At 71.3% G+C, this 56541-nt stretch carries 49 protein-coding genes (1 of these 49 only partly in view); 25 read left to right on the top strand and 24 right to left on the bottom strand.

The annotated features are described in order from the left end of the window. Window positions 1–569, bottom strand: partial view of a response regulator transcription factor gene (locus tag B9S58_RS12210; RefSeq protein ID WP_103532177.1) — the 5' portion only. It extends 91 nt beyond the left edge of the window; only the first 569 of its 660 coding nucleotides appear in the window; the start codon lies at window positions 567–569; its stop codon lies off the left edge, out of view. 348 nt (window positions 570–917) lie between these two features. Between B9S58_RS12210 and pdhA the strand changes: the two genes are divergently transcribed. Genes pdhA through B9S58_RS12195 form a run of 3 tightly spaced genes read left to right on the top strand, consistent with a single transcriptional unit; the run spans window position 918 to window position 4527 of the window. After that, window positions 918–2078, top strand: coding sequence for a pyruvate dehydrogenase (acetyl-transferring) E1 component subunit alpha (gene pdhA, locus B9S58_RS12205; RefSeq protein ID WP_103532143.1), 1161 nt, complete (start codon window positions 918–920; stop codon window positions 2076–2078). A 2-nt stretch (window positions 2079–2080) separates the two neighbouring features. After that, window positions 2081–3061 (top strand): alpha-ketoacid dehydrogenase subunit beta, encoded by a 981-nt coding sequence (locus B9S58_RS12200; RefSeq protein WP_103532142.1) that lies wholly within the window; start codon window positions 2081–2083, stop codon window positions 3059–3061. A gap of 11 nt (window positions 3062–3072) precedes the next feature. After that, the gene (locus B9S58_RS12195) at window positions 3073–4527 is read left to right on the top strand and encodes a dihydrolipoamide acetyltransferase family protein (protein WP_103532141.1); all 1455 of its coding nucleotides are present in this window, start codon (window positions 3073–3075) and stop codon (window positions 4525–4527) included. Between the two features lie 59 nt (window positions 4528–4586). Here the strand turns inward: B9S58_RS12195 and B9S58_RS12190 are convergent, their stop codons facing one another. Beyond that, the gene (locus B9S58_RS12190; protein WP_103532140.1) at window positions 4587–5015 is read right to left on the bottom strand and encodes an ATP-binding protein; all 429 of its coding nucleotides are present in this window, start codon (window positions 5013–5015) and stop codon (window positions 4587–4589) included. Window positions 5016–5259: 244 nt separating this feature from the next. Here B9S58_RS12190 and B9S58_RS12185 point away from each other — a divergent pair, with 244 nt between their 5' ends. Together B9S58_RS12185 and B9S58_RS12180 are read left to right on the top strand one after the other, a co-directional pair. Beyond that, a complete protein-coding gene (locus B9S58_RS12185; protein ID WP_103532139.1) occupies window positions 5260–6138 on the top strand; it encodes a helix-turn-helix transcriptional regulator in 879 nt (292 codons plus the stop codon). Between the two features lie 2 nt (window positions 6139–6140). Continuing rightward, window positions 6141–6326, top strand: coding sequence for a DUF397 domain-containing protein (locus B9S58_RS12180; RefSeq protein WP_097956051.1), 186 nt, complete (start codon window positions 6141–6143; stop codon window positions 6324–6326). Between the two features lie 76 nt (window positions 6327–6402). Here the strand turns inward: B9S58_RS12180 and B9S58_RS12175 are convergent, their stop codons facing one another. From B9S58_RS12175 to B9S58_RS12165, 3 genes are all read right to left on the bottom strand, one after another. Next, window positions 6403–7302, bottom strand: coding sequence for a D-alanyl-D-alanine carboxypeptidase family protein (locus tag B9S58_RS12175; protein ID WP_103532138.1), 900 nt, complete (start codon window positions 7300–7302; stop codon window positions 6403–6405). A gap of 84 nt (window positions 7303–7386) precedes the next feature. Then, window positions 7387–8061 carry a cation diffusion facilitator family transporter gene (locus B9S58_RS12170; RefSeq protein ID WP_103532137.1) on the bottom strand — a complete coding sequence of 225 codons (675 nt, stop codon included), beginning with the start codon at window positions 8059–8061 and terminating at the stop codon, window positions 7387–7389. Further along, window positions 8061–8396, bottom strand: coding sequence for a helix-turn-helix transcriptional regulator (locus B9S58_RS12165; RefSeq protein WP_103532136.1), 336 nt, complete (start codon window positions 8394–8396; stop codon window positions 8061–8063). Before B9S58_RS12165 ends, B9S58_RS12170 begins: the two co-directional genes overlap by 1 nt. A 136-nt stretch (window positions 8397–8532) precedes the next feature. Between B9S58_RS12165 and B9S58_RS12160 the strand changes: the two genes are divergently transcribed. Together B9S58_RS12160 and B9S58_RS12155 are read left to right on the top strand one after the other, a co-directional pair. After that, window positions 8533–9216, top strand: a complete 684-nt coding sequence (locus B9S58_RS12160; RefSeq protein WP_103532176.1) for a GntR family transcriptional regulator — start codon at window positions 8533–8535, stop codon at window positions 9214–9216. Further along, on the top strand, window positions 9213–10520 hold the full coding sequence (locus B9S58_RS12155; protein WP_103532135.1) for a nitrate/nitrite transporter: 1308 nt from the start codon (window positions 9213–9215) through the stop codon (window positions 10518–10520). The genes B9S58_RS12160 and B9S58_RS12155 overlap by 4 nt, the downstream gene beginning before the upstream one ends. Window positions 10521–10556: 36 nt before the next feature. On the opposite strand, the gene B9S58_RS12150 is transcribed toward B9S58_RS12155, so the two are convergent. Then, entirely contained in the window at window positions 10557–11381 is an 825-nt protein-coding gene (locus tag B9S58_RS12150; protein ID WP_103532134.1) for a maleylpyruvate isomerase family mycothiol-dependent enzyme, read from the bottom strand. A 199-nt stretch (window positions 11382–11580) separates the two neighbouring features. Between B9S58_RS12150 and B9S58_RS12145 the strand changes: the two genes are divergently transcribed. Further along, entirely contained in the window at window positions 11581–12381 is an 801-nt protein-coding gene (locus tag B9S58_RS12145) for a carbon-nitrogen family hydrolase (protein WP_103532133.1), read from the top strand. A gap of 71 nt (window positions 12382–12452) precedes the next feature. Here the strand turns inward: B9S58_RS12145 and B9S58_RS12140 are convergent, their stop codons facing one another. Next, window positions 12453–12935, bottom strand: a complete 483-nt coding sequence (locus B9S58_RS12140; protein ID WP_103532132.1) for an LURP-one-related/scramblase family protein — start codon at window positions 12933–12935, stop codon at window positions 12453–12455. Window positions 12936–12999: 64 nt separating this feature from the next. Here B9S58_RS12140 and B9S58_RS12135 point away from each other — a divergent pair, with 64 nt between their 5' ends. Further along, window positions 13000–14817: an NHL domain-containing thioredoxin family protein gene (locus B9S58_RS12135; protein ID WP_103532131.1), complete on the top strand. Its 1818-nt coding sequence runs from the start codon at window positions 13000–13002 to the stop codon at window positions 14815–14817. A gap of 43 nt (window positions 14818–14860) precedes the next feature. On the opposite strand, the gene B9S58_RS12130 is transcribed toward B9S58_RS12135, so the two are convergent. From B9S58_RS12130 to B9S58_RS12105, 6 genes are all read right to left on the bottom strand, one after another. Further along, window positions 14861–15577: a DUF4232 domain-containing protein gene (locus tag B9S58_RS12130; RefSeq protein WP_103532130.1), complete on the bottom strand. Its 717-nt coding sequence runs from the start codon at window positions 15575–15577 to the stop codon at window positions 14861–14863. Between the two features lie 166 nt (window positions 15578–15743). Then, window positions 15744–18629, bottom strand: coding sequence for a BTAD domain-containing putative transcriptional regulator (locus B9S58_RS12125; protein WP_103532129.1), 2886 nt, complete (start codon window positions 18627–18629; stop codon window positions 15744–15746). 160 nt (window positions 18630–18789) lie between these two features. Further along, on the bottom strand, window positions 18790–19008 hold the full coding sequence (locus B9S58_RS12120) for a DUF6458 family protein (RefSeq protein ID WP_103532128.1): 219 nt from the start codon (window positions 19006–19008) through the stop codon (window positions 18790–18792). A 100-nt stretch (window positions 19009–19108) separates the two neighbouring features. Further along, on the bottom strand, window positions 19109–20407 hold the full coding sequence (locus B9S58_RS12115) for a M18 family aminopeptidase (RefSeq protein ID WP_103532175.1): 1299 nt from the start codon (window positions 20405–20407) through the stop codon (window positions 19109–19111). Between the two features lie 60 nt (window positions 20408–20467). Next, window positions 20468–21091, bottom strand: a complete 624-nt coding sequence (locus tag B9S58_RS12110) for a Uma2 family endonuclease (protein WP_103532127.1) — start codon at window positions 21089–21091, stop codon at window positions 20468–20470. A gap of 111 nt (window positions 21092–21202) precedes the next feature. Then, complete coding sequence (locus tag B9S58_RS12105) at window positions 21203–23029, bottom strand: acyl-CoA dehydrogenase (protein ID WP_103532126.1); 1827 nt, start codon at window positions 23027–23029, stop codon at window positions 21203–21205. Window positions 23030–23196: 167 nt separating this feature from the next. On the opposite strand from B9S58_RS12105, the gene B9S58_RS12100 reads away from it, so the two are divergent. The 3 genes from B9S58_RS12100 to B9S58_RS12090 all read left to right on the top strand — a co-directional run bounded on the left by B9S58_RS12100 (window position 23197) and on the right by B9S58_RS12090 (window position 26108). Then, entirely contained in the window at window positions 23197–23682 is a 486-nt protein-coding gene (locus B9S58_RS12100; RefSeq protein WP_103532125.1) for an SseB family protein, read from the top strand. 199 nt (window positions 23683–23881) lie between these two features. Then, the gene (locus B9S58_RS12095; protein ID WP_103532124.1) at window positions 23882–24838 is read left to right on the top strand and encodes a pirin family protein; all 957 of its coding nucleotides are present in this window, start codon (window positions 23882–23884) and stop codon (window positions 24836–24838) included. 133 nt (window positions 24839–24971) lie between these two features. Continuing rightward, window positions 24972–26108, top strand: a complete 1137-nt coding sequence (locus tag B9S58_RS12090) for an AI-2E family transporter (protein WP_103532123.1) — start codon at window positions 24972–24974, stop codon at window positions 26106–26108. A gap of 92 nt (window positions 26109–26200) precedes the next feature. Here B9S58_RS12090 and B9S58_RS12085 read toward each other — a convergent pair whose 3' ends face one another. Continuing rightward, window positions 26201–28327, bottom strand: a complete 2127-nt coding sequence (locus B9S58_RS12085) for a SpoIIE family protein phosphatase (protein WP_103532122.1) — start codon at window positions 28325–28327, stop codon at window positions 26201–26203. A 167-nt stretch (window positions 28328–28494) separates the two neighbouring features. Here B9S58_RS12085 and aspS point away from each other — a divergent pair, with 167 nt between their 5' ends. The 3 genes from aspS to B9S58_RS12070 all read left to right on the top strand — a co-directional run bounded on the left by aspS (window position 28495) and on the right by B9S58_RS12070 (window position 32000). Further along, a complete protein-coding gene (aspS, locus tag B9S58_RS12080; RefSeq protein WP_103532121.1) occupies window positions 28495–30291 on the top strand; it encodes an aspartate--tRNA ligase in 1797 nt (598 codons plus the stop codon). Window positions 30292–30525: 234 nt separating this feature from the next. Beyond that, entirely contained in the window at window positions 30526–31329 is an 804-nt protein-coding gene (locus B9S58_RS12075; protein WP_103532120.1) for a L,D-transpeptidase family protein, read from the top strand. 89 nt (window positions 31330–31418) lie between these two features. Further along, window positions 31419–32000 (top strand): Uma2 family endonuclease, encoded by a 582-nt coding sequence (locus B9S58_RS12070; RefSeq protein ID WP_103532174.1) that lies wholly within the window; start codon window positions 31419–31421, stop codon window positions 31998–32000. Window positions 32001–32072: 72 nt separating this feature from the next. On the opposite strand, the gene metG is transcribed toward B9S58_RS12070, so the two are convergent. Then, entirely contained in the window at window positions 32073–33686 is a 1614-nt protein-coding gene (gene metG, locus B9S58_RS12065; RefSeq protein ID WP_103532119.1) for a methionine--tRNA ligase, read from the bottom strand. A 182-nt stretch (window positions 33687–33868) separates the two neighbouring features. On the opposite strand from metG, the gene B9S58_RS12060 reads away from it, so the two are divergent. After that, window positions 33869–34561 (top strand): response regulator transcription factor, encoded by a 693-nt coding sequence (locus tag B9S58_RS12060; RefSeq protein ID WP_219818880.1) that lies wholly within the window; start codon window positions 33869–33871, stop codon window positions 34559–34561. Beyond that, entirely contained in the window at window positions 34558–35883 is a 1326-nt protein-coding gene (locus B9S58_RS12055; protein WP_103532117.1) for a HAMP domain-containing sensor histidine kinase, read from the top strand. The genes B9S58_RS12060 and B9S58_RS12055 overlap by 4 nt, the downstream gene beginning before the upstream one ends. On the opposite strand, the gene B9S58_RS12050 is transcribed toward B9S58_RS12055, so the two are convergent. Next, a complete protein-coding gene (locus B9S58_RS12050) occupies window positions 35817–37274 on the bottom strand; it encodes a VWA domain-containing protein (protein ID WP_103532116.1) in 1458 nt (485 codons plus the stop codon). The two genes, B9S58_RS12055 and B9S58_RS12050, sit on opposite strands and share 67 nt — an antisense overlap. Window positions 37275–37567: 293 nt before the next feature. Here B9S58_RS12050 and B9S58_RS12045 point away from each other — a divergent pair, with 293 nt between their 5' ends. Together B9S58_RS12045 and B9S58_RS12040 are read left to right on the top strand one after the other, a co-directional pair. After that, window positions 37568–39637 carry a PhoX family phosphatase gene (locus tag B9S58_RS12045; RefSeq protein WP_103532115.1) on the top strand — a complete coding sequence of 690 codons (2070 nt, stop codon included), beginning with the start codon at window positions 37568–37570 and terminating at the stop codon, window positions 39635–39637. A 65-nt stretch (window positions 39638–39702) separates the two neighbouring features. Continuing rightward, complete coding sequence (locus B9S58_RS12040; protein ID WP_103532114.1) at window positions 39703–40104, top strand: RNA-binding S4 domain-containing protein; 402 nt, start codon at window positions 39703–39705, stop codon at window positions 40102–40104. Between the two features lie 102 nt (window positions 40105–40206). Here the strand turns inward: B9S58_RS12040 and B9S58_RS12035 are convergent, their stop codons facing one another. Both B9S58_RS12035 and B9S58_RS12030 read right to left on the bottom strand, forming a co-directional pair. Further along, the gene (locus B9S58_RS12035; protein ID WP_103532113.1) at window positions 40207–40452 is read right to left on the bottom strand and encodes a DUF2630 family protein; all 246 of its coding nucleotides are present in this window, start codon (window positions 40450–40452) and stop codon (window positions 40207–40209) included. 77 nt (window positions 40453–40529) lie between these two features. Next, window positions 40530–41432, bottom strand: coding sequence for a hypothetical protein (locus B9S58_RS12030; protein ID WP_103532112.1), 903 nt, complete (start codon window positions 41430–41432; stop codon window positions 40530–40532). A 131-nt stretch (window positions 41433–41563) separates the two neighbouring features. Here B9S58_RS12030 and B9S58_RS12025 point away from each other — a divergent pair, with 131 nt between their 5' ends. The 4 genes from B9S58_RS12025 (at window position 41564) to B9S58_RS12010 (ending at window position 44694) form a co-directional block, all read left to right on the top strand. Beyond that, window positions 41564–41971, top strand: coding sequence for a hypothetical protein (locus tag B9S58_RS12025; protein WP_103532111.1), 408 nt, complete (start codon window positions 41564–41566; stop codon window positions 41969–41971). Between the two features lie 186 nt (window positions 41972–42157). Then, on the top strand, window positions 42158–42811 hold the full coding sequence (locus B9S58_RS12020; RefSeq protein WP_258044372.1) for an NADPH-dependent FMN reductase: 654 nt from the start codon (window positions 42158–42160) through the stop codon (window positions 42809–42811). A 57-nt stretch (window positions 42812–42868) separates the two neighbouring features. Beyond that, window positions 42869–43840, top strand: coding sequence for an ATP-binding cassette domain-containing protein (locus B9S58_RS12015; RefSeq protein WP_103532110.1), 972 nt, complete (start codon window positions 42869–42871; stop codon window positions 43838–43840). Next, window positions 43837–44694, top strand: coding sequence for an ABC transporter permease (locus B9S58_RS12010; protein ID WP_103532109.1), 858 nt, complete (start codon window positions 43837–43839; stop codon window positions 44692–44694). Before B9S58_RS12015 ends, B9S58_RS12010 begins: the two co-directional genes overlap by 4 nt. A gap of 85 nt (window positions 44695–44779) precedes the next feature. Here B9S58_RS12010 and B9S58_RS12005 read toward each other — a convergent pair whose 3' ends face one another. From B9S58_RS12005 to B9S58_RS11990, 4 genes are all read right to left on the bottom strand, one after another. Next, on the bottom strand, window positions 44780–48331 hold the full coding sequence (locus B9S58_RS12005; RefSeq protein WP_103532172.1) for an AAA family ATPase: 3552 nt from the start codon (window positions 48329–48331) through the stop codon (window positions 44780–44782). A gap of 99 nt (window positions 48332–48430) precedes the next feature. Beyond that, window positions 48431–48853, bottom strand: a complete 423-nt coding sequence (locus B9S58_RS12000) for a universal stress protein (protein WP_103532108.1) — start codon at window positions 48851–48853, stop codon at window positions 48431–48433. Window positions 48854–48987: 134 nt separating this feature from the next. Next, complete coding sequence (locus B9S58_RS11995; protein WP_103532107.1) at window positions 48988–49647, bottom strand: CE1759 family FMN reductase; 660 nt, start codon at window positions 49645–49647, stop codon at window positions 48988–48990. Window positions 49648–49652: 5 nt separating this feature from the next. Further along, a complete protein-coding gene (locus B9S58_RS11990; protein ID WP_103532106.1) occupies window positions 49653–50744 on the bottom strand; it encodes an LLM class flavin-dependent oxidoreductase in 1092 nt (363 codons plus the stop codon). 143 nt (window positions 50745–50887) lie between these two features. On the opposite strand from B9S58_RS11990, the gene B9S58_RS37935 reads away from it, so the two are divergent. Together B9S58_RS37935 and trpS are read left to right on the top strand one after the other, a co-directional pair. After that, window positions 50888–51028, top strand: a complete 141-nt coding sequence (locus B9S58_RS37935) for a DUF6126 family protein (RefSeq protein ID WP_181009278.1) — start codon at window positions 50888–50890, stop codon at window positions 51026–51028. Between the two features lie 254 nt (window positions 51029–51282). Next, window positions 51283–52338, top strand: coding sequence for a tryptophan--tRNA ligase (gene trpS / locus B9S58_RS11985; protein WP_103532105.1), 1056 nt, complete (start codon window positions 51283–51285; stop codon window positions 52336–52338). Between the two features lie 172 nt (window positions 52339–52510). Here trpS and B9S58_RS11980 read toward each other — a convergent pair whose 3' ends face one another. Together B9S58_RS11980 and B9S58_RS11975 are read right to left on the bottom strand one after the other, a co-directional pair. Further along, entirely contained in the window at window positions 52511–54529 is a 2019-nt protein-coding gene (locus B9S58_RS11980; RefSeq protein ID WP_103532104.1) for an NAD(P)-binding protein, read from the bottom strand. A gap of 30 nt (window positions 54530–54559) precedes the next feature. Continuing rightward, on the bottom strand, window positions 54560–56541 hold a 1982-nt coding region (locus B9S58_RS11975), incomplete at its 5' end, for an ATP-binding protein (RefSeq protein WP_146063495.1).

Raw genomic sequence — 56541 nt, 5'->3', positions numbered from 1 at the left:
TTCTTGATAGTCTTCTCGGCGAGGTGCAGGCGCTCCCCGATGACCCGGTTGGTCAGGCCCTCGCCGATCAGGTCCAGGATCTTGCGTTCCTGTTCGGTGAGACCCGCCAGCTTGTCGTCGCCCTTGCCGTTGCCGCCGTCGCGCAGCCGCTCCAGCACCCGGGCGGTCGCCACCGGGTCCAGCAGCGACTTTCCGGCGGCCACGTCCCGTACGGCATTCAGCAGTTCATTGCCGCGGATCGCCTTCAGTACGTACCCCGAGGCGCCCGCCATGATCGCGTCGAAAAGTGCCTCGTCATCGGCGTACGAGGTGAGCATCAGGCATTTGATGTTCTCGTCCTGGGAACGGACTTCCCGGCACACCTCCACACCGCTGCCGTCCGGCAGTCGCACGTCGAGCACCGCCACATCGGGACGCGTCGCCGGGATCCGCACCAGGGCGTCCGCGGCCGTACCGGCCTCGCCGACCACCTCGATGTCCGCCTCGACGGAGAGGAGCTCATGGACGCCTCGCCGGACGACCTCGTGATCATCAAGCAGAAATACGGTGATTTTTCCATCTTCGCGCACGATCGCAGTCTCACACACTCGCTTCCGCTCCGCTCTTCCCTGGCGCTGATCCGCGGGATAACGTGCCGTTGTTCCGGCGGCCTGCAAGGCTGTTTCCAGTGCCCTGACCAGCAGCGCTTCGCGATTTTTTCGATTTACTTGGAAATCCAAGCAAAATCGCAGGTCAGATAGGGTTTCGCAGTTATGCGACGCACTGGGTAACGTGCCTATGACAGGGCGCTCGCCGGGGCACCTGTCACGCCTGATCCCGGCCGGCCGGCACCCACCCCGTGCGCGGTCACCGGATTCAGGCGAGCCGCACTGGTTCCCGGCAGACCCCGGGGGCCGGACCGACGGAGGAGCACGCACGTGACCGTGGAGAGCACTGCCGCCGCGCGTAAACCGCGACGCGCCAGTAAGCGGACCAGCGCCGCGAAGAAGCCGCAGAGTTCCGAGCCCCAGCTCGTACAGCTGCTGACGCCCGAGGGTGAACGCGTCGAGCACCCGGACTACAGCATCGACCTGAGCGCCGACGAGCTGCGCGGCCTGTTCCGCGACATGGTGCTCACCCGCCGTTTCGACGCCGAGGCGACCGCCCTCCAGCGTCAGGGCGAGCTGGGCCTGTGGGCCTCGCTGCTCGGCCAGGAGGCCGCCCAGATCGGCAGCGGGCGGGCCCTGCGCGACGACGACTACGTCTTCCCGACCTACCGGGAGCACGGCGTCGCCTGGTGCCGCGGTGTGGACCCGACCAACCTGCTCGGCATGTTCCGCGGTGTGAACCACGGCGGCTGGGACCCGAACACCAACAACTTCCACCTGTACACGATCGTCATCGGCTCGCAGACGCTGCACGCCACCGGCTACGCCATGGGCGTCGCCAAGGACGGCGCGGACTCCGCCGTGATCGCGTATTTCGGTGACGGTGCCTCCAGCCAGGGCGATGTCGCGGAGTCGTTCACCTTCTCCGCGGTCTACAACGCCCCGGTCGTGTTCTTCTGCCAGAACAACCAGTGGGCCATCTCCGAGCCCACCGAGCGCCAGACCCGCGTGCCGCTCTACCAGCGCGCCCAGGGCTACGGCTTCCCCGGTGTCCGCGTCGACGGCAACGACGTCCTGGCGTGCCTGGCCGTCACCCGCTCCGCGCTGGAGCGGGCACGCCGCGGCGAGGGCCCGACGCTCGTCGAGGCGTTCACGTACCGCATGGGCGCGCACACCACCTCCGACGACCCGACGAAGTACCGGGCCGACGAGGAGCGGGCCGCCTGGGAGGCCAAGGACCCGATCCTGCGGCTGCGCGCGTACCTGGAGAAGGCGAAGCTCGCGGACGAGGCCTTCTTCACCGCGCTGGACGAGGAGAGCGAGACCCTCGGCAAGCGGGTACGGGAAGCGGTACGCGCGATGCCCGACCCGGAACCGATGGCCCTGTTCGAGCACGGCTACGCCGACGGCAGCTCCCTCGTCGACGAGGAGCGGGCCCAGTTCGCCGCCTACCAGGCATCGTTCGCCGACTCTGCCGAGGAGGGCAAGTAGCCATGGCCGAGGAAAAGATGTCCATCGCGAAAGCGCTCAACGAGTCGCTCCGCCACGCCCTCGACAACGACCCCAAGGTCCTCATCATGGGTGAGGACGTCGGCAAGCTCGGCGGCGTCTTCCGTATCACCGACGGACTCCAGAAGGACTTCGGCGAGGACCGGGTGATCGACACCCCGCTCGCCGAGTCCGGCATCGTCGGCACGGCGATCGGCCTGGCCCTGCGCGGCTACCGCCCGATCGTCGAGATCCAGTTCGACGGCTTCGTCTTCCCCGCGTACGACCAGATCGTCACGCAGCTCGCCAAGATGCACGCCCGCGCGCTCGGCAAGATCAAGCTGCCGGTCGTCGTGCGCATTCCGTACGGCGGTGGCATCGGCGCGGTCGAGCACCACAGCGAGTCCCCCGAGGCCCTCTTCGCGCACGTCGCGGGCCTCAAGGTGGTCTCGCCCTCGAACGCGAGCGACGCCTACTGGATGATGCAGCAGGCCGTCCAGAGCGACGACCCGATCATCTTCTTCGAGCCCAAGCGGCGTTACTGGGACAAGGGCGGGGTCGACACAGAGTCCATCCCCGGCCCGCTGCACAAGGCCGTGACCGTCCGCGAGGGCAGCGACCTCACGCTCGTCGCGTACGGGCCGATGGTGAAGGTCTGCCTGGAAGCGGCCGCCGCCGCCCAGGAGGAGGGCAAGTCGATCGAGGTCCTGGACCTGCGCTCGATGTCCCCGATCGACTTCGACGCCGTCCAGGCGTCGGCCGAGAAGACCGGCCGGGTCGTGGTCGTCCACGAGGCGCCCGTCTTCTACGGCTCCGGCGCGGAGATCGCGGCCCGGATCACCGAGCGCTGCTTCTACCACCTCGAAGCGCCTGTACTGCGGGTCGGCGGCTATCACGTCCCCTACCCGCCGGCCCGGCTGGAGGACGAGTATCTGCCCGGCCTGGACCGGGTGCTCGACGCCGTCGACCGCTCGCTGGCGTTCTGAGGAGAGGGTTCGTGACCACGATGACCGAAACGTCTGCTCGTTTCCGTGAGTTCAAGATGCCCGACGTGGGCGAAGGACTGACCGAGGCCGAGATCCTCAAGTGGTTCGTCCAGCCCGGTGACACCGTCACCGACGGCCAGGTCGTGTGCGAGGTCGAGACCGCGAAGGCGGCCGTCGAGCTGCCGATCCCGTTCGACGGGGTGGTGCACGAGCTGCGCTTCCCCGAGGGCACGACCGTCGACGTCGGCCAGGTGATCATCACGGTCGACGTGGCCCCGGGCAGCGGCGACGCCCCGGCCCCCGCCGCTCCGGTCCAGGAGCCGGTGGAGGCCGCCGATTCCGATGACGGCGACGCGCCGAAGGGCCGCACGCCGGTCCTGGTGGGCTACGGGGTCGCCGAGTCCTCCACCAAACGTCGCCCGCGCAAGGGGGCGTCGACCGCTCCGGAGGCCGCCGCCGCGGCGGCGGTGCAGGCCGAGCTGAACGGGGGTGCGGCGCCCGCTCCCGCACCCGCCGCTGCTCCCGCCCCGGCCGGTGCTCCGGCGGTCGGCCGTCCGCTGGCCAAGCCGCCGGTCCGCAAGCTCGCCAAGGACCTGGGCATCGACCTGGCGACGGTGGTGCCGACCGGCAAGGACGGCATCATCACCCGCGAGGACGTCCACGCGGCGGCGGCCCCGGCTGCTGAGGCCTCCCCGGCCGCGGCCTCCCCGGTCGCCGAGCCGGTGGCAGCGGCCGCCACCGAACCCCGGGCCGCCGAGGGTTCCGCCCGCGAGACCCGTATCCCGGTCAAGGGCGTCCGCAAGGCCATCGCGCAGGCGATGGTCGGCAGCGCGTTCACCGCGCCGCACGTCACCGAGTTCATCACGGTCGACGTGACGCGCACGATGAAGCTCGTGGCCGAGCTGAAGGAGGACAAGGACATGGCGGGGGTGCGGGTCAACCCGCTCCTCATCATCGCCAAGGCCCTCCTCGTCGCGATCAAGCGGAACCCCGAGGTCAACGCCGCCTGGGACGAGGCCAACCAGGAGATCGTGCAGAAGCACTACGTGAACCTGGGCATCGCGGCGGCCACCCCGCGCGGCCTGATCGTGCCGAACATCAAGGACGCGCACGACAAGACGCTGCCGCAGCTCGCGGCGTCCCTGGGCGAGCTGGTCACCACGGCCCGGGACGGCAAGACCTCCCCGGCCGCGATGGCGGGCGGCACGGTGACCATCACCAACGTCGGCGTCTTCGGCGTCGACACCGGTACGCCGATCCTCAACTCGGGCGAGTCCGCGATCCTGGCGGTCGGAGCGATCAAGCTCCAGCCGTGGGTCCACAAGGGCAAGGTGAAGCCGCGTCAGGTCACCACACTGGCCCTGTCGTTCGACCACCGCCTGGTCGACGGCGAGCTGGGCTCCAAGGTGCTGGCCGATGTGGCGGCGATCCTGGAGCAGCCGAAGCGTCTGATCACCTGGGCTTAGCTGCCTTTTCCGGTGGGCCCGTACGTTTCTGCGTACGGGCCCACCGGCATGTCCGGCACTCACCGTACGGCGAGTTCGGCGTACACCGTCTTGCCGACCGTGCGCGGCTCGACGCCCCAGTCGTCGGCGAGCTGGGCGACGATCAGGAGGCCGCGCCCATAGCAGTCGTCGGCGTCGGGCTCGCGTGGATCGGGCAGGCGCTCCCCGCGCGGATCGCTCACCGCGATACGGAGCGCGCTCGCGGTGAGGGTGAGACGGACCCGGAAGAGCCGGCCCCGGATCGCCCCGTGCAGCAACGCGTTGGTCGCCAACTCGCTGACCAGGAGCGCCGCGTCACCGGCGAGCGCGGGGTGCCCCCACTGGAGGACGAGCCGGGTGGCGCGGTGCCGGGCGAGGACGACGCTGTGCGCGGTGGGCGTGTAGTCGACGCGGCCCTCGCGGAGTGCGGGGCCGGGGGTGGGGGCGGGGATCTCCTGGGCTGCGGTCATGGACGCTTGCCTCCGGGGTGGGGTGGGCGGTGGCGATGTCGCGGCTGCGGTGGGCCGGACCCGTGACTTTTCGGTTCCGGTGCAGGGCAGGGCGGTGCACTTCCGCCGAGGTGGCTCCGCTGTGCGAGCGGTGGAGTACCGAAAGCACTGGCCTCCAGGAGGCGGTACAAGTGAAACGGAGACAATTGTCCCCAACGGGTGACGGAGGTCGACGCCCCGCCCCGGGAAGCGGGACACTGGGGCCGTGAATCCAGCGACTCCGCAGGGAAACCGGTCGTCAACTGTCCTGGGGCGCAGGCTCGGTAGCGAGCTGCTGCGTCTGCGGGACGCGTCCGGGAAGACGCAGCAGCAGGCTGCCCAGGTCATCAGCGCGACCAACTCGAAGATCGTCAAGATGGAGCGGGGCTGGGTTCCCATGAGGGATCCGGACATCCGAACCCTCTGCGAGTTCTATGGTCTGGAGGACGCGAAGTCCGTCGGGCGGCTGCTGGAAGTCGCCCGGATGGACCGTGAGCGCCGCAAGGCGAAGGGCTGGTGGAACCAGTACCCCGAGCTGCGTTCACTGGTCGAGTACGTTGCGCTCGAAGACATCGCGACAGGCGTCCGGACCTGGCAGGGGGCTTTCGTTCCAGGGTTGCTTCAGACCCCGGACTACGCCAGGGCGCTCGCAGTCGGTAACGCGGACTGGGATGACCCCGACGAGATCGAGCGTTTCGTCGAAGCGAAGATCGCGCGGCAGGCACGTCTCACGGAGAGCACTCCACTGGCGTTGTGGGCGATTGTCGCCGAGGCGGCCCTACGCCAACTGGTCGGTGGCCGTGAGGTGATGCGCGCTCAACTGGCGCACCTGGCGGAGGCAGCTGCCGAGCCAAATGTCACGGTGCAGGTTGTCCCCTTCCTTGCGGGGTCACACCCGGGCATGACCAGCGCTTTCAGCATTGTCTCGTTCGCTGAACCTGGTGCGATGGACGTGGTCTACATGGACACGACGTCGTCTACGCTGTGGCTGGAGAGTGAGACGGATGCCGCCCGCCACAACGTCACATTCGGTCGCATTGCCAGATGCGGACTCGCTCCCCGCGATTCCATCGCTCTCATAGGGCGTATTCGCAAGGAGTTGTAGTTGTGCCCCACTTCGAGTTCGTCCGGTCCAGCTACAGCAGCGGCAACGGCGAGTGCGTCGAAGTGGCCCGCAACATCCCCCGTACCGTCGCCGTTCGCGACTCCAAGCGCCTCGGCGGACCCGTCCTCACCCTCGCGCCCGCAGCCTGGGACGCCTTCACGGCCGACCTGCGCCGCCGGCAGCCGTAAGCCTCGGGCGACGCGAAGGGGCCCGACCCGCACACACCGTGCGGGCCGGCCCCCTTCGCCGTACAACGTGGGCCGGTTACCGCTTGAACCCGTAGTCCATCAGCTTCTTCGCGTCGGCGGTGCGGTTCGCCTCGGAGGACGACGTCAGCACCGTGCCGATGACCGTCTTGCCCTTACGGGTCGCCGCGAAGACCAGGCAGTACTTGGCAGTCGGGCCCGAGCCGGTCTTGACGCCGATGTCGCCGCTGTAGCTGCTGAGCATCTTGTTGGTGTTGCTCCACGCCATGTAGCGGTAGCCACCGCTCTTCGTGGTCACCTTCTGCTTCGTCGACCTGGTCTTGACGATCGAGCGGAACGTGGAGTTCTTCATCGCCTTGGCGGCGATCTTCGTCAGGTCACGGGGGGTCGAGTAGTTGTTGCCGCCCCCTATGCCGTCGAACGAGTCGAAGCGGGTGTTCTTCAGCTTGAGGCTCTTCGCCGTGGAGTTCATCTTGCCGATGAACGACTTCACGCGGGCCGCACGGGTCTTGCCGGAGCCGAACTTGTCGGCCAGGGCGTACGCGGCGTCGCAGCCGGAGGGGAGCATCAGGCCGTAGAGGAGCTGGCCCACGGTGACCTTGTCGCCGACGATCAGCCGGGCCGACGAGGCGTTCTTGGAGACGATGTAGTCGCTGTACGCCTTCTGGATCGTGACCTTGGACTTCAGGTTCACGTTCTTCTGCGACAGGACCACCAGCGCCGTCATGATCTTGGTGGTGGAGCCGGTGGAGCGGCGGGTGTCCGCGGACTTGGTGAAGAGGGTCTTGCCGGTGCCGTTGTTCATCACGAAGCCGCCCTTGGCGACGATCTTCGGAGTCGGCGGCGTGGCGGCGTGTGCCGTGGAAGCGAAGGCGCTGCCCGCGAGCACCGCACCGGCGGTGAGCGTCACGGTGGCGGTGACGGTGACGCGATTGACGCGCGTGATGCCGATTTTCAACTGAACGCTCCAAATGCCCCTGATATGCGGCCACATAAGGGTGCCGCTCGGTGGTGAGACTCCTGGGGCGGGGCAATGGATGTGTTACCGAACGGGTGATTTTGTGCAAGCTTGACCCTGGGCCGTGGGCGCGCAGCAGCCCTTGCCCCGCCAGGCGTCGCGGCCCTCCTTGACCGCGAGGGCGGCGATGGTGAGGGCGGCGACCGGGTCGGCCCAGGACCAGCCGAGCGTGGCGTTGAGGAGCAGTCCGGCCAGCAGGACGGCGGACAGGTAGGTGCACAGCAGGGTCTGCTTCGAGTCCGCGACGGCGGAGGCGGACCCGATCTCCCGTCCCGCCCGTCGTTGGGCGGCGGACAGGAACGGCATGACCGCCAGTGAGAGCGCGGCGATGACGATGCCGAGGGGGGACGGATCGGCCTCGCCGGTGCCGGCCAGCGCCCGGACCGCGTCGACGGCGACGTACGCGGCGAGCGCGAAGAACGATACGGAGATGATCCGCAGGGCGGTCCGCTCCCGGGTCTCGCGCACCGTGTGCTCGCGGGCGGAGAACTGCCAGGCGACCGCGGCGGCGGAGGAGACCTCGATGACGGAGTCCAGGCCGAAGCCGATCAGTGCGGTGGAGGAGGCGAGGACCCCCGCCGTGAGGGCGGCCACCGCCTCGATGACGTTGTAGGCGATGGTGGCCGCGACCAGCAGCCGTATCCGGCGGGCGAGCGCGTCCCGGCGGGCCGGGGAGGGGCCGAGCGGGAGCACGGTCATCAGCAGCAGCCCTTCGTCTCCGCGTCCGGGCACGTGCGGTCGGTCTCGACGGCCACCACCGCGGAACGCAGGTCGCCCAGCGCGCTGCCGAGACGTTCGTCGGCGAGCTCGTAGCGCGTCCGGCGGCCGTCCGGCACGGTGACGACCAGGCCGCAGTCGCGCAGGCAGGCCAGGTGGTTGGAGAGCCGGGTGCGCGAGATGCCCAGGGCCTCGGCGAGGTCGGAGGGGTATGCGGGGGCCTCGCGGAGCGCGAGCAGCAGGCGGCAGCGGATCGGGTCGGCGAGTGCGCGGCCGAACCGCGCGAGCCCCTCGATATCGGAAGCGACAGTCAGCATGGGGTGACAGTACAGGGATTCCTGAATTCAGGAAAGCTTGAACCGTGGCGGGCATCGTGGAAACCCGCCGCCGTTGCGGAGGTCCAGAATCCGGACGGGGGCCGACATGCGTACATGTTGTATCTATGCTGTGCGCATGCCTGCCGCGCCCTCCTCCTCCGTGCCGTCGCCGAACCCGTCCCTCAAGCGTCCGCCCGCCGCCGAACGCGTGTACACGCACATCAAGGAAGCGGTCCTGGAGCGCCGTTACGAGGGCGGCACGCTACTCACCGAGGGGGACCTGGCGGACGCGGTCGGCGTGTCCCGGACGCCCGTGCGCGAGGCGCTGCTGCGGCTGGAGGTCGAGGGGCTGATCAAGCTCTACCCGAAGAAGGGCGCGCTCGTCCTCGCCGTCTCCGCGCAGGAGATCAAGGACGTGGTGGAGACCCGGCTGCTGGTCGAGGAGTTCGCCGCACGCAAGGCGGTGCCCGCCTCCGCGCAGTTGATCGTGCGGCTGGAAGAGCTCCTGGAGGAACAGCGGCAGCTGGCCGAGGACGGCGACCTGGCAGCGGTGGCCGTCAAGGACCGCTGCTTCCACGCCGAGATCGTGAAGAACGCCGGCAACGAGATCCTCTCGCGCCTCTACGACCAGCTGCGCGACCGTCAGCTGCGGATGGGTGTCGCGGTGATGGAGGCCCACCCCGGCAGGATCGAGGCCAACATCACCGAGCACGGTGAGCTGCTGGAGGCGATCCGGGCGGGGGACGCCGAGGTGGCAGCTCTGGTCGTGCGCCGCCATGTCGGCCGGGTCCGGGTGCTGGTGAGGGGTGAGGACCGGTGAGTTCGGCCGCCCCCACGCTCTCCCTGCCCGGTGACCCGCCCGGTGGTCGGAGGGCCGCCTGGGTCTGGGGCATCGGGGTCGCCGTCTACTTCGTCGCGATCATCTTCCGTACGAGCCTGGGGGTCGCCGGACTCGACGCCGCCGACCGGTTCGACGTCAACGCCTCGGCGCTGTCCACTTTCTCGATCCTCCAGCTCCTCGTCTACGCGGGCATGCAGATACCCGTCGGGCTGATGGTCGACCGGCTCGGGACCAAGAAGGTCCTCACCATCGGGGTCGTCCTGTTCACCGTGGGGCAGCTCGGCTTCGCGCTCTCCCCCTCGTACGGGATGGCACTGGCGGCGCGGGCGCTGCTCGGCTGCGGCGACGCGATGACGTTCATCAGCGTGCTGCGGCTCGGCAGCCGCTGGTTCCCGGCCCGGCGCGGGCCGCTGATCGGTCAGGTCGCGGCGTTGTTCGGGATGGCGGGCAACCTCGTCTCGACGCTGTTCATCGCGCGGGCGCTGCACAGCTACGGCTGGACCACGACGTTCGCCGGCAGCGCGCTGGCGGGCGTCGTGGTGCTGGTGCTGCTCCTGCTGTTCCTCAAGGACCACCCCGAGGGCCACGAGCCGCCGCCCGCCGAACACGCCGGGGCCGCGTACGTCCGGCGGCAGATCGCCGCCGCCTGGCGGGAGCCCGGAACCCGGCTGGGGATGTGGGTGCACTTCACGACCCAGTTCCCGGCGATGGTGTTCCTGCTGCTGTGGGGGATGCCGTTCCTGGTCGAGGCGCAGGGGCTGAGCCGGGGCATGGCGGGCACGCTGCTCACCCTGGTGGTGCTGTCCAACATGGTGGTCGGGCTCGTCTACGGGCAGATCATCGCCCGCCACAACGAGGCACGGGTCCCGATCGCCCTGGGCACGGTGGCGACGACGGCCCTGCTCTGGGCGTCCGCGATCTTCTACCCGGCCGACCACACGCCGATGTGGCTGCTGGTCGTCCTGTGCGTGGTGCTCGGCGCCTGCGGTCCGGCCTCGATGGTCGGCTTCGACTTCGCCCGGCCGGCCAATCCGCCCGAGCGGCAGGGCACCGCCTCGGGGATCGTCAACATGGGCGGGTTCGTCGCCTCGATGACCACCCTGTTCGCCGTCGGGGTCCTGCTGGACGCCACGGGCGACAACTACCGCGTGGCGTTCGCCTCGGTCTTCGTCCTGGAGGCGCTCGGCGTCACCCAGATCCTGCGGCTGCGCCGACGGGCGGCGGTCAGGGAGCGCGAGCACCACGTGGTCAGCCGCGTCGAGGCCGTGCACGTGCCCGCGTAGCCCTCCCGAGGCGCGGGCACGTACCCGGCGAAGCGGTTACGGCGTGACGGCGAAGTTGTCCAGGATCGCGGTGGCCAGCTCCTGGTCGCCCTCGGCCTTGATCCGGTCGGCGACGGCCGCGTGCCGGACCCGGCCGCAGGCGAGGCGGACGTACGTCTCCCAGTCCAGCGACAGCGTCACGGCGGGGCCCAGCGAGGGCGCGCCGTCGATCGAACCGCGGCCCTCCGCGTCGATCCGTACCGTCCGCAGGAACTCCACCGGGCCGTGCACATCGAAGACGACCGCCGAGTTGGCGGGCGCGCCCGCGCCCTTGGCGACCACCTTCGGAAGGCCGGCGAGCAGCAGGTCCCGGGTGATCAGGGCGCCGGGGGAGTCCAGGTTGCCGGGCTGCCCGAGCGCGGCCCGCAGGTCCTGTTCGTGCACCCAGAGGTCGAAGGCCCGCAGGTTCAGCGCTGCTTCGAGGGTCTGCTCGGTGCCCAGCGGCGCGCGGACCTTGGTCTCGGGGCTGCGCGACTCGTTGCGGAGCTGGCGGGCCCGGCGGATGAGGACGTACTCCAGCTCGGAGGTGATCTCCGGGGCGGTGTGGTGTCGCCGGACGTCGACCTGCATCTCCATGTAGCGGGCGAAGTCGCTCTGTACGTGGTAGAGGTCGCGCGGCAGGGTGTGGATCGGCCGGGGATCGCCGAGCATCTCGCACTCCATGCCGATGACGTGCGACACGATGTCGCGCACCGACCATCCCGGGCAGGGCGTACGGCGGTTCCACTCGCTCTCGGCGAGGGGCTTCACCAGCTCGGCTATCGCCTCGATGGCGTGGGTCGCGGCGTCGGTGTAGGGCTGGAGACTGGGATGGACGGTCACGGGACCCCTCGTGCGGTTCTGCGGTGCATGGGCTGGAGAGCAGGGAGTGCTGGCGGGTGGGTCGGCACTGACGGCGCTGTCGGCGAGCTGCGTGGGAGGTTCGATCGCTAAGTTACGCTGCGAGCAGGCACCCCGGCAGTGCTTTCGTGTGACGATCGTAGGCCCGTGTTGACGGCTTGAATGCCAGGACGGTGGTAGTGTGCGCGCCTCCCTCATCCAGATCGCAGTAGACCCGGACGAATCCGTCGATGCCCGCAGGGCGCGAGCGGCTTCCCTGGTGGTCGCCCAGCGGGGCGCCGACCTGGTGGTCCTTCCCGAGCTCTGGCCGGTCGGAGCGTTCGCCTACACGGCGTTCGCGGCGGAGGCCGAGCCGCTGGAGGGCCCCACGTACGAGGTGATGGCGAAGGCGGCGGCCGAGGCCGGAGTCTGGTTGCATGCCGGCTCCTTCGTCGAACGCGCGGACGACGGCACGCTCTACAACACCAGCCTGGTCCTCTCGCCCGAGGGTGAGCGCTCGGCCGTCTACCGCAAGATCCACCGCTTCGGCTTCGATCAGGGCGAGGCCGTGATGATGGGCGCGGGCGAGGAACTGGTGACCGTCGCCCTGCCGGACACCACGCTGGGCCTCGCCACCTGTTACGACCTGCGCTTCCCCGAGCAGTTCCGGGGGCTCGTCGACGCGGGCGCCGAGATGCTGGTCGTCGCGGCGGGCTGGCCCGAGCGGCGGCGCTCCCACTGGACGCTCCTGGCGCAGGCCCGTGCCGTGGAGAACCAGGCGTACGTCCTCGCGGTCGGGACGGCAGGCACCCACGCTGATGTCCAGCAGGCCGGGCACAGCATCGTCGTGGACCCCTGGGGCGAGGTGCTGGCCCGGGCGGGCGCGAACGAGGAGGTCCTGACCGTCGAGCTGGACCCGGCGAAGGTGCGCGCGACCCGGGAGCAGTTCCCGGCCCTGAAGGACCGCCGCCTGGGGCTCGCGCCGCCGCGCCTCGGCTCCTGAAGCCTGTCTCGGAGTTCGCTGTTTCACGTGAAACAGCGAACTCCCGCGCGTGGGCGTCTGCTCAGTTTCCCTTACTCCTTGTCCGCCAGCACGATGACGCACGTCGCCACCGCGATGAGCAGCGCGGTGTCGGCGTCGTCCCGGACGACGTCGATGCCGTACGTGTCCCGGATGGTCAGCCAGCGGCGCGAGATCTGGGCCAGTAGTTCGCCGTCGTACTCGATGGCGAACTCGCGGTCCAGGATCTTGCCGCTGACGTCCAGCTCCGTACCGTCCACCAGCGTGACCCGGTAGTGGTTGCGGAGCAGTGACAGCCGCTTGCGCTTGACCGTGGCCAGCTCCTCGCCGCCCCGTTCGATGAGCATCGTGCCGCGCAGGCTGATCAGCTTCTGCCGCAGCTCGACCAGGACCCGGCCGTCGGCGTCCTTCAGCTCGAAGGTGTCACGCAGCCGCATCGCCTTGCCGTCGACCAGGAAGACCTTGCGGCCCCCGTCGTCCTCGATCCAGTAGTCGTCGCCGATGGCGAACAGCCGCTCACGTACGAGAAGTCTCATGGGTCACAGGTTCCCCCGGGGCCCGGCGGAATGCGTGCAGGCGGTCCCGGTGTTGACTGGTGGCATGGCAACACGTGCACGCGTCCGCGCCTCCGAACTCATCGGCAAGGGCGGCTGGCTCAATACAGGCGACCACCAGTACACCCTCGCTGACCTGCGAGGACGCATCGTCATCCTCGATTTTTGGACGTTCTGCTGTGTGAACTGTCTGCATGTCCTGGACGAGCTGCGCGAGCTGGAGGAGAAGCACCGCGACACCGTGGTGATCATCGGTGTCCACTCGCCGAAGTTCGTCCACGAGGCCGAGCACCAGGCCGTCGTCGACGCCGTCGAACGCTACGAGGTCCACCACCCCGTGCTCGACGACCCCGAGCTGGCCACCTGGAAGCAGTACGCCGTACGTGCCTGGCCGACGCTCGTCGTGATCGACCCCGAGGGCTATGTCGTCGCCCAGCACGCGGGCGAGGGCCATGCGCACGCCATCGAGAAGCTCGTCGAGGAGCTGGAGGCCGAGCACGCCGCCAAGGGCACGCTCCGCCGCGGTGACGGCCCCTACGTCGCGCCCGAGCCCGTCGCCACGCATCTGCGTTTCCCGGGCAAGGCGCTGCTCCTGCCGGACGGCGGCTTCCTGGTCTCCGACACCACCCGCCACCGACTCGTCGAGCTGGACGCCGACGGCGAGACCGTACGACGCCACTTCGGCACGGGCGAGCGCGGCCTGAACGACGGCGGTCCGGACGAGGCCCGGTTCAGCGAACCGCAGGGGCTCACCGTGCTCCCGGACGGCCGGGTCGCCGTCGCGGACACCGTCAACCACGCCATCCGCGCCCTGGACCTCACGACTGGGGCGACCAGCACCCTCGCCGGGACCGGCCGCCAGTGGTGGCAGGGGGCGCCGACCAGCGGTCCGGCGCGCGAGGTGGACCTCTCCTCGCCGTGGGACATCGCCTGGTTCGGCGGCCGGCTGTGGATCGCCATGGCGGGCGTGCACCAGCTGTGGACGTACGACCCGGAGAGCGCGACCGTACGCGTGGCCGCCGGGACCACCAACGAGGGTCTGGTCGACGGGCCGGCCGCCGAGGCCTGGTTCGCCCAGCCGTCCGGGCTCGCGGTCTCCGCCGACGGGGAGCGGCTCTGGGTCGCCGACTCCGAGACCTCCGCGCTGCGCTGGGTCGACCACGACGAGCAGGTGCACACCGCCGTCGGCACCGGCCTCTTCGACTTCGGTCACCGCGACGGGGCCGCCGACCGGGCGCTCCTCCAGCATCCGCTCGGCGTGACCGCGCTGCCCGACGGGTCCGTCGCGATCAGCGACACGTACAACCACGCCCTGCGCCGGTTCGACCCGGCCTCCGGCGAGGTCACCACCCTGGCCACCGATGTCCGCGAGCCCAGCGACGCGGTGCTGGTCGACGGCGATCTGGTCGTCGTCGAGTCGGCCCGCCACCGGCTGACCCGGCTCCGGCTGCCCGACGAGGCGGTCCGGGTGGCCGACCAGGCGCACCGCACCCAGCGGGCCGCCACCGAGATCGCCCCGGGCACCCTCCGCCTCGACATCGTCTTCCAGGCGCCCGCCGGGCAGAAGCTGGACACCCGTTACGGCCCGTCGACCCGGCTGCTGGTCTCCGCCACCCCGCCCGAGCTGCTGGCGGACGGCTCCGGCGCGGGGACGGACCTCGGGCGCGACCTGGTCCTCGCGGACGGGGTCACCGAGGGCGTCCTGCACGTCTCCGCGATGGCGGCGTCCTGCGACGACGACCCGGCCAACGAGTACCCGGCCTGCCATGTGCACCAACAGGACTGGGGCGTCCCCGTCCGCGTGACCGCGACGGGAACGTCCCGGCTGCCGCTGGTGCTGGCGGGCATGGACGAGCAGGGCTGAGACGGTCCGACGGGCGGCCCGCCGGGCCTTCCTGCCGGGCCGCCTAGAAGTCGTCCGCACCGTTGCGCAGCTCGGTGGTCCAGTAACCCGTGGCCCACTTCTGCGGGTTGACGGAGAGGCCCTCGGGGGCGGGCGACTTCACGACCGCCATGCCGCCGCCGTTGGCCTTCAGCGTGACCGTGAACTCCTTCACCGTCTCGGTGTTCTCCTTCCGGCCGCCCTCGGACATGCGCACCGCGGCATAGGCGGACTGACCGGGCTCCAGGATCACCGGGACCTCCGGCCTGCTCTTGGCGACGGGCGGGACGATGCCCCGCGCGTTGTCCAGGAAGTGGATGTGCGGGTACTCCTTCATCTCGCAGCCGGCGCCGGAGGTGTTCTTCGCGCTCAGCGTGAGGTGGGTGTAGGGCGGGCCGTCCTGACGCTCGGCGGTGACCCGCAGACCCTTCGCCGTGCAGAGGGGGGCGGAGGCCGTGGCGGACGTGCCGCCGCTTCCGGAGCTGTCGGAGCTCTTGGTCGTGCCTGCGGCCTGCGTGGTGCCGGTGCCGCTGCCGGTGGATCCCGTGGTGCCGGTCTCCGTCGCGTCGTCGGCGGCCTTCTCGGACCCGGCGGCCGACGTGGCGACGGTCGCGGAGGCGCTCGTCGCCGGGCCCTCCGACCGGGTGCCGGTGCCGTCGTCACCGCAGGCGGTGAGGGCCAGAGCGAGGGCGGCCGTGGTCGCGGTTGCCAGGACGGTGGTGCGGTTGCGGTAGGTGCGCATGGAGATTCCCCCGAAGTGACGGTGAGGCGTGCGTCCGGTCGAGACACTCGCCCCTGAGCGGCTGACGGGAACGACTCTGCCCGCCGCCGCTCACGTATCGCTGCTGTCCCGCTGACGTCCCGCTGACGCCGGGGCCCGCAGGGCCGCGCCCGGGGGTGCGCTCCGCTCAGCTCCCGTCGGAGAGCCGTCGCAGCGCCTGGTCGTGCCGCCGCCGGAACTCCGTCCGCGCGGACACCCGCAGCAGTGCCTCCAGGGCCCGTACGGCTCCCTCGTCGTAGCCGGCCCGTTCCGCCTCCCGCGCGGCCCGGTCCAGCAGCCGTACGCCGTCCTCCTCGTCGCCCAGGGCCAGTTGTGCCTCGCCGCAGACGGCCAGCAGCAGGGAGCGGCGCGCCGCCTCCTCGTGCTCGGGTCCCAGATCGAGCGCGGCCCGGGCACAGGCGAGGGCTTCCTCGGGGCAGTGCGCGGTGAGGTGCATCCGGGCGAGGTGCTGGAGCGTGAGCATCTCCGTGTGCCGGTCCCCCTCCCGGCGGGCCAGTACGACCGCGCGAGCGCAGTTCTCCAGTGCGGTGGGGAGCGCGCCCAGTTCGGCCTGGACGACGGCCAGGTTGATCAGCGCGGTCGCCTCGCCGAGCGGGTCGCCGGCCTCCCGGGCGAGCCCGGGCGAGCGCTCCAGCAGGGCTGCGGCCTCGGAGGCGCGGCCCTCCTCCGTCAGCACCCAGCCCAGCAGTGTGAGCACCCTCGACTCGGCGTACGCGTCCTTCTCGGTGCGAGCCGACTCGAGGGCCAGTTCCAGCAGCGGGGACCAGCTGTCCCGCGCCCGCCACACGATCTGCGGCCACTGGAGCAGAATGATCCGCCAGGCCCGGTCGTCGAAGCCGGCCTTCCGGGCCGCGAGGGCGGTCAGCGCCAGGTTCTCGCGCTCGGTGGCCAGCCAGCGCATCGCCTCCGCACGGTCGGCGAAGTCCTGTACGGCACTGGGCCGGCGGTAGTCCGCCGGGAGCACGAAACAGGGTTCGCCGCCGGGCTCCGCCGTGTCGGCGGCGGCCAGGGCGGTGGCGATGGAGTGGTCGAGCACGCCGACCAGGGCCTCGCGCGCGGACGCCGGGTCCAGGCTCCGGGCGTAGAGACGGACCAGGTCGTGCAGGACCCAGCGCCCGGGGGCGGTCTCGGTGACGAGGTGGGCGGCGGTCAGCCGCTCCAGCGCCGCCCTGGCGGTGACCGGATCCGTCCCCGCGAGCGCGGCCGCCGCGTACGGGTCGTAGTGGCCGCCCGGATGGTGGCCGAGCCGCGCGAGCTGGTGGACGGCCCCGGACGGCAGATGCTGGACGGTGAGCCGCAGCGCGGCGGCGACCCCGGTGTCGTCCACGTCGAGGTACGCCAGCCGGCCGCGCTCGTCGGCCAGCTCGCCGGCCAGCGCGGCCAGCGTCCAGCGAGGCCGTCCCGCCAGCCGGGCCGCGGTGACGCGCAGGGCGAGGGGCAGGCCGCCGCACAGCTCGGAGAGCCGGCGGGCCGCCACCGGTTCGGCGAGGACCCGCTCCTCCCCCAGCACTCCGGCGAGCAGCGCCGTGCCGTCGTCGGTCTCCAGGGTGTCGAGCGGGACCGGCCGGGCGGCGTCCGAGGCGATGAGCCCCTCCAGCCGGTGGCGGCTGGTGACCAGCGTGACGCAGTCGGAACCGCCCGGCAGCAGCGTTCTGACGGTGGCGGAATCGCGGGCGTTGTCCAGGACCACCAGCAGCCTGCGCCGGGCGGTCAGCGAGCGGAACAGCGCGGCGGCGGCCGGTACGGACTCCGGAACGCGGCGCGGGGAGACGCCGAGCGCGAGCAGGAACTCCCGTAGCACGTCGATGAGCGCGGGTTCCCCGGCCGCGCTGAACCCGCGCAGATCGGCGAAGAGCCGCCCGTCCGGGAAGAGCGCGGGGTTGCGGTGCGCCCACTGGAGGGCCAGCGCTGTCTTGCCGACCCCGGCAGGACCGGTCACCAGAAAGACGGGCGCCTCGCCCGCCGCCGACCGGCTGAGCGCGGCCAGTTCGGCGGCGCGCCCGTGGAAGCCGCGAGGGACGCGGGGCAGCAGGTCGACGAGGTGCGGATCGCCGGCCGGTGACGGGGGCATGGCCGGGAAAGGTGAAGGCGGCGGTGCGGGCGAGTCCGTTCCCGCACCGCTCCCGGCACCATGGGGCAGGTACCCGGCGTCACGGCACAAGTCACCGGCGTCACGGGACGAGTCCCCAGGACCGGACGGGGCCCCGGCACCGGGCGGGACGGTGTCAGGGGAGGGCCCGGCGGCCTCCGGCGGGGCGGTGCTCGTGGGCCCCGGGGCGCCGCGCAGGATCAGCGCGTAGGCGTCGGCGAGCTCGTGCCCCGGGTCGATGCCCAGCTCGTCGGCGAGGAGCCGCCTCGTACGGTGGAAACGGTCCAGGGCCTCCGACTGGCGCCCCGCCCGGAACAGCGCCAGCATCAGTTCCGCGGCCAGCGACTCGCGCAGCGGATGCGCCGCCGTCTCCGCCGTCAGCAGGGCGGCGGCCCGGTGGTGCTCACCGAGCGCCCCGTACGCGCGGGACAGGTGCTCGACCGTCGCCAGCCGCGATTCCTCCAGGGAGTGCGCGGCCACCCGGAGCGGCGGACCGGCGAACGCCCCGCTGAGGGCGGGGCCCTGCCACAAGGACAGGGCTTCCTTGAGCATCAGCACGGCGTCGGCGGGACCGCGTTGCTGCCGCGCCAGCATCAGCAGTTCCTCGAACCGCTGCGTGTCCAGCAGCGTCTCCGGGGCCCGCAGCACGTACGCGTCGCCGAGAGTGGCCAGCTCCACTCCGTACGCCTCCGCGTCCGCGCCCGCCAGCAGGGCGCGCAGCCGGGAGACGTGTCCCTGGATGACGCCACGGGCCTGTGAGGGCGGTTCGTCGTCCCACAGGCAGTCCGTCAACCGCCCCACGGAGACGGGCGTGTTGGCGGACAGCAGCAGAGCGGCGAGCAGACTGCGCCGTTTGGCGGGCCCCAGCGGCAGGGGCCCGGTGAGCGTTTCGACGGAGACCGTGCCGAGCAGCCGGAACTCCACGAGCGGCTCCCCTTCCGGGCGGGACGCGCCCACGGCGGGGGCGCGGGATCTGCCCCAGAATATCGGGGATTCCGCGGGTCCGACGCAGAGCCGAACGGTCCGGTGACGGCTTTCGGCCGTCCACGCCGACCGGGCGTCGCGCGAGGAGTCGCGCGGGGCGTCAGCGGTAGCGCTGCTCTTCGTCCTGGACGACGGTGGTGGACGGCACGACCATACGGCGGCGCCGCGCGACGCTCATGTAGACGAAGACCCCGATGAGGCCGACGAGCATCATGATCCAGCCGACCAGGTCGACGTTGACGGTGTCCATCTTCCAGTCCGTGGCGAACGCCAGGATCGCGCCCCCACCGATCAGGAGAATGCATCCTCCGAGTCCCATGAATTCCGCCTCCTCGACCGCCCGGTGAATCCGGGCCGGTGTACGGGGCGCGTACCCGCCCCGGCAACAACCATGTGCGAGGGGGCGGTTGGGCGGCGGGTCAGCCCGCGAGGAACGAGGCGAGCGCGTTCGCCAGCAGGTACGGGTCGTCGGCGCCGCACAGCTCACGCGCGCTGTGCATGGAGAGGATCGCCACGCCGATGTCCACGGTCTGGATGCCGTGCCGGGCCGCGGTGATCGGTCCGATCGTGGTGCCGCAGGGCATCGCGTTGTTGGACACGAAGCTCTGCCACGGCACGCCCGCCTTCTCGCAGGCCGCGGCGAACACGGCACGGCCGCTGCCGTCGGTGGCGTACCGCATGTTGACGTTGACCTTGAGGATCGGCCCGCCGTTGGCGACCGGGTGGTGCGTCGGGTCGTGCCGCTCCGCGTAGTTGGGGTGCACGGCGTGGCCGGTGTCGGAGGAGAGACAGACCGTGCCGGCGAAGGCGCGGGCGCGGTCCTCGTACGTGCCGCCGCGCGCGAACACCGAGCGCTCCAGCACCGATCCGAGCAGCGGCCCGTCGGCCCCGGTGTCGGACTGCGAGCCGTTCTCCTCGTGGTCGAAGGCCGCGAGCACCGGGATGTACGGGATGTCGGCGTCGGGCTGTCCGGAGACGGCGGCCAGGGCGGCGGTCGCGGCGTGCACCGAGAGGAGGTTGTCCATCCGGGGCCCGGCCACCAGCTCACGGTCCCGGCCCAGGTAGGAGGGCGGCTCGATGGCGTGCGGCATCAGGTCCCAGCCGGTGACGTCCTCCGCGTCGACGCCCGCCTCCTCGGCGACGAAGCGGATCAGGTCGCCCTCCTCCACATCGCCGAGGCCCCAGATCGGCTGCATGTGCTTCTGCCGGTCGAGCTTGAGCCCCTCGGCGTTGGCGGACCGGTCCAGGTGCACCGCCAGCTGTGGCACCCGCAGCAGCGCCCGGTCGATGTTGACCAGCCGGTGGGTGCCGTCCCGCAGCGAGATCCGCCCGGCCAGGCCCAGGTCCCGGTCGAGCCAGGTGTTCAGCAGGGTGCCGCCGTAGACCTCGACGGCGATCTGGCGCCAGCCGTGCGCCCCGGAGTCGGGCAGCGGCTTCACCCGGAGGTTGGGGGAGTCGGTGTGCGCCCCGGCGATCCGGAACGGGGTGTGCGCAGCCGCGCCCTCCGGCACGTACCAGGCGACGATCGCCCCGCCGCGCAGCACGTACTTCCCACCGGCCGACGCGTCCCAGGCGGCGGTCTCCTCGACCTGCCGGAAGCCGGCCTCCTCCAGCAGCGCGGCGGCGTTCGCCACGGCGTGGTACGGGGACGGGCTGGCCGCCAGGAAGGACATCAGGTCATCGGTGTGCGCACGGTCGAACCGGAGAGGGGAACTCATGTTCTTCACTGTAACGAGGACTCGGGGTCCGGTATCCGGTGACCGGGGAGTTCGGTTGCCCTACAGCTCGTCGATCGAGGTCAGGTCGATGTCGATGTCGTACGGGGCGGAGAGCTTGAGCCGGTCGTGGTGGACGCCGGTGGAGACGTACGTCTTGTTGACCGGGTCCAGCTCGTAGGTGATGACCATGGGGCGGTCGTTCTCGCCCGCCATCTCCACCAGCCAGAAGTGCTTGATGCCCGCCGCCGCGTACTTGTGGGGCTTCGTGTCGCGGTCGCGGTCCTCGGAGTCGGGCGAGACGACCTCGACGGCGAGCAGGACGTCGGCGGCCTGGTAGCGGGTCTGGCGGCGGCCCTTGATCGCTTCTGCTTTGACCACGACGACGTCGGGCTCCGGGGCGTTTCTCTTGCTCAGCACGATCGCCATCTCGCGACGCACGCGCAGGTCGCTCGGAACGTGCTGCCGCAGTCCCTGCTCCAGCAGGTACATCGCCAGCGTGTGGAAGTCTCGCTGCGGACTCACGAAAACCAGGCTCCCGTCGATCAGCTCTGTGTGCGGCGGGAGGTCAAGCGTGAAGAAGTCGTCCACGGTGTAGCCGTCCGTCGGCGGGACCGGCCACTTCGGGCCGTCCGGCTGGCGGTGCAGCGATTCGGGCAGTGCCTCGGCGGTCATGGTTCCTCCCATGGACGGGATTATGGGCCGTGCACTCAGCGTACCCAGCTGATACGACAGCGCCGCCACCCGAACGAATTCCGGATGGCGGCACTGGTTGACGTACGGACGAGGTGCGAGGTCCTAGAACACGGCCTCGTCCAGCTCCATCAGCGAGTTGTCGATCGACTCGGCGAGCGCGCGCTCGGTGGAGACGCCCGGCAGGACGTTCGCGGCGAAGAACTTCGCGGCGGCGATCTTGCCCTGGTAGAAGGAGACGTCCTTGGCGGAGGCGGTCGGCAGCTTCTCGGCCGCCACGGCCGCGCCCTTGAGCAGCAGGTAGCCGACGACGACATCGCCGGAGGCCATCAGCAGGCGGGTGGTGTTGAGCCCGACCTTGTAGATGTTCTTGACGTCCTCGCCGGTGGCGGTGAGGTCGGTGATCATCGTGCCGACGATCGCCTCCAGGTCCACGGCGGCGGTGGCGAGCGAGTCCAGCGCGGGGGCCAGCTCCTCGTTGCCCTGGGCTCCCGCGAGGAACTTCTTGATCTCCTCGGAGAGCGTGTTGAGCGAGGCGCCCTGGTCGCGGACGATCTTCCGGAAGAAGAAGTCCTGGCCCTGGATCGCGGTGGTTCCCTCGTAGAGGGTGTCGATCTTGGCGTCCCGGATGTACTGCTCGACCGGGTACTCCTGGAGGTATCCGGAGCCGCCGAAGGTCTGGAGCGACTGCGCGAGCTGCTCGTAGGACTTCTCGGAGCCGTAGCCCTTCACGATCGGCAGCAGCAGGTCGTTGAGGCCGTTGAGCGCCTTGGCGTCCTCGCCCGCGGCCTCCTGCTCCTGGATCGCGTCCTGGACGGAGGCGGTGTACAGCACGAGGGAGCGCATGCCCTCGGCGTACGCCTTCTGCGTCATGAGCGAGCGGCGCACGTCGGGGTGGTGCGTGATGGTGACCTTGGGGGCCGTCTTGTCCATGAAGTTCGCCAGGTCCGGACCCTGGACGCGCTCCTTGGCGTACTCCAGGGCGTTCAGGTAGCCGGCGGAGAGGGCGGCGATGGCCTTCGTGCCGACCATCATGCGGGCGAACTCGATGATGCGGAACATCTGGCGGATGCCGTCGTGCTTGTCGCCGATCAGCCAGCCCTTGGCGGGGTGCTGGTCGCCGAACGTCATCTCGCAGGTGTTGGAGGCCTTGAGGCCCATCTTGTGCTCGACGTTCGTCGCGTACGCGCCGTTGCGCTCGCCCAGCTCGCCGGTGGTCCAGTCGAAGTGGAACTTCGGGACCAGGAAGAGCGAGAGGCCCTTGGTGCCGGGTCCGGCGCCCTCGGGGCGGGCCAGCACGTAGTGGAGGATGTTCTCGGACATGTCGTGCTCGCCCGAGGTGATGAAGCGCTTCACACCCTCGATGTGCCAGGAGCCGTCGTCCTGCTGCACGGCCTTCGTCCGGCCGGCGCCGACGTCCGAGCCGGCGTCCGGCTCGGTCAGCACCATCGTCGAGCCCCACTGCTTCTCGACGGCGATCTCCGCGATCTTCTTCTGCTCGTCGTTGCCCTCGTCGAAGAGGATGCCGGCGAACGCCGGGCCGGAGGAGTACATCCACACGGCCGGGTTCGAGCCGAGCAGCAGCTCCGCGTAGCCCCAGATCAAGGAACGGGGGGAGGTGGTGCCGCCGATCTCCTCGGGGAGGCCCAGGCGCCAGTACTCGGAGTCCATGAAGGCCTGGTACGACTTCTTGAAGCTCGCCGGGACCGGGGCGGTCTTCGTCTCCGGGTCGTAGACCGGCGGGTTGCGGTCGGCGTCGGCGTAGGAGTCGGCGAGCTCGTTCTCCGCGAGGCGCGCGATCTCGTCCAGGATGCTCTTCGCGGTGTCGACGTCCATCTCACCGAACGGACCGGTGCCGTACACCTTGTCGCGCCCGAGGACCTCGAAGAGGTTGAACTCGATGTCGCGGAGATTCGACTTGTAGTGCCCCATGGGAAGGCTCCGTAATCAATAGCAGTGGCGCACAGCGCCCCGGGGAGTGATGCGGGTCGGGCGACAGGCAGGCGTAGGTCTATCAGCTGACCTCTACGATGATGCTACCCGTCAGTAATAAGGCGCAACCCCTCAAGCCGTAGATGTGTCCGATTACTCTTTGCAGCATGTACGGCTACGACCAGAACCCTGGTGCTCAGCAGCAGATGGGCCAGATGGGCCAGATGGGTCAGATGGGCCAGATGGGTCAGATGGGCGGCGGCTACGGGGAGCAGCCGCTGTATCCCGAACCGTCGCCGCCCTCCCTGGCCGACGCGGTACGGGCCTTCACCACCGGCTCCCTCTCCGCCGAGGACTTCCAGCAGATCTTCGCGACGTCGAAGGTCTACTGCCCGCGCGGCGACAACCCCGGATTCCTGGCGCTGCACAACACGCAGCAGCCGGTGATCCCGATGTTCACCACACTCAAGGAGCTGCGGCGGTACGCGGGCAAGGAGTCCAAGTACTTCGTGATCACCGGGGCCGAGGTGATCGACCTGCTGCCGACGGGCTACGGCTTCGTCCTGGACATGGAGGGTGATCACCGGATGGTCTTCGACGCCAAGGCCGTCGAGCAGATGGTCGACTTCGCGATGCGCCGTATGTACGGGTAGGCGTGCCGTTTTAGTGGGTCGCTGACCTGCGGTTTCATAGTTCGGGTGAGGGTCCGTGCCAGGAGTGGCGCGGGCCCTTTTCGCTGCCCGGGTCCCGGGCGGGCCCGCTGGCGCGGCCGCCCGGGAATGCGGGACACCTTGCAGGATGTTCACTGTTCAACTAAATTGATTCCAGAACACTCACCCGGAGGTGGCTTCCATGCCCGCAGTGACCGTCGACAGCTCGCTGACCCTGCCCAAGGTCGCCGCTTCGGGTGACGCCGCGGCCCGTCCCGTGCTCGCCGTCACGACCGCGCCGAGCGGATTCGAGGGTGAGGGCTTCCCCGTCCGCCGAGCGTTCGCCGGGATCAACTACCGGCACCTCGACCCGTTCATCATGATGGACCAGATGGGTGAGGTGGAGTACGCCGCCGGCGAGCCGAAGGGCACCCCCTGGCACCCGCACCGCGGCTTCGAGACCGTCACGTACCTGATCGACGGGACCTTCGTCCACCAGGACTCCAACGGTGGCGGCGGCACCATCGAGAACGGTGACACCCAGTGGATGACCGCCGGCTCGGGCCTGCTGCACATCGAGGCCCCGCCGGAGTCGCTGGTCGTGTCCGGCGGGCTCTTCCACGGCCTCCAGCTCTGGGTGAACCTGCCCAAGTCGGACAAGATGATGGCCCCGCGCTACCAGGACATCCGTGGCGGCGAGGTCCAGCTCCTGGCCTCCCCCGACGGCGGCGCGCTGCTCCGGGTCATCGCCGGTGAGCTCGACGGCCACCAGGGCCCCGGCATCACCCACACCCCGATCTCGATGATCCACGCCACCGTGCGGCCCGGCGCCGAGGTGACGCTGCCCTGGCGCGAGGACTTCAACGGCCTCGCGTACGTCCTGGCCGGCCGCGGCACGGTCGGCGCGGAGCGCCGCCCCGTCACGACGGGCCAGACCGCGGTGTTCGGGGCCGGTGGCTCGCTGACCGTCCGCGCGGACGAACGGCAGGACGGCAACACCCCGGACCTGGAGGTCGTCCTCCTCGGCGGTCGCCCGATCCGGGAGCCGATGGCGCACTACGGACCGTTCGTGATGAACAGTCAGGCCGAGCTGAAGCAGGCCTTCGAGGACTTCCAGGCCGGCCGCCTGGGAACGGTCCCCGCGGTCCACGGCATGTGACGCCTCTCGCCGTTCGCCACAGGTGACGGCCCGGCGGGCCCCGGACCGTGCCGCCCCCGTACGGTGTGACGCTCCGTCACCCGTACGGGGCGGTGGGCGCGACAGCCGCCGCACACCGTGATCGGGTGGGAGGGTGCCCGCACCCCAGCCCCTCCTTCCCGAGCGTGCCCGCCGCGCGGCTGCCTGGTGCGGTGTCGTCCTGCTCGTCGTGGGCGTCGCCGCCGTCGCGATCTGGCTGGTCGTCGCCCTGAAGACCGCGGTCACCCCGGTGCTGCTCGCCCTGCTCGGCACCGCGCTGCTCGGCCCCGTTCACCGGTGGCTGATCGCCCGCAGGTTCAACCGGTCGCTGGCCGCGGGGCTGACCTGCGCGGCCCTCGTCGCGGTGGTCGGGGGCGCCGGGTACATCGTCGTCACCGCCCTCGTCGACACCGGCGACCAGATCGTCGACTCGCTGAGGGACGCCGGCCAGTGGGTCGTGGACCATCTGGACATCGCCGGGGCCACGGACGTCGACGACCTGGCCGACAACGCGAAGAACCTGGTCGAGAAGTTCGGGGCGAGCGCGGCGGGCGGTCTGCTCAGCGGCATCAGCCTGATCGGTTCGCTGGTGGCGACCAGCGTGCTGGCCCTGCTGCTGACCTTCTTCTTCCTGCGCGACTCGGACCGGGCGGTGAACCTGGCCCACTCGGTGGCCCCGCGCGGCACCGGTGACCTGGTGGAGGCCATGGGGCGCCGGGCGTTCGAGGCCGTCGAGGGCTTCATGCGCGGCACCACGTTCATCGCCCTGATCGACGCCGTGTGCATCACGGTGGGCCTGCTGATCCTGGACGTTCCCGGCGCGGTGGGGCTCGGCGCGCTGGTGTTCGTCGGCGCGTACATCCCGTACCTCGGGGCGTTCCTCTCCGGCGCGGTGGCGGTGCTGGTCGCGCTGGCCGACCGGGGGCTGGTGATCGCCCTGTGGGCCCTGGGGGTGGTGCTCGCGGTCCAGGTGCTGGAGGGGCATGTGCTCCAGCCGATGATCCAGAGCCGTACGGTCCAGATGCACCCCGCCATGATCATGGTCGCGCTGACGGCGGGAGCGAGCGTGGCGGGCCTGCTCGGCATGCTGCTGGCGGTACCCCTGTGCGCGGCGGCCTTCGGCGTCCTGGGCGAGCTGCGAAACGGGTTCGGGACACCTTCTGGGCCATCCGGCGGTGATCCCGGCGATCCCGGCCCGCCCGGCAGCCACCCCGGCCCGTCCGGCGGTGAACCCGGCCCGTCCGGCGTTTGAGGACGGACCGTTGCGGGGGTGGGCCCGAGCGCTCCGGAGGCCGGGGGCACGAGGGCCAGGGCCGCGAGGGCAAGGGCACGAGGGACGCGGCGTCAGGACGCGGCCTCCGTCAACTCCCCCGGCTCCGCCGACTCGTACAGCTCGAACCAGATCGACTTCCCCTCCCCGCGCGGATCCACCCCCCACGCGTCCGCCAGCATCTCCATCAGCACCAGCCCCCGCCCGCTGGACGCCATCTCGCCCGGCCGCCGCTTGTGCGGCAGCTCGTCACTGGCGTCGGCGACCTCGACGCGCAGCCGCCGCTCTCCCTGCTCACCGGAGACCTCCGCCACCATCAGCGCGTCCCCGTCCGTGTGGACGAGCACGTTGGTGGCCATCTCGGAGAGCATCAGGACCGCCGAGTCGACCTGCTCGGGATCGATCCAGTCGTGCAGCAGCTCGCGTACGAGCTGGCGGCCGACCGAGACCCGCTCGGGTTCGGCCTGCGCGATGGTCAGGACGCTGCGGCGCGGCGGCGTCTTCCGTGCGGGGGTGCTCTCGCGCCGCAGCACCAGGACCGCGATGTCGTCCTCCCGCCGGTCCGCGAGCGGCCCCGTCGTGTAGTGCGAGGTCGGCCCGTGAACGGCCTGGACCAGGGCGTCGGCCAACTGTTCCAGGTCCTCGGCGGGCTCCTCCAGGACGGGGCGCAGCCGGGTCCAGCCGGTGGCCATGTCGTGCCCGCCGGTCTCGATGAGGCCGTCCGTGCACAGCATGATCGTCTCGCCGGGCTCCAGGACCACGCGGGTGGTGGGGTAGTCGGAGTCCGTCTCGATTCCGAGCGGCAGCCCGCCGGCCGTCTGCCGGATCACCGCGGTCCCGTCGGCGCTGATGACCACCGGGTCGGGGTGGCCCGCGCGGGCGATGTCCAGGGTCCCGTTCTCCGGGTTCACTTCCGCGTACAGGCAGGTCGCGAAGCGCGGCGCCGGCGGCTCCGCGTCGCCCTCGACGCTCTCGTACGCGTCGGTGAGCCCGGACAGGAAGCGCGAGGCCCGGGAGAGCACCGCGTCCGGGCGGTGCCCCTCGGAGGCGTAGGCACGCAGGGCGATGCGGAGCTGGCCCATCAGCCCGGCGGCCCGTACGTCGTGGCCCTGGACGTCGCCGATGACCAGGGCGATGCGGCCGTTGGGCAGCGGGATCATGTCGTACCAGTCGCCGCCCACCTGGAGCCCGCCACCGGTCGGCACGTACCGCGCGGCCACCGTCATGCCGGGGATGTCCGGGCCCAGGGTCGGCATCATCGAGCGCTGGAGCCCGAGCGACAGCTCACGTTCCGTCTCGGCCACCCCGGCACGGGCCAGGGCCTGGGCGAGCATCCGGGCGACCGTCGAGAGCACCGCGCGCTCGTCCGGGGAGAACCCCACCGGATGCCGGAACCCGGCCATCCAGGCGCCCATCGTGCGGCCGGCGGACACCAGGGGCAGGAAGGCCCAGGACTGCCGTCCGAAGCGCCGGGCGAGCGGCCAGGTGGCCGGGTACCGGCGGCGGTACTCCTCGGGGGAGGGGAGGTAGATCGCGCGGCCGGTGCGGACGACCTCGGCGGCCGGGTAGTCGGTCTCCAGGGGCATGTCGGTGAAGGGCTCCTCGTCCCCCGTGCTGTGCCCGTGGTGCCCGATGATCGTCAGCCGCTCCCCGGCGGAGCCGAAGACCGCGAGGCCGTCCGGGGAGAAGCCGGGCATGGACAGCGATCCGGCGACCCGCAGCACCTCCGCGGTGGACCGGGCCTCGGCCAGCGCGCGCCCGGCGTCCAGCAGGAACGCCTCCCGGGACCGGCGCCAGTCCCCGGTGATCGGCGTGTGGGCGGCGTCGGTGGAGCCGGGCTGCGGCTCGGCGACCTCCTGGAGCGTGCCGTACAGGACGTAGCTCTCGGCGTCCCGGTCCGGCGGGAGGACCGGCTTGGAGCGGCTGCGCACGGTACGGAGGACCTGCCCGCGCCCGTCCACGATCCGCAGTCGCGCCTCGGCGAGGGTGCCCTCGGTGACCGCGAGGTTCACCACCCCGTAGATCTCGTTCCAGTCGACCGGGTGGAAACAGGAGCGCACCGCGGCTTCCCGGTAGCTGCCGGGCCCGGACGGCAGGCCGAGCAGCCGAGCCGCCTCCGCGTCGAGCGTGACCGTGCCGGCTGCGTTGTCCCAGCGCCACAGGCCCGTCGCGATCGCGGCCAGGACTTCCTCGGTGCGCATTGCCCCACTTTAGGAAGGTCTGCTCGGCGGACGCCACCGAGGGGCCGCCACCTGCCCGGGCGGCCGGGCGGGTACGGCGACGTAAGGGAAATGAAGCGTCCCGGTCCCGGGCGGTAGCCTGGGGAGGCTCCGATCCACCCCCAAACGCGAAGACTGGATGAACGACGATGCATCGGTACAGGTCCCACACCTGCGGCGAGCTCCGCGCCTCTGACGTCGGCACCGACGTCCGGCTGAGCGGCTGGCTGCACAATCGCCGAGACCTGGGTGGCATCCTCTTCATCGATCTGCGCGACCACTACGGTCTGGTGCAGCTCGTCGCCCGCCCCGGCACCCCCGGCAACGAGGCCCTGGCGAAGCTCACCAAGGAGACCGTCGTCCGGGTCGACGGCAAGGTCTCCGCGCGTGGTGCCGACAACGTCAACCCGGAGCTGCCGACCGGCGAGATCGAGATCGAGGTCACCGAGGTCGAGGTGCTCGGCGAGGCCGGCCCGCTGCCCTTCACGATCAACACCGAGGACGGCGTCAACGAGGAGCGGCGCCTGGAGTACCGCTTCCTCGACCTGCGCCGCGAGCGTATGCACCGCAACATCCTGCTGCGCTCGGCCGTGATCGCCTCCATCCGCTCCAAGATGGTGGCCCTCGGCTTCAACGAGATGGCGACCCCGATCCTCACGGCGACCTCCCCCGAGGGCGCCCGTGACTTCGTCGTCCCGTCCCGGCTGAACCCCGGCAAGTTCTACGCGCTGCCGCAGGCCCCGCAGCAGTTCAAGCAGCTGCTGATGATCTCGGGCTTCGACCGCTACTTCCAGATCGCACCCTGCTTCCGCGACGAGGACGCCCGCGCGGACCGCTCGCCTGGCGAGTTCTACCAGCTCGACGTCGAGATGTCCTTCGTCGAGCAGGAGGACGTCTTCCAGCCGATCGAGAAGCTGATGACCGAGCTCTTCACCGAGTTCGGCAACGGCCGCGAGGTCACCTCGCCGTTCCCGCGCATCCCGTTCCGCGAGTCGATGCTGAAGTACGGCAACGACAAGCCGGACCTGCGCGCCAAGCTGGAGCTCGTCGACATCTCGGACGTCTTCGCCGACTCCGGGTTCAAGGCGTTCGCCGGCAAGCACGTCCGCGCGCTGCCGGTCCCGGACACCGCGGGCCAGTCCCGGAAGTTCTTCGACGGCCTCGGCGAGTACGCCGTCGAGCACGGCGCCAAGGGCCTGGCCTGGGTGCGCGTGGGCGAGGACGGCACGCTGGCCGGTCCGATCGCCAAGTTCCTCACCGAGACCGACGTCAAGACGCTCACCGAGCGCCTCTCGCTGGTCCCGGGCCACGCCGTCTTCTTCGGCGCGGGCGAGTTCGACGAGGTCTCCAAGATCATGTCGGCGGTCCGGGTCGAGGCCGCCAAGCGCGCCGGCCACTTCGAGGAAGACGTCTTCCGGTTCTGCTGGATCGTCGACTTCCCGATGTACGAGAAGGACGAGGAGACCGGCAGGATCGATTTCTCGCACAACCCCTTCTCGATGCCCCAGGGCGGCCTGGCCGACCTGGAGGAGAAGGACCCGCTGGACATCCTCGCCTGGCAGTACGACATCGTCTGCAACGGCATCGAGCTGTCCTCGGGCGCCATCCGTAACCACGAGCCCGAGCTGATGCTCAAGGCCTTCGAGATCGCCGGTTACGACCGCGAGACCGTCGAGCACGAGTTCGCGGGCATGCTCCGCGCGTTCCGCCTCGGCGCTCCGCCGCACGGTGGCATCGCCCCGGGCGTCGACCGCATCGTGATGCTGCTCGCCGACGAGCCGAACATCCGCGAGACGATCGCCTTCCCGCTCAACGGCAACGCCCAGGACCTGATGATGGGCGCCCCGACCGAGCTGGACGAGACCCGCCTGCGCGAGCTGAACATCCAGCTGCGCAAGCCGGTCGCCGCGAAGGGCGCGTCGGAGAAGCCCGCCGCCGACAAGTAGGAACTTCTCCGCTCCGCGGATGTTTCACGTGAAACAGCCCCCGATCACCCGATCGGGGGCTGTTTCGTCGCGCGCGACGGGGAGCCGGTGACAGCCGGGCGACGCGGTACAGCCGGATGGCCCCGGTTCGGGTTCGGCCGGGCCGGACCCGGCAAGGACTGGCACCGAGACACCTCTCTCGCATTCCGCCTTGCCGCGTCGCGCTGCCCGCCGCCACCCGAGGAGCCCGCCACCGTGTCCGTCCCGCGCCGCCCGCCCACCCTGCTCGCCGCACCGCTGCTCGTCCTGGCACTGCTGCTCACCGGCTGCGCTTCCGGTGCCGCTCCCGCGGAGACCCCCGTAGGCGCCCCGGGGCAGGGCGCCGCGGGTCCGCGGTCCGACGCCGCGTCCGCGCTCGGGGCCTCACCCAGCGCCTCACCCAGCGCCGCGCCCGCCCTGCGCCCCGCCGAGATCCCGGACCTGGGACAGCAGACCCTGGCCCGGATCCCCGCCGGGGCCCGGCAGGCGTTCGTGGTGACCGGCGAGGAGGCCGACTCCAACCAGTCCAGCGCGGTCCTGTACAGCCGTGAGGACCCCGCGAAGGGCTGGCAGCCGGTCGCGGGGCCCTGGCCGGCGCACAACGGCATGGAGGGCTGGACCGACCACCATGTGGCGGGCGACCTGAGGTCCCCCACGGGCGTCTACCCGCTCACCGACGCGGGCGGTCGGCTCCCCGACCCGGGAGCGTTGCTGCCGTACGACGAGCACCCCCGGTTCGCGGTGGACGGCGAGGGCTTCTTCGGAGAGCCGCTGGAGGGCTCCTTCGACTACGTCGTCGCGATCAACTACAACCGCACGGAGGGCGTCAGCCCACTGGACCGCACCCGCCCGCTCGGCCTCGAACGCGGCGGCGGCATCTGGATCCACGTCGACCACGGCGGCCCGACCCAGGGCTGCGTCTCCATCCCGCAGGAGCGTATGGAGGAGCTGCTGCGCACCCTGGACCCGGCGATGAACCCGGTGATCGTGATGGGGGACGCGGAGACGCTGGGGCGGTGATCGGGCGTACGGGCGTGGACCCTTGCCCGTACGCTGAGGATGTTCCCCGGTACAAGTGATCCGGTGGCCCGGTGCAGGAGGAGGTCGTTGTGAGCGTGGTCGAGGACCGCGTCCTGACGCAGGACGTCTTCGAAGAGCTTGCCCGTAGCGCCATACGTGCTGGGGAGGCACTGCGGCTGGAGTTCGTGAACGGGAAACTGGGGGTCAAGGCTGTGCCGGACGGGGACCACGGGCGGATCATCGAGTGGCTGACTCGCCTGTGCATGCAGGCGGATCCGAACCGATGGCTCTATCCGGAGCAGGGCCTGCGCGTCGAGACGTATCGCAAGGGCAATGCCCGCCCCGACGGCACCCTCGCTCGCAGCGGCGCCTTCGTCGGCCAGGGCGAATGGGCCGGCCCCGATGACGTCCTCATGGTCGTCGAGGTCACCTCGTGCGACGAGGACACCGATCGCCGCGTCCGGGTCGAGAAGCCGCGTGCGTACGCCGAGACCGGCATCCCCGTCTATCTGCTGATCGACCGGGACAGCTGCGAGGTGAAGGTCCACTCGGGGCCCGACGGCGTGCGCTACGAGCAGGTTGTCACCGTGCCGTACGGCAAGACCGTCACCCTCCCCGGCCCGGTTGGGATCGAGCTGGACACCGAGCCGCTCAAGAGCTGGACGCGCTGACCCGAAGCCGGAACGTCAGGAGCCCGGGACCGCTGTTCACGGTCCCGGGCTCCTGACGTACGTACGGAGGCGCTACGCCGGCTTCTCCTCCAGGCGCGGGAACAGCACCGCGCCCTTCGTCACCGTCGCGCCCGCGGGCAGGATGCCCCACGCGCCCGCGTCCTGGACCTTCTGGCCGGCCAGCGAGCCCAGGGACTCCTCGGCGCCCAGGGACTCCCAGAGCTGCTGCGAGGTCTCCGGCATCACGGCGTTCAGCAGGACCGCGACCCCGCGCAGCGCCTCGGCGGCCGTGTACAGGATGGTGGCGAGGCGGGCCTGGCCCTCGGGGGTGGCGTCCTTGGCCACCTTCCACGGCTCCTGCTCCGTGATGTAGCCGTTGACCTGCTTCACGAACTCGAAGACCGCCAGGATGCCGGACTGGAAGTCCAGCTCCTCGCCGATCTTCCGATCGGCGGTCGCCACGGCCTTCGCGAGGCCCTCCTGCACGGCCCGCTCCGCGTCACCGACGGCCGTCGCCTCCGGCAGCGCACCGCCGAAGTACTTGCCGACCATGGCCGCCACGCGCGAGGCGAGGTTGCCGTAGTCATTGGCCAGTTCGGAGGTGTAACGGGCGGTGAAGTCCTCCCAGGAGAACGAGCCGTCGCTGCCGTACGAGATGGCCCGCAGGAAGTACCAGCGGTACGCGTCCACGCCGAAGTGCGCGGTCAGGTCCTGCGGCTTGATGCCGGTCAGGTTCGACTTGGACATCTTCTCGCCGCCGACCATCAGCCAGCCGTTGGCGACGACCTTGCCGGGGAGCGGCAGGCCCTGAGCCATCAGCATCGCGGGCCAGATCACCGAGTGGAAGCGGAGGATGTCCTTGCCGATCAGGTGCACGTTTGCCGGGAACGTACCGTCGAACTTCTCCTGGTTGGCGCCGTAGCCGACGGCCGTCGCGTAGTTGAGCAGCGCGTCGATCCAGACGTAGATGACGTGCTGGTCGTCCCACGGCACCGGGACGCCCCAGTCGAAGGTCGAGCGCGAGATCGACAGGTCCTGAAGGCCCTGCTCGACGAAGTTCACGACCTCGTTGCGCGCCGACTCGGGCTGGATGAAGCCGGGGTTCGCCGCGTAGAACTCCAGCAGCTTCGGGCCGTACTCGCTCAGCTTGAAGAAGTAGTTCTCCTCCTTGAGGAGCTCCACCGGCTTCTTGTGGACCGGGCAGAGCTTCTGACCGGAGAACTCACCCTCGCCGTCGATCAGATCGCCGGGGAGCTTGTACTCCTCGCAGCCCACGCAGTACGGGCCCTCGTACCCGCCCTTGTAGATCTCGCCCTTGTCGTACAGGTCCTGCACGAACTCCTGCACACGGTCGGTGTGCCGCTTCTCCGTCGTCCGGATGAAGTCGTCGTTGGCGATGTTCAGATGCTCCCAGAGGGGCTTCCACGCCTCCTCGACGAGCTTGTCGCACCAAGCCTGCGGAGTGACGTCGTTCGCCTCGGCCGTGCGCATGATCTTCTGACCGTGCTCGTCCGTGCCGGTGAGGTACCACACCTTCTCGCCGCGCTGGCGGTGCCAGCGCGTGAGCACGTCGCCTGCGACGGTCGTGTAGGCGTGGCCCAGGTGAGGAGCGTCGTTGACGTAGTAGATGGGGGTCGAGACGTAGTACGCCGTCGCCGCCTGCTTCTCGGATCCAGTGGCCGCCATGGTCGAAATCCTAACGGCCACAGCAAGATCCACTCACATCGATAAACTGGGGCCCGCGCGCGGGCGGAGGAGTGCCCTCCGGAGGAGAGCTTTGCGAAACATCCGTTCCCGTAATGGTTCCCGTAGGAAAGTCGCATCCTGGGAGGGAGCGGACAAGCGTGCACGAGGCAGAGGACATCACCATGCGGGTACTGGTCGCCGAGGACGAGGAGATCCTCGCGGAACTGGTCGCCACCGGACTGCGCCGGGCCGGCTTCGCGGTCGATACGGTGTACAGCGGGGACGCGGCCCTCGCCTACCTCGGCCTGCACGACTACGACGTCGTCGTGCTCGACCGTGACCTCCCTCGGGTGCACGGCGACGACGTGGCCCGCAGCCTGGTCGCCTCCGGCTCCCGCACCCGGATCCTGATGCTCACCGCCTCCGGCGCCATGGAGGACCGGGTCGCCGGGCTCGACCTGGGGGCCGACGACTACGTCAGCAAGCCGTTCGAGTTCCCCGAGCTGGTCTCCCGGGTACGCGCCCTGCGCCGGCGCAGCGCCAGACCCGTACCGCCGCAGCTGGAGCGGCACGGCATCCGGCTCGACACCGTACGGCGCTCCGCGCTCCGCGACGGCCGGGACCTGGACCTCTCGCCGAAGGAGTTCACCGTGCTGCAACTGCTCCTGGAGGCCGACGGCGGCGCGGTCAGCGCGGAGGAGCTGCTGGAGCGGGCCTGGGACGCCAACGCCGATCCTTCCCCGAGCTCTCAACTGCTGTTCGAGCAGGGGATGCCCCATTCGGGGGCCGTGCGCGTCTGTATGAGCAAGCTCCGTGCCAAGCTCGGCGAGCCCGCGCTGATCCGCACCGTTCAGGGCGTCGGGTACGCCCTGTGAAGCGGCCGGCCCTGCTGCGGCGGCTGGCGGACGCCGCGAAGCTGCCGCACTCGACGATCCGGACCCGCATCGCCCTCGTGTACGGCGGTGTCTTCCTGGTCCTCGGCACCGCGCTGCTGGCCACCGTCAACCTGGCCTCCCGCGCCGGTACGGAGACCGAGGCGCGGGCCATCGCCTCCTCGGCGGTCGCCGGCCCGCCCGGCTACGTCGTCGGCCCGCCGGGCTACGTCGTCGACCGCGGATACCCGGTGAAGGGTCCCCTTGTCACCCGCAGCTCCGCCGGATCGCCCAGCGTCTCCGAGATCACCGACAACGTCAGAGACGCGGCCGGCAAGCAGCTCATGAACTGGTCGTTCGCCGCGCTGCTCGTGATGACGGCGGGTGCGGTCGGGGTGGGCTGGTGGATAGCGGGCCGGGTGCTGCGGCCCGTCCACGCGATGACCGCCAAGGCCCGCAGACTCTCCGAGCGGACCCTGCACGAGCGGATCGCGTCCAGCGGCCCCGACGACGAGCTGAAGGAGTTGGGCGAGACCCTGGACGCGCTGCTGGGCCGCCTGGAGAAGGCGTTCGACAGCCAGCGGAGGTTCATCGCGAACGCCTCGCACGAGCTGCGGACCCCGCTGGCCACCCAGCGTGCCGCGATCCAGATCGGCCTGGACGACCCTTCCCCCGAGGATCTCGTCCGCACCCGGCAGACCCTGCTGGACACCAACCGGCGCAGCGAGCGGCTCATCGAGGGGCTGCTCGTGCTGGCCCGCAGCGAACAGGGACTGGCCACGGACGAGCGCGAGGCGGTCCGCCTCGACCAGGTGGTCAAGGAGGAGGCGGCCCGGCATCCGGCGGTGCGGGGCGTGAGCGGCGGTCCGGGGGGCCGGAGGGCGGGTGGCGGACCGGCCGTGAAGGTTGTGGTGGCCGCCTGTTCCGTGCGCGGCAACCGGCTGCTGCTCGCCCAGCTGGTGGCGAACCTGCTGGCCAACGCGGTCACGTACAACGTGCCGGGCGGTTCGGTGGAGATCTCGGTGACCGGGGAGGGCGCCCTGCTGGTCCGCAACACCGGACCGGTGATCTCCGAGTCGGACATCGCGGGGTTCTTCGAGCCGTTCCGGCGGGGCGAGGGCCGGGACCGGATGGGCCAGGGGTCGGGCCTCGGCCTGTCGATCGTCCGGTCGATCGCGGTGGCCCACGGCGGAACGGTCACGGCGGTACCGGGCCCGGAGGGCGGCGGTCTCGCCGTGACCGTACGGCTGCCGGTCGGTCAGGCCTCGGAGCCGGCCGCGCGCGCGGCGGTCCAGGCCGGCAGTCCGGCGAGGATCTCCCGGTAGAGCTCGGCGTCCGGGATCTCGCGGGGCGCCGGGCCCGCGTGGAAGAACCCGGCGTTCGGTGCGTCGAGCTTCCGCAGGAAGTCGAAGCCCTTCGCGTCCTGCTCGCCGAAGGCGACGAACTGGAAGAACAGCGGCAGCCGTGCCGCCTCGGTGAGGGCCTGCCGGGCGGCCTGCTTGGCGTCCGGCGGGCCGTCCGTCTGGAAGATCACGAGAGCCGGACCGGTGGCCTCCGTCTTCTCGTAGTGCGCGACGATCTCCTCGACCGCGCGGTGGTAGTGCGTCCGGCCCAGCCGGCCGAGGCCCGCGTGCAGCTCGTCGACGCGGCCCTCGTGGCCGGAGAGCTCGATGGACCCGGTGCCGTCGATGTCGGTCGAGAAGAAGACGACCGGCACGGTGGCGTCCTCGTCCAGGTGCGCGGCGAGTGCGAGCGTCCGGTCGCCCAGGTGCTGGGCGCTGCCGTCCTTGTAGAACGGCCGCATCGAACCGGAGCGGTCGAGCACCAGGTAGACGCGGGTGCGGAGCCCGGACAGTCCGTGCGCCTTGAGCGCGGTCTGCGCCGCCTTGTACGGGGCGACGAGCTGCGGAGCGCGGGACTTGACCCGTGCGAGCGTGGTGGCGGGCTTGCCGGGGGCGGGCTCCGATGCGGCGGGGGCGGGCTCCGGTGAGGCAGGGGCCGCCGGGGTCTCTTCCGCGATGGCCGGCGTCTCCGCGGTCTCCGGCGTCTCTGTGGCTGCCGGTGCGGCTGAGGCCTTGGGTGCCTTGGGGGCTTCAGGTGTGGCCTGAGGTGCCTCGGGGACGGTCTCCTGGACCTCCGCCGTTGCCTGTGCGGCTTCCGCTGCCGGTTCCGGCTTGGACTCCGGCTCCGCTGCGGTCTCCGGCTCCGAGGCCGCGTCGAGGTCAAGGTCGATCGTGATCGGCTCCGGGACCGATGCGGGCTCCTCGGCCTTGACGGGATCCTCGGCGGCCACCGGCTCAGGCTTCGGCTCCGTGGGCTTCTCCGCCTTCGGGGTCTCCTCCGGGGCCGACGCCTGTGCGGGGACGGTCGGTGACTGCTTGGCGGCGGCGGCCGCCTTGTCGAAGGCTTCCGCCACCAAGTCGGTGGCCGGTGAGCCGTCCCGCTCCGTCGAGTCGGCGGGGGCGGTGGTGCCGGTGGCGTTGGAAGCCTCGGACGCGGACGCCGTGGACGGTGCGTCGGTGGATGACGGGTCCGGGGACGAGGGCGAGGCCGGAATCGACGCCTTCGGCTCCGTCGCGGGCTCGGCCGCCGAAGTGGTCTCCGGCTCCGGCTCCTTGGGCTGAGTGCGCTCGGCCTGGGGCGGGACGGTGGCCGTGGCCGGCTCGTCCTGCTCCGTGCGGCCGAACACCTTACGCAGCAAGCTCCGAATGCCCATGGGCGAGGCCTTTCGCATGAGTTGGGTGCGGGGAATGTCCGACCTGGGTGTATTCGTCCCTGGCCAGGACGGATACGTAAGGTTAGCGGCCGGATCCGGCCGTTCGCCGGTGCGGCCCACCCCTGCGTCAACCGAGCCGAAACCGTTCCCGGACCGAGTCCGCGACTGTGTCCACCGGCGGCCCCCAAGGGAGCAGCGGTGGCCCGGACTTCACCCGCCGTTCACCGGGAGTCCCTCGGACCGCGTGGAGGCGCACATACCGTCACGCACGACACCAGACGGAGGGAATCCACGTGCGCAATCTGCTGCCGTTCATCAGCTCGCATCCGGGTGGGCGTTCCGCACTGACCTGCCGCTTCCGCTGCGGGGACGCCTGCTTCAAGGAGACGCCCAACACCAGCGACAACGAGTACGCCGGCGACATCATCGCCGGTGCCGTGTCGCGCCGCTCGATGATGCGCGCCGCCGCCGTGGTCACCGTCGCCACCGTTGCCGGGACCGCCGCCCTGACCGGCCCGAGCGCCCCGCAGGCCGAGGCCGCCGCGCTCGCCGGGCACGGGCACAAACCGGGCCACCCCCACAAACCGGCCCCGTCCGGTGCGCGTGGCCTGCGGTTCTCGCCGGTCGCGCCCAACAAGGACGACAAGGTCACCATCCCTGACGGGTACGCCCAGAACGTGGTGATCCGCTGGGGCGAGCCGATCCTGCGCGGCGCGCCCGCCTTCAACCCGGACAAGCAGACGGCGAAGGCGCAGGCCGGCCAGTTCGGCTACAACAACGACTTCCTCTCCCTGCTCCCGCTGCGCGGCGAGCGCGGCCGGCAGGTGATGGTCGCGAACCATGAGTACACGGACGAGATCCTCATGTTCCGCGGCTACGATCCGGCCAACCCGACCCGCGAACAGGTGGAGATCGCCTGGGCGGCGCACGGACTCTCCGTGGTCGTCGTCCAGGAGGAGCACCGCACCGGCAAGCTCGGGCCGGTCAACCGGCACCCGCTGAACCGCCGTCTGACCGCGACCAGCGAGTTCCGCATGACGGGCCCGGCCGCGGGGAGCGCCCTGCTGCGAACGTCCGCCGACCGCACGGGCCGCAAGGTGCTCGGCACCCTCAACAACTGCGCGGGCGGCACCACTCCGTGGGGCACCACGCTGCACGGCGAGGAGAACTTCAACCAGTACTTCGCCAACGGCACCACCGACATGCACAAGCGGTACGGGCTCCGCGCCGGCGCCACCGGGCGCAAGTGGGAGCGGTTCGACCGGCGGTTCGACCTGGCGGAGGAGCCCAACGAGGCCAACCGCTTCGGCTGGGTCGTCGAACTCGACCCGTACGACCCGGACTCCACCCCGCGCAAGCGGACCGCGCTGGGCCGGTTCAAGCACGAGGCCGCCGAGCCCCGGCTCACCTCCGACGGCCGCCCGGTCGTCTACATGGGCGACGACGAGAAGTTCGACTACCTCTACAAGTTCGTCTCCAGCAAGCGGATGAAGAAGGGCAACTCGCGTGCCGCCCGCGAGCACAACCTGACGCTGCTGGACGAGGGCACGCTGTACGTCGCCAAGCTGACCGGCGACTCGCCGGTCACCGAGATCGACGGCACCGGCAAGCTGCCCGTGGACGGGGAGTTCGACGGCAGCGGAGTCTGGATTCCGCTGGCCACCGGCACCACTTCGCACGTGCCGGGCATGACCGCCGACGAGGTGTACGTCTACACGCGGCTGGCCGGTGACAAGGTCGGTGCGACCAAGATGGACCGCCCCGAGGACGTCGAGCCCTCGCCGCGCACCGGCCGCGTCTATGTGGCGCTCACCAACAACTCGGACCGCGGCAAGGAGGGCAAGCCCGGCGCGGACGAGGCGAACCCGCGCAACGGCAACAAGCACGGGCAGATCCTGGAGCTCGCGGAGAACTGGGACGACCCGGCGGGCGACGGCTTCGCCTGGCGGCTGTTCCTCGTGGCGGGCGACCCGGACGATCCGTCGACGTACTACGCGGGCTTCCCCAAGGAGAACGTGAGCCCCATCTCCTGCCCGGACAACGTGGCGTTCGACGACCACGGCAACCTGTGGATCTCCACGGACGGCAACAAGCTCGGCTTGCACGACGGGCTGTTCGGCGTGGCGACCCACGGTGACCGGCGTGGCGAACTGAAGCAGTTCCTGACCGTCCCTGCCGGGGCCGAGACCTGTGGTCCGGTCATCCAGGACCGCCGCGTCCTGGTCGCGGTCCAGCACCCGGGCGAGATCGACGGGGCTTCCGTGGAGAAGCCGGCGAGCGTCTGGCCCGACGGGCCGGGCAGGATCGTCCGCCCCTCGGTCGTTGCGGTCTGGCGCAGGGACGGGCGCGACATCGGCGTGTGAGGTCCGGTGGGCGGGAGGCCTTATTGCCTCCCGCCCACCGCCCGGTCCGCATTACAGTCGGACCCATGGTTTCCGGTGACGCACCGCAGGCGGAAGGAAGCGTCCGGGTCGACGTGTGGATCTGGTCGGTCCGGCTGACGAAGACCCGTGCCCAGGCGGCCGCCGCCTGCCGGGCAGGGCACGTGAAGGTCGGTGGTGAGCGGGCCAAGCCCGCGCAGGCCGTACGCGTCGGCGACGAGGTGCGGCTCCGGCACGCGGGGCGGGACCGAGTGGTCGTCGTCTCGAAGATCGTGAAGAAGCGGGTCGGCCCGCCGGTGGCCGTGGAGTGCTTCGTCGACAACAGTCCACCTCCGCCGCCCCGCGAGATCGCGATCCAGGTACCCGTACGGGACCGGGGCACGGGCCGCCCGACCAAGCGCGACCGCCGGGAGATGGAACGCCTTCAGGGACGCCTGCCGGAGAGCTGAGCCTGCGGCGGCCCGGTGTTTCACGTGAAACACCGGGCCGGTCTGCCGCCGGAGACGTCCCGCGGGCGCTGACCAGTCCGCATCAGCCCTGGTCAGCTCTGGTCAGCTCTGGTATCCCTCCACCTCGTCGGCGGGGCGGATCTTCGCCGTCGAGGGGTCCTCGCCGTACTCGCTGAGCGCCCGCCGTCGGCGCAGCAGGTCCCAGCACTGGTCGAGCTGGACCTCCACCGCCCTCAGTCGGGCCTTCTCGTCCGTGGACAGGCCCATCTTCGCCACGGAGCGGTCACGCAGTTCGCGCTCCTCGGAGACCAGGTCGTCGATGTTCTCGAAGATGTCTCGGTCGGCCATGACGCCTCTTTCGGGTCGCTCGGTGGCGGTCGTCGCTCGGCGGCGGTCGCGGATCCCACTCTCGCCCGGTCGCCGCCTCATCGCACGCCGGCCGGGGGCTTCCTGCTCCGCCGGAGCACCCGGGCCGCCACCGCCCCCACGAGCAGCACCGCACCGACCGCGAGTACCACCCAGACCGTGGTCCGCAGAGAGGCGGTCAGGGCGTCGAACACCGCGGCGGCCGCGTCCCGGTCGCTGCCCGGCACCTCGTCCAGTACCCGGCTGCGGCCGACCGCGACCAGCACCCGGAGCACGACCGCGCCGAGCACGAAGCCGGCGCCCACGGTCGCGGTGACCCACAGCCCGGCCCGCAGCCCGCGCCGTACGGTCGCGATGCCCACCACCAGGACGAGGATCACCAGCGTGGCGACCGCCGGCCAGATGCTGCAGTAGCGAAGCCACCGGAACGAGCTCCTGAATTCGTCGGCCTGACCGGGGCCGAGCACGGTGATCTCCGTCCGCTGCACCGGGATCTGGCCGGCGAACGGCACCCCGTCCCGGACCAGGTCCTGCTTGACCTGGTCGATCACCGAGGCCAGGTCGATCGTCACCGCCTCTCCGCTGTCGCCGTCCAGGGCGGCCGCCACCGCCTTGTGGGCGGCCCTGTTCGCGGTGTCCCAGGCGTTCCGGAAGGCATCGGTCGTGGTGAAGGACTGCACGGTCTCGTGCAGGAACTCCCGCACCGTGTCCTGGAGCGGACCGAGATCGATCTGCCGCATCGCCTCCTCGGTGACCAGGTCCGCGACGGTGTTCTGCACCGCCGGGTCGGAGGCGAGCGGGGACACGGCGGCGACGTAACGGTCGGTGTCGTCGATCTCCAGGTCGACCCAGGCGGAGAGCGCGCCGAACGGCACGAGGACGGCGAGCAGGACGAGCAGGAGCGCCGAGAAGGCCGCCGAGGTCGCCGAGGTCGCCGGGATCGCCGGGGGAGAGGTCCGCACTCCACCAGGAAATCCCGTACGGAGCCGGGCCGCTCCGGGCCGTACGCCATTCGAGTTGCCGGGCGGCGCGGTCGGGTGTGCTCTGGAGGAACGGGGGCGTGCGACGGGGGCGACGGAAGGAGCTGTCCGCGATGGCCACACACGCAGCCATGCCCGGCCGGAGGGGTGCCCGCGCACATGCGCGAACCCGCCACCACACTCCGCTCGCCTGGGCGCTTCCTCTGGTGCTCGGCGTGATCTACGGGTTCTACGCGGCGTTCATCCGTCGCGACGGCGGCCCCAGCACCGGCGGGCAGGTCCTGCTCGGGCTCGTCGCCGGTGTCGCTCTGGCGGCCCTCTGCTTCGCGCTGGGCCGGATCCAGCGCTCGCTGCCGCGCGAGCTGCGGGCGGTCGCGTACGGCGCGCTGACCGCGAGCGCGATCGGCTTCCTGGTGAGCCTCACCGACACCAGCGTGCTGCGGTCGACCGTTCTGGGTCTGGTGGTCGGGGCGGGCGTCCTCTGCGTCTCGTTCTACTTCTTCTACACACGGGAGAGCTGAAGCCCGTGCAGCGTCCGGAGCCCGGCTCCGGGACCGGTGCCGGAGCTTCTGCGACGGTGTGCGCGGCCGCCAGATTCAATCTGGCGGTCGCGCCCCCGCGTCTGGCGCCCAAGAGGTGAGGGAGCGGAACGGCCCGGCCCGGAAGGGGGCCTGGTAGCGCGGGGGACGCGGGAGGAGGAGCGAGCGATGACGACGGACGGCGGCGTCGACGCGGACCGGTGCGGTGCGGACCCGGTCCGCGAGGACGGGAGACCCCGGACGGTGACGGTGCGGGGTGCGGGAAGCGGCCTTCCGCTGCGTGTCGCGGTGATCATCGGCAGCACCCGCGAAGGCCGCATCGGCGATGCGGTCGGCCGCTGGTTCATGGAGCGGGCCCAAGGCCGGAGCGAGCTGGAGCTCGCCGTGCTGGACCTCGCCGATTTCGACTTCCCCGTGCACTACCCGGGGCGGGCGACCGGGCAGATGACGGAGTTCACCGAGGAGATCGCCAGGGCCGAGGCCTTCGTCGTGGTCACCCCGGAGTACAACCGCTCGTTCCCCGCCTCCCTCAAGCAGGCCATCGACTTCGCCTACGAGGAGTGGCAGACCAAGCCGGTCGCCTTCGTGAGCTACGGACACGGTTCCGCCGGGCTGTACGCCGTGGAGCAGCTGCGCTCGGTCTTCACCGAGCTGCACACGGTGACCCTGAGGAACGGGGTCGCGCTCGACCTCCTCCAGCCGCTGGAGGAGCACTCCGGCGACACCCGCCGGGACCGGTCCGTGGGCCTGATGCTCGACCAGCTCGGCTGGTGGGGCTGGGCCCTGCGCGAGGCACGCGCCGTCCGCCCGTACGTCTCATGAGCTTCCGGCTCCGGCGCAGATCGCAGACTCCCACAGACGACCCACAAGGAATGGATCATGAGCACTGAACTGGCCATCGAGACCACGGGGCTGGTGAAGGTCTTCGGCGACAACCGTGCGGTGGACGGCATCGACCTCGCCGTCCCCACCGGCACCGTCTACGGCGTCCTCGGACCCAACGGCGCCGGCAAGACCACCGCCGTCCGCATGCTCGCGACGCTGCTGCGCCCCGACAGCGGCACGGCCCGGGTGTTCGGCAAGGACGTCGTGAAGGACGCCGACGCGGTCCGCAGCCGGGTCAGCCTGACCGGGCAGTACGCCTCGGTGGACGAGGACCTGACCGGCTCGGAGAACCTCGTCCTGCTCGGCCGGCTGCTCGGCCACTCCAAGGCGGCGGCCCGCGACCGGGCGGCCCAGCTGCTCGAAGGGTTCGGGCTGAGCGAGGCGGCGGGCAAGCAGGTGAAGAACTACTCGGGAGGCATGCGGCGCCGCATCGATATCGCCGCGTCCATCCTGAACACCCCGGACGTGCTGTTCCTGGACGAGCCGACCACCGGACTCGACCCCCGCAGTCGCAACCAGGTGTGGGACATCGTGCGGGCGGTCGTCGCCCATGGCACCACGGTCCTGCTGACCACGCAGTATCTGGACGAGGCCGACCAGCTGGCCTCCCGTATCGCGGTGATCGACCACGGCAAGGTCATCGCCGAGGGAACCAAGGGCGAGCTCAAGGCCTCCGTCGGTGCCGGCACCGTCCATCTGCGGCTGCGCCACGCCGATCAGCGGGCCGAGGCGCAGCAGGTGCTGGCGCTCGCGCTGAACGCGGAGGTCCTGCTGGACGCGGACCCGGTGGCGCTGACCGCCCGGGTCGACGGGCAGAGCACCGATCAGGGCGGGGCGGAGCAGGCCGGGCGTGCCCTGGCCGAGCTGGCCCGGTCCGGCATCACGGTCGACAACTTCTCGCTGGGACAGCCCAGCCTCGACGAGGTCTTCCTCGCACTCACGGACAAGAAGGGAGTGGCGGCATGAGCACCGCGACCGCCAAGACGGAGCTGGAGGGCGTCGTACTCGCCGCACCGGACCAGGAACGCCTCTCGGCGCTCCTGGTGGGCCAGGAGCGCCCGCCGAGGCCCAGTGCCCTGTCGGCATCGGTGACCTTCGGCTGGCGCGCCATGCTGAAGATCAAGCATGTGCCGGAACAGCTCTTCGATGTGACGGCTTTCCCGATCATGCTGGTCCTGATGTACACGTACCTCTTCGGAGGGGCGCTGGCCGGCTCCGCGGAGGAGTACATCCAGTTCCTGCTGCCCGGCATCATGGTGATGAGCGTCGTGATGATCACGATGTACACGGGTGTCGCGGTGAACACGGACATCGCCAAGGGTGTCTTCGACCGGTTCCGCACGCTGCCGATCTGGCGGCCCGCTCCGATGGTCGGCTATCTGCTCGGTGACGTCCTGCGCTATCTGCTGGCGTCAGCGGTGATGCTCGCCGTGGGCATGCTCATCGGGTTCCGTCCGGACGGCGGAGTGCTCGGCGTGCTGGCCGGTGTCGCTCTGCTGGTCGTGTTCTCGTTCGCGTTCTCCTGGATCTGGACGATGTTCGGGCTGCTGCTGCGTTCCGAGAAGTCGGTGATGGGTGTCAGCATGATGGTGATCTTCCCGCTGACATTCCTCAGCAACGTCTTCGTCGACCCGCAGACGATGCCGGGCTGGCTCCAGGCCTTCGTGAACAACAGCCCGGTCACCCACCTCGCCACAGCGGTGCGTGAGCTGATGGCGGGCAATTGGCCGACCTCCGAAATCGCCTGGACGCTGGGCTGGTCCGGGGTGCTCCTGGTGGTCTTCGGCGCGGTGACGATGCGGCTCTACAACCGGAAGTGACCGACCGGTGACCGACGGCGGAGGTACCCGCCGCGTGCGTCGGGCACATATCCGCCCTGTGCGTCCTCAGGCCGGGCGGTGCGGGTCAGAGCCGCCAGTCGGGGGAGTGTCCGGGCCGGTAGGCGCAGGTGGTCCCGGTCGTCACGGAGGCCTTCAGGTGGGCCGCCAGCGCGGGGTGCAGGCCGTCCAGCTTGCGCAGGGTGTCGCGGATCCGGGCGGTGACGGTCTTGCGGGCCCGTTCGGTCTGGTCGCCCAGCCGGCGGGACCGGCCGCCGAGCCCGGCCGCGGTGCGGAGCTCGTCGAGGAGGGCCTGTCGTTCCCGGTCGTACTTCTCGACCAGCCCGGGGTCGTCACGGGCGGCGGCTCGGTCTATCTCCGCGTCCAGCCGGGCCAGGTGTTCCTTGTAGCGGCGCTTGGCCTCCTCGTCGAGCACCGGATCGCCGCCGAGCTGCCCGGCGGCGACGACGAGTTCCCCGCCCTCGGGCGCGAGGAGCCGGACGGCCGGCACGTCGGCGCCGGGCAGCCCCAGCAGGCTGTGCAGGTCCCGCAGACCCTTGGCGTCCGGGACGTGCACGGTCACCCCGTCCCAGCGTAGCTGCCACACCGGCCCGATCCGCCGGAACTCGGCGGACGGCACGGCCCCGACCCCGACCCCGACCCCGGCGGCGGTCCCGGCAGAGACGGGGGCAGTGGCAGCAGTGGTGGTGGTGGGCGGGGCCGTACGGAGATCCGAGGCCTCGGCCGCCACCTGGTCCAGGCCCAACTCGCCGGCCTCCCGCACCACTTCGCCGAGCAGCCGACGGGCCCGCCCGGCGTCACCGGCACCGGCCTCGCCGGCCGCACCGGCGCGTGCGAGCAGGGAACGGGCCAGGCACAGCCGGGCTCGTACGGCCCAGGGGCGGGCGCCGAGGCGGTCCGAGGAGGCGGCGGCCTCGGTGAGCGCCGATATCGCCGCGTCCTGGTCGTCGCGCGCGGCGGCGAGCATCCCGAGCCAGAGGTCGACGGGGCCGCCGATGTCACATCCGTACAGCGAGACGATCCACTGGCCCGTGTAAGGGGTCAGCTCGTCCTCCGCGCGGGCGATGAGCCGTGGGTCGCCCGTCACCGCGGCCGTCTGGGCCAGCAGCCGGAACCACAGCGGCATGAACGCCCGCGGATAGGGGGCGGCGCGGTCCGCCTGCTCGGCGATCAGGCGCAGCGCGGGCGTTGCGTCGCCCTGCTCCACCGCCGTGACCGACTCCAGCAGCCCGGGGTAGGGATACCCGGCGGCCGGAAGCTTGCCGAGGATCTCCTCGGCCTCGGCGAAGTGCCCCTGGAGCAGATGCCGCGCCCAGTCCAGGTGGTGCCCCATGAAGCCGCAGGCCGCATGGTCGTTGCTCTCGAGGTCGAGTGAGTCGTCCTGCAGCGCGGTGGCCGCCTCGGCGAACCGGCCCTGCAGGGAGGCGATCAGGCTGGTGTCGACGGCGATGCCCAGGGCGAACCGGGGCAGCTCGGTCTGCTCGGCGAGCCGGACGAACGTACGGAACTGGTCGATGAAGGCCGGGTCGCCCAGCTCCAGCAGCGCCACCCAACGCATGGACGTCGCGTGCAGCTCCATGTCCTGTTGCTGGGTGCGTCGGCCGAAGGCGGTCATCTCGTCGGTCAGCCCGAGCCGCTCCACCGCCGAGCCGAGGCCCCACACGGAGTCGTGGCGCGCCCAGAGCGAGAAGGCGAGCGCCTCGTCGTCCGAGCCGCTCCGGGCCAGCGCCATGATGTGGATGGCCAGCTCCTGGGCGAGCCGGTCGCCGGAGAGGTTCTCCTGGCCCTCCTTGCCGGTGATCCGGCGGTGCGCCTCGGCGAGGAGACCCATCGGGGGTGCGTCGTGGCCGCCGAGAGAACCGTCGCGGTGGAGGGTGATCGCCACCCGGGCGAGCAGCTCCGGTTCGTCCAGCTCCCGGGCCAGGGCGACCGACCGGTCCAGCAGGCGCTGTGCCTCGGCCGTTTCCCCCGCGTGCCGGAGCTGTCCGGCGAGGTCCAGACCGATCAGCGCGGCACGCCGGAGGTCCGGGCCCTGGTCCGCCGCGCCCGTCCCGCCGGCCGGGGGTCCTCCCGACAACCCTCCGGGGGACGCCTCCGGATTCCCCGGATTCGCCGGATTCGCTGGATTCCCCGGATCCACCTGGCCCCCCGGCTCACCCGGCTCCCCCGTCTCGCCGGAGGCCACCGCGAGGGCACGGCGGTAGTGGCCGGCGGCCTCCTCCTCGGCCAGGCGTCCCGAGGCGTCCCGGGCCGCTGCCAGCAGCAGGTCGATCCGGCGGTCGCGCTCCAGGGCACCGCCGGCGAGGTGGGCGTGCCGGGCGAGGGCGCCGGGCCGTACCGTGTCGCCGAGGCCGCCGTGCGCGTCCAGGGCCCGGACGGCGGCGGCATGGCGTTCACGGGCCTCGGCGTCGTCCAGCGAGGCGTACAGCGTCTCGCGCAGCAGGTCGTGGGCGAAGGCGTACTGCCCGGACGGGTAGGGGACGACGACCCGGGCGACGACGGCCGACTCCAGGAGCCGGTCCACGTGGGGGACCGGCGAGCCGTGCACCACGGCCAGGATCTGCCGGCGGAATTCCCGGCCGAGAAGGGCGGCGCTGGTCAGCAGGGAGACGACCGGCTCGGGCAGCAGGGCGAGCCGCTGCCGGACCGCTTCCCGCACGCCGGGTGGAATGGTGGAGACCGGGCTTCCGCTGCGCCAGAGCCGGGCGGTCTGCTCCACGAAGAAGGGGTTGCCGCCGGTGCGCCGGTGGACCTCGGCGACCAGCTGCGGTGCGGGCTCGCGGCCCGTCGTCACCGTCATCAGCGCGCCCACCTCGTCCCGGCCGAGGCCGGTCAGGGTGAGGGTCGCGGTGGCGCGTGAGACCAGCGGCAGGATCAGCTGCTGGAGCGGGTGTCCGGGGGCCTCCACCTCGACGTCCCGGTAGGTGCCGATCAGCAGCAGCCGCTCGAACCAGGCGTGCTGGGCGACGAATTCGAGCAGTCGCAGCGAGGCCGGGTCGGAGCTGTGCAGATCGTCGAGGACGACCACCAGAGGCCGGCTCTGGGAGACCGTGACGAGGGCCGTGGTCACCGCGTCGAAGAGCCCGAAGGCCTCGGCGCCCTCCTGCGACCCGCCCTCCTGCGACCCGCTGCCCTGCGACCCGTCGACCGGCGGACTCGTGCCCGTCTCCTTGCCGGGCTCGCCGCCGTGTGCCCCGTCGGGCCCCGGGCTCCCGGCGGTTCCCGGGGCCGCCCCCGGAGCCGGAAGCGTGCTGGGCCCCGGACCGTCCGCTCCGCCCGTGGCGACTCCGACCGGGTCACCGAGGAGGACGGCGAGCCTGCCGTCCGACGCCTCCTGGGCCGCCGCCCATTCCGCCGCCGTGGTGGACCGGCGCAGGCCGCGCAGGACCTGCACCCAGGGCCAGTAGCCGGGGGTGTTGTCGGAGTCCCAGCAGGAACCGCCGACCACCAGCGCCCCGCGCCGCCGCGCCTCGTGCGCGGCGTCGGTGACCAGAGTGCTCTTGCCGATCCCGGCCTCGCCGGTGACCAGCACGAGACCGCCGTGGCTGTCCGTGGCCCGGGCGATCTCCGCGCGGAGAACGCCGACGGGATGGTCGCGCCCGAAGAGAGCAGGGGTCATGACCACACGATAGGAGCACCCACTGACAACGGCCCCTCGTTTCTCTGCGGGGCCTTTCTCTGCGGGCCTTCCTCAGCGGGGCCTTTCTCTGCGGGGCCTTCAGTCGCGCACGACCGTCACCGGGCACGGCGCGTGCTGGGTGACGTGGAGGCTGACCGAGCCGAGCAGGGTGGCCTTCAGGCCGGTGTGGCCGCGGGCCCCGACGACGAGCAGGTCGGCGCCCTGGGCGCGGTCCAGCAGGGCCTGGGCCGGATTGCCGATGACCACGATCTTGCTGACCGCGGCGGCCCCCTCTGCACCGAGAGCCTCCTCCAGCGCCTCGGTGAGGGAGACGGTGGCCAGGGCCTGCGGGTCGAAGTCCTCCGGCAGGCCGGGCATCATCGACGCCCAGCTGGTGGCGGGGTACTCCCAGCTGTTCACGGCTTCCACCGTGGAACCCGTCAGCTCGGCCTGGCGCACGGCCCAGTGCAGTGCCTTGATCGAGGGGTCGGAGCCATCGACGCCCACAACGATTCTGCCCATATCTGCCTCCAGCTTGGTACGGCCCGGTACAGCGTCCGGTCTCACTGTAATCAAATCGGACAAAGAGGGGGCGATGCGGCGGCGGTGGCCCGGCCCACCGCCACTCCGCTCCGACCCACCCGCCCTCGCTCGTCTCAGTCCAGCCGCAGGTCCGCGAGCTGCTGCTCGACGGGGACGACCGCGTCCTCCCCGTCGTCCAGGCCCGGGGCCCGCGAGGCCCCGGAGACCGTACGGCCGAGGACGGCGGAGGCCAGCTCGCCACCCGCGCGCCGGATCCGGGACGGCAGACCCTCGGTGTACGCGTCGCCCGAGGAGCCCCAGTCCTCCGACGCCGCGTAGACGGAGGTGGGCACGGTGACGGCCCGCAGGTAGGCGAAGAGCGGGCGCAGCGCGTGCTCCAGGACCAGCGAGTGCCGGGCCGTGCCGCCCGTCGCGGCGATCACGACGGGCTTGCCGGTCAGTGAGGTGTTGTCGATCAGGTCGAAGAACGACTTGAACAGCCCGCTGTACGAGGCGGTGAACACCGGCGTCACGGCGATCAGCCCGTCGGCCTCCGTCACCGCGTCGATCGCTTCCCGCAGCGCGGCCGAGGGGAAGCCGCTGAGCAGGTGGTGGGCGATGTCCACGGCGAGGTCGCGGACCTCGACGACCTGGACCTCGACGTTCCGGTCCTGCTCGGCCGCGAGGCGCTCGCGGGCGGCGGCGGCCAGCCGGTCGGCCAGCAGCCGGGTCGAGGACGGCTGACTGAGCCCGGCCGAGACGGCGACGATGCGCAGGGGCGTGGTGGCGAACATCGGGCTCAGGCCTCCTTTCCAGCGGCTCGGGCGGCGGCGACCGCCGGGTGGACGGGCGCGGATTCCGGCACGCCGGTCGGCCGCAGGCTGGCGAACTCCTTGCGCAGCACCGGCACGACCTCCTCGCCGAGGAGGTCGAGCTGCTCCAGGACCGTCTTCAGCGGGAGCCCCGCGTGGTCCATCAGGAACAGCTGGCGCTGGTAGTCGCCGACCTCGTCCCGGAACGTCAGCGTCCGCTCGATGACCTCCTGCGGGGAGCCCACGGTCAGCGGGGTCTCGCGGGTGAAGTCCTCCAGGGACGGGCCGTGGCCGTAGACCGGCGCGTTGTCGAAGTACGGGCGGAACTCCCGTACCGCGTCCTGCGAGTTCCTGCGCATGAACACCTGGCCGCCGAGCCCGACGATGGCCTGTTCGGCGGTGCCGTGCCCGTAGTGGGCGTAGCGGCGCCGGTAGAGGTCGACCATCTTCCTCGTGTGCTCCATGGGCCAGAAGATGTTGTTGTGGAAGAAGCCGTCGCCGTAGTACGCGGCCTGCTCGGCGATCTCGGGGGAGCGGATGGAGCCGTGCCAGACGAACGGCGGGACGCCGTCCAGCGGGCGCGGGGTGGCGGTGAAGGACTGGAGCGGCGTACGGAACTTGCCCTCCCAGTCCACGACGTCCTCGCGCCACAGCTTGTGCAGCAGGGCGTAGTTCTCGATGGCCATCGGGATGCCCTGGCGGATGTCCTTGCCGAACCAGGGGTAGACCGGTCCGGTGTTGCCCCGGCCCATCATCAGGTCGACGCGGCCGTCCGCGAGGTGCTGGAGGGTGGCGTAGTCCTCGGCGATCTTCACCGGGTCGTTGGTGGTGATCAGCGTGGTGGAGGTGGACAGGATCAGCTTCTCGGTGCGGGCGGCGAGGTAGCCGAGGGTCGTCGTCGGGGAGGACGGGACGAACGGCGGGTTGTGGTGCTCGCCGGTCGCGAAGACGTCCAGGCCGACTTCCTCGGCCTTCTGCGCGATGGCCAGGGTCGCCTTGATCCGCTCGTTCTCGGTGGGGGGCCGGCCGGTGGTCGGGTCGGTCGTGACGTCCCCGACGGTGAAGATCCCGAACTGCATGGCGTCCGCCTTCCTGCGTCCCGGCCGGAGGGCCGGAGATCCTGACCGATTTGGTTGAACGTTGAACTACACCCTACAACGGGACCCCCCTCCGTCCTATTCCACGCGGCCGCGCCCTCGCGGGTCGCGCGTATCCTGGGACGGTGGGCGAGCGGGAGAGCAACAGCGAGGAGTGGAAGGCGCGCGGGGTGTTCCTGCGCGTCTTCGTCTATGTCTTCGCGACGCACCTGCTCGCCGGGTTCATCTGGCTCCTCTTCTACGTGGGCGGGCACGCCCCGAAGTAGCGCGGACCGCCTCCGCGCCGGGCCCGTGGCCGGTATGCTGACGCCATGACCTCCGTCCCGTGCCGAAACTGGTGGCGCTCCTCATAGGAGCGGCCACAGCATCTGCACGGAACCAGGGCCGTTCGACATGGACGGCCCTTTTCGCTGCCCTCGTACGGCACCTCGTACGGCACGGACACGGAGACGAAGCGCAGCGGCGCTCACCGGCGGGGCCGTCCTCCACGCATCCACCCACGCGAGGAGAGACCAGACCCATGACCACCACCACACCCGCACCTACCCCCGCCGAGCGCCGCAGTGCCGAGCTGGAGCAGCAGCTGACCCGGGACCCCGCCCGCTTCCGGGTCCTCACCGGCGACCGCCCCACCGGCCGCCTGCACCTCGGGCACTACTTCGGCACCCTGCGCAACCGGGTCCGCCTCCAGGACCTCGGTGTGGACGTGTTCGTCCTGATCGCCGACTACCAGGTGCTCACCGACCGGGACACCGCAGAGCGGCTCCAGGAGTACACGGACGGGCTGCTGCTCGACTACCTGGCCCTCGGTATCGACCCGGCACGGAGCACCGTCTTCAACCACAGTGCCGTCCCCGCGCTCAACCAGCTCCTGCTGCCCTTCCTGAGCCTCGTCTCCGTCGCGGAGCTGGGCCGCAACCCCACGGTCAAGGACGAGATCGCGCACTCGCGGCAGTCCTCGGTCAGCGGGCTGATGTACACGTACCCGGCGCACCAGGCAGCCGACATCCTCTTCTGCAAGGGCGACGTGGTCCCCGTCGGCCAGGACCAGCTGCCGCACGTCGAACTCACCCGGACCATCGCCCGCCGCTTCAACGAGCGGTACGGGCAGGTCTTCCCGGAACCGGACGCACTGCTCTCCGCCGCACCCCTGCTGCTCGGCACCGACGGCGGCAAGATGAGCAAGAGCCGCGCCAACTCCGTCCCACTCTCCGCCACCGCCGACGAGACGGCCCGTCTGATCAAGGGCGCGACGACGGACGCCGACCGGCACATCAGCTACGACCCCGAGCGCCGGCCCGGCGTCTCCTCGCTCGTGCTGCTGGCCGCCCTCTGCCTGGACCGGGACCCGCACGAGGTCGCGGCGGAGACCGGCGACGGCGGTTCGGCCGCGCTCAAGCGGACGGTGACCGAGGCGGTCAACGCCCACCTCGCCCCCGTACGCGCCCGCCGGGCGGAGTACGCGGCGGACCTGACGTACGTACGGTCCGTGCTGCGGGAGGGCAACGAACGGGCGAACGCGGTCGCGGAGCGGACCCTGGAGGAGGTGCGCGAGGCGATGGGCACCTTCCGGTAGCCGCCCGCGCGGGCACCCCGGCCGGGGTGCCCGCATAGGCACTTGGCATGGGAACTCCGGCCAGGCACCTGGCACAGGCACCCCACATAGGCATCTGGCACAGGCATCTGGCACAGGTACCCCCGCCAGGCACGCCCCGGCCTGGCACTTGGTGCAGGCGCCCGGCCGGGCCCTACTGCCTCGGCACCACCGACCGCTGCCGCCGCAGCAGCTCCGCGAGCCCCCGGCGGGTGGCGGCGATCACCACCCGGTCCTGGCCGCGCAGGACATAGCCGGGGTGCAGATCCCAGACAAGGCCGGACGGCTGCGGCGTCGCGTCGCCCTCCGGGTCGAACGGCAGGGGGGCGGCGAGGTCGGGGGCGCGGTCGCCGGGCGGGGTGGCGTCGATGGCCAGGACCCGCCAGGCGCCCGCCCGGAACGCCTGCTCGACCGTGCGGCCCTCCAACTGCGGGTGCCCCGCGACCTCCAGGGCCGCGAAGAGCATGACCTTGCGCTCGACCGGGATCGCGCCGAGGATCTGGCGGCCCATCATGGCGCCCGCGAAGGACGGGGCGGCCAGATGGGAGACCGAGCGGGAGCGGGTCAGGGCTCCGGGATGCGCGGTGCGCAGGGTGCGGTAGACGGCGGTGGCGAACTCGTCGTCGTACAGCCGCAGCGCCACCCTCAGGTCCGGCTTCACCGAACGGGCGTACAGGGCCGCTTCCAGGTTCGTGGTGTCGATGCTGGTGAGGGCGAGGAGGGCGCGGGCGCGGCGGATCTTGGCCGCTTCGAGGACGCCTTCCTGGGTGACGTCGCCGATGACGGTCGGCACGTGCATGGAGCGGGCCAGCGGGATGCCGCGCGCGTCGGGGTCGTCCTCGACGACGACCACGGGGATGTCGAGTTCGCGGAGCCGTACGAGGACCCGCGTACCGATCTTGCCGAGCCCCAGCAGCACCACGTGCCCCGACAGACCGCGCGGCGGGCGGCGCAGCGAGGAGGCGGTGCGCAGGGTGCCGAACGCCTCCAGGACGGCGGCGAGCAGCAGCGGGAGCAGGAGCAGCCCGGCGATGCCGGAGAGGAGCTGGATGATCTGCCGGGCCGGCGGGGCGCCCTCCGCCGGGTCGTTCATGCCCAGCAGGTCGAGCAGGGTCAGGTAGGTGGAGTGGATCGCCGTGTCCTCGGTGGTCAGGAGCGAGGCGATCACCAGGGCGAGCGCGGCGACCGCGACGCCGAGGGCCGACCAGCGGAGCCTGCGGGAGAAGACCTGGGAGAGCGGGGCGCCCCTGCCGCCCATGCGGGTGGCCGGACGGTCCGGCTCGGCCCGGCTGACCGTTTCGAGGACCACCGTGCCCCGGCTGGTCGCGGCGGCTACGGCGCTCTCGTCGGGCAGCAGTTGCGGGGCCTCGTCGCCACTGCTTTCCGAACCCTCCGCGCCCGCCGGGTCGTTGGTGGTGGAGGAGAGCAGGGCCAGGGTGCACAGGCCGGGGTCGGCCGTCTCGCCGGGGCGGGGCGGGGGGCGTTCGGCGGCGCGCAGGAGCAGGCCCTCGGCCTGGATGATCTTGCTGCTGCCGGTCAGGGCGGTGGCGGCGAGGGCCGGGGCCGCGGTGTCGGCGTCGGACAGGACGGTGGTGGAGGCGTCCAGCAGCGCCGGGTCGATGCCGGGCATGGCGACGGCCGCCGCCTGGTCGAGCAGCTCCTCCAGGTGGAGCCCCAGCTTGCGGTTGTAGAGCCGGATCACCAGCCGCAGCCGGGGGTTGAGGCGGCGGGCGGTCAGGGCGGCGCGGATGTTGCGCTCGTCGTCGTCGTAGACGAGCGCGAGGGCGGCGGCCCGGTCGACGCCCGCCTCCTCCAGGACGTCGTCGGAGGGCTCGGGAGCCTCCATGATGCGGACGGCCTCGACCCCGGAGTTGGTGTCGCCGCTGCCGCCGGCCGACCCGTCGCCGGTGGCCCCGCCGCCGTTGCCCGCGCGGCTCATCGCCGCCGACATCCGGCCGAACAGGGCTGCTGCTCGCCCCCGTTGGGTCAGCGGCGTCTCGGGGCCGCTCGCGTCCCGGCCCGGGGGCAGGAGCAGGGTGACCCGTTCCCCGTAGACGAAGCGCAGCTCCACGGCGAGGCGGCGCGCCAGGGCGTCGTCACCGCAGACGATCATGTGGCCGGTGGACGGCGGGCGTCCCGGTTGCTGAGGAAGTGGAGGCACGAAACCCAGCATGCCGTGATCCTTCCGGCTCGGTCTTCCCGATCAGTGTGGAGTGCTGGTGATCTTCGCACGACGGTCGGGCGTGGCCTGGTGGTTCACCGCGCCGGGCGGGTTCACGGAGGCCCGGTCGTTCGCTGTGGCCGACGGGTTCGCCGAGGCAGGCGGCCCCGCCAGCAGGTGGCGGGGGTCCGCCGCCCGCTGGATCGCCGTCTCCACCGCCGCGATCCGGTCCGCGAGCAGTCCGAGCGCGGCCACCGCCCGGGTCATCGGGTCGCCGTCCGGCCCGCCGAGGGCCTGCGTGCGGACGTAGGAGGCGGTGATCGCCGCCCACCGCTCGGCCTGTTCGGCGGTGAGCGTGCCGCGCAGGGCGGCCAGCTTGAGGAGGTTCGCCTCGGCCCCCGTGGTGAGCGTCTGGGCCTCACCCGCGTAGTGGTCGTCGACGACGGCGGACAGCTCGTCGTCGTTCATGACGGGCACGATCCGCTCGGCGATCTTGTTCATGTTGCGGTAGGAGCCCTGGAGCCGGAACGGCGGTTCGGTGCGCGTGGCGTCCGTCTGCGCGGCCGAGGCGATGTACGCGGCGTTCACCGCGAGCACGGTGTCCCGGGCGGTGAGCAGATGGCGCAGCACGGCCAGGATCCGGTCCAGCTCGGCAGCGCTGTACGGGTGTTCCAGGTGCTCCGCGCGGGCCGCCGGGTCGGTGCCGCCGGCCAGCCGCACCAGCCGCACCAGCAGCGCCAGGTCGTCCCGGGAGCGGGCGGCCAGCGGGGCGAGGACCGGGTTGGCGGTCAGCGCGTTCTCCACGAAGCTCAGCGCGAAGACGTCGTCCCGGCCGCCGAGGACCTCGCCGAGGTTCCAGACGTCGGCCCGGTTGGCGAGCATGTCGGGGATCCGGAACTGCTCGCCGGACTCGGTGTACGGGTTGCCCGCCATGCACACCGCGAACCGCTTGCCCCGCAGGTCGTAGCTGCGCGGTTCGCCGTTCCGCACGCCCTCGATGCGGCGCGTGGCGTCGCACAGCGGGATGAACTTCTGGAGCAGTTCGGGCGAGGTGTGCTGGATGTCGTCGAGGTAGAGGAGCGTGTTGTTGCCCGCCTCCAGCGCGAAGTTGATCTTCTCGATCTCCTGCCGGGCGGTGGCGCTCGGGGCCCGGTCCGGGTCGAGGGAGGTCACGTCGTGGCCCAGGTTCGGCCCGCTGATCTTGACGAGGACCATGCCGAGCCGGTCCGCGACGTACTCCATGAGCGTCGTCTTGCCGTAGCCGGGCGGCGAGACGAGCAGCAGCATGCCCTGCGAGTCGGTGCGCCGGTCGGCGTCGGCGGTGCCGAGCTGCTTGGCCAGGCTGTCGCCGATCAGCGGCAGGTACACCTCGTCGAGCAGCCGGTTGCGGACGAACGCCGACATCACGCGCGGCCGGTGGTCGTCCAGCCGCAGCCGGCCCCGCTCGGCGGTCACCAGGGAGGTGCGCAGCCGCTGGTAGGCGCGGAAGCCGGGCACGGTCTCCGCGCGGAAACCGGCGGTCCGGGCGAGGAGTTCGTCGATCCGTACGGTGAGGGCCCCGCCGCCCGCGATGCGCGGGTGGTCGCCGAGGAGGCCCTCCAGGCGCTCGGTGAGCGGCGCGTCGCACGCGTACCGCTCCAGCTCCGGGCAGAGCTCGACCGCCACGGCCTCCGCCAGGTCGCCGTCGCCGAGGTCCGCCTCGGTGGACTCGGCGTACGGGGCGAGCCAGCCCTCCACGAGCTGCCGGCGGGCTGCCAGGTCGTCGCCGAGGGCCGCCAGGTCCTCCGTGTACGCGTCCGGCCCGGCGGCCCGGTGGAAGCCGTCGAGGAACGCCCGGGTCGCGGCGGACCGGACGAACCCGGCGGGTCCGCTCGTCAGCTCCTCGAACAGGTACGCGGCGACGGCCTCGGGCCGGGCGCCGCCGGACGCGGCCGGGGAGTCCACGACCGCCGCCGCCCACTCCTCCTGGAGCACCGCGATGGCCGGGGCCAGGCCGAAGGTGTCGCGGGCGCGGGCCAGCGACA

Origin of the sequence: Streptomyces sp. SM11 (assembly GCF_002910905.1) — a bacterium.
Lineage (GTDB): Bacteria > Actinomycetota > Actinomycetes > Streptomycetales > Streptomycetaceae > Streptomyces.
Note: the sequence above shows the minus strand (reverse complement) of the source record. Positions and strands in the feature narration are given on the sequence as shown.

Excerpts from the sequence above, each read along its gene's own strand:
- trpS (WP_103532105.1), top strand. The coding sequence starts at position 51,283 with ATGACCACCACCACACCCGCACCTACCCCCGCCGAGCGCCGCAGTGCC.
- B9S58_RS12005 (WP_103532172.1), bottom strand. The coding sequence starts at position 48,331 with ATGACCCCTGCTCTCTTCGGGCGCGACCATCCCGTCGGCGTTCTCCGC.
- B9S58_RS12160 (WP_103532176.1), top strand. The coding sequence starts at position 8,533 with ATGCCTGCCGCGCCCTCCTCCTCCGTGCCGTCGCCGAACCCGTCCCTC.
- B9S58_RS12200 (WP_103532142.1), top strand. The coding sequence starts at position 2,081 with ATGGCCGAGGAAAAGATGTCCATCGCGAAAGCGCTCAACGAGTCGCTC.
- B9S58_RS12060 (WP_219818880.1), top strand. The coding sequence starts at position 33,869 with ATGCGGGTACTGGTCGCCGAGGACGAGGAGATCCTCGCGGAACTGGTC.
- B9S58_RS12110 (WP_103532127.1), bottom strand. The coding sequence starts at position 21,091 with ATGGGAGGAACCATGACCGCCGAGGCACTGCCCGAATCGCTGCACCGC.
- B9S58_RS11980 (WP_103532104.1), bottom strand. The coding sequence starts at position 54,529 with ATGCTGGGTTTCGTGCCTCCACTTCCTCAGCAACCGGGACGCCCGCCG.
- B9S58_RS12035 (WP_103532113.1), bottom strand. The coding sequence starts at position 40,452 with ATGGCCGACCGAGACATCTTCGAGAACATCGACGACCTGGTCTCCGAG.
- B9S58_RS12085 (WP_103532122.1), bottom strand. The coding sequence starts at position 28,327 with ATGCGCACCGAGGAAGTCCTGGCCGCGATCGCGACGGGCCTGTGGCGC.
- B9S58_RS12015 (WP_103532110.1), top strand. The coding sequence starts at position 42,869 with ATGAGCACTGAACTGGCCATCGAGACCACGGGGCTGGTGAAGGTCTTC.
- B9S58_RS12120 (WP_103532128.1), bottom strand. The coding sequence starts at position 19,008 with ATGGGACTCGGAGGATGCATTCTCCTGATCGGTGGGGGCGCGATCCTG.
- B9S58_RS12135 (WP_103532131.1), top strand. The coding sequence starts at position 13,000 with ATGGCAACACGTGCACGCGTCCGCGCCTCCGAACTCATCGGCAAGGGC.
- B9S58_RS12000 (WP_103532108.1), bottom strand. The coding sequence starts at position 48,853 with ATGGGCAGAATCGTTGTGGGCGTCGATGGCTCCGACCCCTCGATCAAG.
- B9S58_RS12190 (WP_103532140.1), bottom strand. The coding sequence starts at position 5,015 with ATGACCGCAGCCCAGGAGATCCCCGCCCCCACCCCCGGCCCCGCACTC.
- B9S58_RS12025 (WP_103532111.1), top strand. The coding sequence starts at position 41,564 with ATGGCCACACACGCAGCCATGCCCGGCCGGAGGGGTGCCCGCGCACAT.
- B9S58_RS12105 (WP_103532126.1), bottom strand. The coding sequence starts at position 23,029 with ATGGGGCACTACAAGTCGAATCTCCGCGACATCGAGTTCAACCTCTTC.
- B9S58_RS12020 (WP_258044372.1), top strand. The coding sequence starts at position 42,158 with ATGACGACGGACGGCGGCGTCGACGCGGACCGGTGCGGTGCGGACCCG.
- aspS (WP_103532121.1), top strand. The coding sequence starts at position 28,495 with ATGCATCGGTACAGGTCCCACACCTGCGGCGAGCTCCGCGCCTCTGAC.
- B9S58_RS12050 (WP_103532116.1), bottom strand. The coding sequence starts at position 37,274 with ATGGGCATTCGGAGCTTGCTGCGTAAGGTGTTCGGCCGCACGGAGCAG.
- B9S58_RS12010 (WP_103532109.1), top strand. The coding sequence starts at position 43,837 with ATGAGCACCGCGACCGCCAAGACGGAGCTGGAGGGCGTCGTACTCGCC.
- B9S58_RS12040 (WP_103532114.1), top strand. The coding sequence starts at position 39,703 with ATGGTTTCCGGTGACGCACCGCAGGCGGAAGGAAGCGTCCGGGTCGAC.
- B9S58_RS12100 (WP_103532125.1), top strand. The coding sequence starts at position 23,197 with ATGTACGGCTACGACCAGAACCCTGGTGCTCAGCAGCAGATGGGCCAG.
- B9S58_RS12095 (WP_103532124.1), top strand. The coding sequence starts at position 23,882 with ATGCCCGCAGTGACCGTCGACAGCTCGCTGACCCTGCCCAAGGTCGCC.
- B9S58_RS12115 (WP_103532175.1), bottom strand. The coding sequence starts at position 20,407 with ATGAGTTCCCCTCTCCGGTTCGACCGTGCGCACACCGATGACCTGATG.
- B9S58_RS12170 (WP_103532137.1), bottom strand. The coding sequence starts at position 8,061 with ATGACCGTGCTCCCGCTCGGCCCCTCCCCGGCCCGCCGGGACGCGCTC.
- B9S58_RS12130 (WP_103532130.1), bottom strand. The coding sequence starts at position 15,577 with ATGCGCACCTACCGCAACCGCACCACCGTCCTGGCAACCGCGACCACG.
- metG (WP_103532119.1), bottom strand. The coding sequence starts at position 33,686 with ATGGCGGCCACTGGATCCGAGAAGCAGGCGGCGACGGCGTACTACGTC.
- B9S58_RS12165 (WP_103532136.1), bottom strand. The coding sequence starts at position 8,396 with ATGCTGACTGTCGCTTCCGATATCGAGGGGCTCGCGCGGTTCGGCCGC.
- B9S58_RS11990 (WP_103532106.1), bottom strand. The coding sequence starts at position 50,744 with ATGCAGTTCGGGATCTTCACCGTCGGGGACGTCACGACCGACCCGACC.
- B9S58_RS11995 (WP_103532107.1), bottom strand. The coding sequence starts at position 49,647 with ATGTTCGCCACCACGCCCCTGCGCATCGTCGCCGTCTCGGCCGGGCTC.
- B9S58_RS12140 (WP_103532132.1), bottom strand. The coding sequence starts at position 12,935 with ATGAGACTTCTCGTACGTGAGCGGCTGTTCGCCATCGGCGACGACTAC.